General features: G+C 73.4%; 50 protein-coding genes and 1 riboswitch. Of the genes, 25 read left to right on the plus strand and 25 right to left on the minus strand.

What is annotated here, in order from left to right:
• The first annotated feature begins 99 nt into the window (after nt 1-99).
• From ACFV0Q_RS05700 to ACFV0Q_RS05710, 3 genes are read left to right on the plus strand one after another with little or no spacing between them, the layout of a single operon-like run.
• A complete protein-coding gene (locus ACFV0Q_RS05700; RefSeq protein ID WP_385000924.1) occupies nt 100-588 on the plus strand; it encodes a DUF2771 domain-containing protein in 489 nt (162 codons plus the stop codon).
• A gap of 12 nt (nt 589-600) precedes the next feature.
• Nucleotides 601-1,326, plus strand: a complete 726-nt coding sequence (locus tag ACFV0Q_RS05705) for a futalosine hydrolase (protein ID WP_385000927.1) — start codon at nt 601-603, stop codon at nt 1,324-1,326.
• Nucleotides 1,313-2,164 carry a 1,4-dihydroxy-6-naphthoate synthase gene (locus tag ACFV0Q_RS05710; protein WP_385000930.1) on the plus strand — a complete coding sequence of 284 codons (852 nt, stop codon included), beginning with the start codon at nt 1,313-1,315 and terminating at the stop codon, nt 2,162-2,164. Before ACFV0Q_RS05705 ends, ACFV0Q_RS05710 begins: the two co-directional genes overlap by 14 nt.
• An 82-nt stretch (nt 2,165-2,246) precedes the next feature.
• Here ACFV0Q_RS05710 and ACFV0Q_RS05715 read toward each other — a convergent pair whose 3' ends face one another.
• Nucleotides 2,247-2,630, minus strand: a complete 384-nt coding sequence (locus ACFV0Q_RS05715; protein ID WP_030239227.1) for a cold-shock protein — start codon at nt 2,628-2,630, stop codon at nt 2,247-2,249.
• Nucleotides 2,631-2,808: 178 nt separating this feature from the next.
• Between ACFV0Q_RS05715 and ACFV0Q_RS05720 the strand changes: the two genes are divergently transcribed.
• Nucleotides 2,809-3,063 carry a hypothetical protein gene (locus ACFV0Q_RS05720; RefSeq protein ID WP_385000933.1) on the plus strand — a complete coding sequence of 85 codons (255 nt, stop codon included), beginning with the start codon at nt 2,809-2,811 and terminating at the stop codon, nt 3,061-3,063.
• A 15-nt stretch (nt 3,064-3,078) separates the two neighbouring features.
• On the opposite strand, the gene ACFV0Q_RS05725 is transcribed toward ACFV0Q_RS05720, so the two are convergent.
• Both ACFV0Q_RS05725 and ACFV0Q_RS05730 read right to left on the minus strand, forming a co-directional pair.
• Nucleotides 3,079-3,729, minus strand: coding sequence for an HAD family hydrolase (locus ACFV0Q_RS05725; RefSeq protein ID WP_385000936.1), 651 nt, complete (start codon nt 3,727-3,729; stop codon nt 3,079-3,081).
• Nucleotides 3,730-3,849: 120 nt separating this feature from the next.
• The gene (locus ACFV0Q_RS05730; RefSeq protein WP_385000939.1) at nt 3,850-4,854 is read right to left on the minus strand and encodes a hypothetical protein; all 1,005 of its coding nucleotides are present in this window, start codon (nt 4,852-4,854) and stop codon (nt 3,850-3,852) included.
• 133 nt (nt 4,855-4,987) lie between these two features.
• Between ACFV0Q_RS05730 and ACFV0Q_RS05735 the strand changes: the two genes are divergently transcribed.
• From ACFV0Q_RS05735 to ACFV0Q_RS05745, 3 genes are all read left to right on the plus strand, one after another.
• Nucleotides 4,988-7,414 carry a helicase C-terminal domain-containing protein gene (locus ACFV0Q_RS05735; RefSeq protein ID WP_385000942.1) on the plus strand — a complete coding sequence of 809 codons (2,427 nt, stop codon included), beginning with the start codon at nt 4,988-4,990 and terminating at the stop codon, nt 7,412-7,414.
• A gap of 259 nt (nt 7,415-7,673) precedes the next feature.
• The gene (locus ACFV0Q_RS05740) at nt 7,674-10,181 is read left to right on the plus strand and encodes a tetratricopeptide repeat protein (RefSeq protein WP_385000945.1); all 2,508 of its coding nucleotides are present in this window, start codon (nt 7,674-7,676) and stop codon (nt 10,179-10,181) included.
• A gap of 81 nt (nt 10,182-10,262) precedes the next feature.
• Nucleotides 10,263-11,906 (plus strand): DNA repair helicase XPB, encoded by a 1,644-nt coding sequence (locus ACFV0Q_RS05745; RefSeq protein ID WP_385000948.1) that lies wholly within the window; start codon nt 10,263-10,265, stop codon nt 11,904-11,906.
• Here ACFV0Q_RS05745 and ACFV0Q_RS05750 read toward each other — a convergent pair.
• Nucleotides 11,872-12,705, minus strand: a complete 834-nt coding sequence (locus ACFV0Q_RS05750; RefSeq protein ID WP_385000951.1) for a glycosyltransferase family 87 protein — start codon at nt 12,703-12,705, stop codon at nt 11,872-11,874. The two genes, ACFV0Q_RS05745 and ACFV0Q_RS05750, sit on opposite strands and share 35 nt — an antisense overlap.
• A gap of 81 nt (nt 12,706-12,786) precedes the next feature.
• Nucleotides 12,787-12,972, minus strand: coding sequence for a hypothetical protein (locus ACFV0Q_RS05755; RefSeq protein WP_385000954.1), 186 nt, complete (start codon nt 12,970-12,972; stop codon nt 12,787-12,789).
• Between the two features lie 411 nt (nt 12,973-13,383).
• On the opposite strand from ACFV0Q_RS05755, the gene ACFV0Q_RS05760 reads away from it, so the two are divergent.
• Nucleotides 13,384-15,357 carry a HelD family protein gene (locus ACFV0Q_RS05760; protein ID WP_385001049.1) on the plus strand — a complete coding sequence of 658 codons (1,974 nt, stop codon included), beginning with the start codon at nt 13,384-13,386 and terminating at the stop codon, nt 15,355-15,357.
• Between the two features lie 41 nt (nt 15,358-15,398).
• Nucleotides 15,399-15,905: a hypothetical protein gene (locus ACFV0Q_RS05765; RefSeq protein ID WP_385000957.1), complete on the plus strand. Its 507-nt coding sequence runs from the start codon at nt 15,399-15,401 to the stop codon at nt 15,903-15,905.
• A 16-nt stretch (nt 15,906-15,921) separates the two neighbouring features.
• On the opposite strand, the gene ACFV0Q_RS05770 is transcribed toward ACFV0Q_RS05765, so the two are convergent.
• Entirely contained in the window at nt 15,922-16,608 is a 687-nt protein-coding gene (locus ACFV0Q_RS05770) for a copper homeostasis protein CutC (RefSeq protein ID WP_385000960.1), read from the minus strand.
• 119 nt (nt 16,609-16,727) lie between these two features.
• Between ACFV0Q_RS05770 and ACFV0Q_RS05775 the strand changes: the two genes are divergently transcribed.
• Together ACFV0Q_RS05775 and ACFV0Q_RS05780 are read left to right on the plus strand one after the other, a co-directional pair.
• Nucleotides 16,728-17,384, plus strand: a complete 657-nt coding sequence (locus tag ACFV0Q_RS05775) for a hypothetical protein (RefSeq protein ID WP_385000963.1) — start codon at nt 16,728-16,730, stop codon at nt 17,382-17,384.
• Between the two features lie 81 nt (nt 17,385-17,465).
• Nucleotides 17,466-18,686, plus strand: coding sequence for a Cmx/CmrA family chloramphenicol efflux MFS transporter (locus ACFV0Q_RS05780; protein WP_385001052.1), 1,221 nt, complete (start codon nt 17,466-17,468; stop codon nt 18,684-18,686).
• Between the two features lie 22 nt (nt 18,687-18,708).
• On the opposite strand, the gene ACFV0Q_RS05785 is transcribed toward ACFV0Q_RS05780, so the two are convergent.
• Entirely contained in the window at nt 18,709-18,975 is a 267-nt protein-coding gene (locus tag ACFV0Q_RS05785) for a DUF4031 domain-containing protein (protein ID WP_385000966.1), read from the minus strand.
• Nucleotides 18,976-18,982: 7 nt separating this feature from the next.
• A complete protein-coding gene (locus tag ACFV0Q_RS05790) occupies nt 18,983-19,360 on the minus strand; it encodes a hypothetical protein (RefSeq protein ID WP_030232504.1) in 378 nt (125 codons plus the stop codon).
• A gap of 111 nt (nt 19,361-19,471) precedes the next feature.
• Here ACFV0Q_RS05790 and ACFV0Q_RS05795 point away from each other — a divergent pair, with 111 nt between their 5' ends.
• The 3 genes from ACFV0Q_RS05795 to ACFV0Q_RS05805 are packed head-to-tail and all read left to right on the plus strand — an operon-like array spanning nt 19,472 to nt 22,938.
• On the plus strand, nt 19,472-20,428 hold the full coding sequence (locus ACFV0Q_RS05795) for a MurR/RpiR family transcriptional regulator (protein ID WP_385000970.1): 957 nt from the start codon (nt 19,472-19,474) through the stop codon (nt 20,426-20,428).
• Nucleotides 20,429-20,440: 12 nt separating this feature from the next.
• Nucleotides 20,441-21,364 carry an N-acetylmuramic acid 6-phosphate etherase gene (gene murQ / locus ACFV0Q_RS05800; protein ID WP_385000972.1) on the plus strand — a complete coding sequence of 308 codons (924 nt, stop codon included), beginning with the start codon at nt 20,441-20,443 and terminating at the stop codon, nt 21,362-21,364.
• 47 nt (nt 21,365-21,411) lie between these two features.
• The gene (locus ACFV0Q_RS05805; RefSeq protein WP_385000974.1) at nt 21,412-22,938 is read left to right on the plus strand and encodes a PTS transporter subunit EIIC; all 1,527 of its coding nucleotides are present in this window, start codon (nt 21,412-21,414) and stop codon (nt 22,936-22,938) included.
• A gap of 28 nt (nt 22,939-22,966) precedes the next feature.
• On the opposite strand, the gene ACFV0Q_RS05810 is transcribed toward ACFV0Q_RS05805, so the two are convergent.
• Together ACFV0Q_RS05810 and ACFV0Q_RS05815 are read right to left on the minus strand one after the other, a co-directional pair.
• Complete coding sequence (locus tag ACFV0Q_RS05810) at nt 22,967-24,280, minus strand: lipase family protein (protein WP_385000976.1); 1,314 nt, start codon at nt 24,278-24,280, stop codon at nt 22,967-22,969.
• Between the two features lie 149 nt (nt 24,281-24,429).
• Nucleotides 24,430-25,614, minus strand: coding sequence for a S8 family peptidase (locus ACFV0Q_RS05815; RefSeq protein WP_385000979.1), 1,185 nt, complete (start codon nt 25,612-25,614; stop codon nt 24,430-24,432).
• Nucleotides 25,615-26,012: 398 nt separating this feature from the next.
• On the opposite strand from ACFV0Q_RS05815, the gene ACFV0Q_RS05820 reads away from it, so the two are divergent.
• Complete coding sequence (locus ACFV0Q_RS05820; protein ID WP_385000982.1) at nt 26,013-27,668, plus strand: serine/threonine-protein kinase; 1,656 nt, start codon at nt 26,013-26,015, stop codon at nt 27,666-27,668.
• Nucleotides 27,669-27,729: 61 nt separating this feature from the next.
• Here the strand turns inward: ACFV0Q_RS05820 and ACFV0Q_RS05825 are convergent, their stop codons facing one another.
• Together ACFV0Q_RS05825 and ACFV0Q_RS05830 are read right to left on the minus strand one after the other, a co-directional pair.
• The gene (locus ACFV0Q_RS05825) at nt 27,730-28,470 is read right to left on the minus strand and encodes a beta-glucanase (RefSeq protein WP_385000985.1); all 741 of its coding nucleotides are present in this window, start codon (nt 28,468-28,470) and stop codon (nt 27,730-27,732) included.
• 42 nt (nt 28,471-28,512) lie between these two features.
• Nucleotides 28,513-29,127, minus strand: a complete 615-nt coding sequence (locus tag ACFV0Q_RS05830; protein ID WP_385000987.1) for a phosphoribosylanthranilate isomerase — start codon at nt 29,125-29,127, stop codon at nt 28,513-28,515.
• Between the two features lie 212 nt (nt 29,128-29,339).
• Here ACFV0Q_RS05830 and ACFV0Q_RS05835 point away from each other — a divergent pair, with 212 nt between their 5' ends.
• Nucleotides 29,340-29,837 (plus strand): Uma2 family endonuclease, encoded by a 498-nt coding sequence (locus ACFV0Q_RS05835; protein ID WP_385000990.1) that lies wholly within the window; start codon nt 29,340-29,342, stop codon nt 29,835-29,837.
• 88 nt (nt 29,838-29,925) lie between these two features.
• Here the strand turns inward: ACFV0Q_RS05835 and groL are convergent, their stop codons facing one another.
• From groL to thrC, 4 genes are all read right to left on the minus strand, one after another.
• Nucleotides 29,926-31,548, minus strand: coding sequence for a chaperonin GroEL (gene groL / locus ACFV0Q_RS05840; RefSeq protein ID WP_385000993.1), 1,623 nt, complete (start codon nt 31,546-31,548; stop codon nt 29,926-29,928).
• Nucleotides 31,549-31,893: 345 nt separating this feature from the next.
• Nucleotides 31,894-32,100, minus strand: coding sequence for a cold-shock protein (locus tag ACFV0Q_RS05845; RefSeq protein ID WP_008743607.1), 207 nt, complete (start codon nt 32,098-32,100; stop codon nt 31,894-31,896).
• A 395-nt stretch (nt 32,101-32,495) separates the two neighbouring features.
• Nucleotides 32,496-32,771 carry a MoaD/ThiS family protein gene (locus tag ACFV0Q_RS05850; RefSeq protein ID WP_385000996.1) on the minus strand — a complete coding sequence of 92 codons (276 nt, stop codon included), beginning with the start codon at nt 32,769-32,771 and terminating at the stop codon, nt 32,496-32,498.
• A 33-nt stretch (nt 32,772-32,804) separates the two neighbouring features.
• Nucleotides 32,805-34,118 carry a threonine synthase gene (gene thrC, locus ACFV0Q_RS05855; RefSeq protein ID WP_385000999.1) on the minus strand — a complete coding sequence of 438 codons (1,314 nt, stop codon included), beginning with the start codon at nt 34,116-34,118 and terminating at the stop codon, nt 32,805-32,807.
• Nucleotides 34,112-34,270: riboswitch (SAM riboswitch) on the minus strand. Its footprint overlaps the gene before it by 7 nt.
• A gap of 185 nt (nt 34,271-34,455) precedes the next feature.
• On the opposite strand from thrC, the gene ACFV0Q_RS05860 reads away from it, so the two are divergent.
• Nucleotides 34,456-35,406 (plus strand): glucosyl-3-phosphoglycerate synthase, encoded by a 951-nt coding sequence (locus ACFV0Q_RS05860; protein WP_385001002.1) that lies wholly within the window; start codon nt 34,456-34,458, stop codon nt 35,404-35,406.
• Between the two features lie 61 nt (nt 35,407-35,467).
• Nucleotides 35,468-36,934 carry a trehalose-6-phosphate synthase gene (locus ACFV0Q_RS05865; RefSeq protein ID WP_385001004.1) on the plus strand — a complete coding sequence of 489 codons (1,467 nt, stop codon included), beginning with the start codon at nt 35,468-35,470 and terminating at the stop codon, nt 36,932-36,934.
• On the opposite strand, the gene ACFV0Q_RS05870 is transcribed toward ACFV0Q_RS05865, so the two are convergent.
• Complete coding sequence (locus ACFV0Q_RS05870; RefSeq protein WP_385001007.1) at nt 36,907-37,617, minus strand: hypothetical protein; 711 nt, start codon at nt 37,615-37,617, stop codon at nt 36,907-36,909. The two genes, ACFV0Q_RS05865 and ACFV0Q_RS05870, sit on opposite strands and share 28 nt — an antisense overlap.
• A 93-nt stretch (nt 37,618-37,710) precedes the next feature.
• On the opposite strand from ACFV0Q_RS05870, the gene ACFV0Q_RS05875 reads away from it, so the two are divergent.
• Nucleotides 37,711-38,334: a TetR/AcrR family transcriptional regulator gene (locus tag ACFV0Q_RS05875; protein ID WP_385001010.1), complete on the plus strand. Its 624-nt coding sequence runs from the start codon at nt 37,711-37,713 to the stop codon at nt 38,332-38,334.
• A 49-nt stretch (nt 38,335-38,383) separates the two neighbouring features.
• Here ACFV0Q_RS05875 and otsB read toward each other — a convergent pair whose 3' ends face one another.
• The 3 genes from otsB to ACFV0Q_RS05890 are packed head-to-tail and all read right to left on the minus strand — an operon-like array spanning nt 38,384 to nt 40,896.
• Nucleotides 38,384-39,244: a trehalose-phosphatase gene (gene otsB / locus ACFV0Q_RS05880; RefSeq protein ID WP_385001012.1), complete on the minus strand. Its 861-nt coding sequence runs from the start codon at nt 39,242-39,244 to the stop codon at nt 38,384-38,386.
• Between the two features lie 55 nt (nt 39,245-39,299).
• Nucleotides 39,300-39,536: a DUF3263 domain-containing protein gene (locus tag ACFV0Q_RS05885; RefSeq protein ID WP_385001015.1), complete on the minus strand. Its 237-nt coding sequence runs from the start codon at nt 39,534-39,536 to the stop codon at nt 39,300-39,302.
• A gap of 55 nt (nt 39,537-39,591) precedes the next feature.
• On the minus strand, nt 39,592-40,896 hold the full coding sequence (locus tag ACFV0Q_RS05890) for an extracellular solute-binding protein (RefSeq protein WP_385001018.1): 1,305 nt from the start codon (nt 40,894-40,896) through the stop codon (nt 39,592-39,594).
• A gap of 210 nt (nt 40,897-41,106) precedes the next feature.
• Here ACFV0Q_RS05890 and ACFV0Q_RS05895 point away from each other — a divergent pair, with 210 nt between their 5' ends.
• From ACFV0Q_RS05895 to ACFV0Q_RS05905, 3 genes are all read left to right on the plus strand, one after another.
• A complete protein-coding gene (locus ACFV0Q_RS05895) occupies nt 41,107-42,063 on the plus strand; it encodes an ROK family protein (protein WP_385001055.1) in 957 nt (318 codons plus the stop codon).
• Entirely contained in the window at nt 42,063-43,214 is a 1,152-nt protein-coding gene (gene nagA, locus ACFV0Q_RS05900) for an N-acetylglucosamine-6-phosphate deacetylase (protein WP_385001021.1), read from the plus strand. The genes ACFV0Q_RS05895 and nagA overlap by 1 nt, the downstream gene beginning before the upstream one ends.
• Before the next feature lie 102 nt (nt 43,215-43,316).
• The gene (locus tag ACFV0Q_RS05905) at nt 43,317-44,234 is read left to right on the plus strand and encodes a 1-phosphofructokinase family hexose kinase (protein ID WP_385001024.1); all 918 of its coding nucleotides are present in this window, start codon (nt 43,317-43,319) and stop codon (nt 44,232-44,234) included.
• A 16-nt stretch (nt 44,235-44,250) separates the two neighbouring features.
• Here the strand turns inward: ACFV0Q_RS05905 and ACFV0Q_RS05910 are convergent, their stop codons facing one another.
• Both ACFV0Q_RS05910 and cdgB read right to left on the minus strand, forming a co-directional pair.
• Complete coding sequence (locus ACFV0Q_RS05910) at nt 44,251-45,279, minus strand: CBM35 domain-containing protein (protein WP_385001027.1); 1,029 nt, start codon at nt 45,277-45,279, stop codon at nt 44,251-44,253.
• Nucleotides 45,280-45,347: 68 nt separating this feature from the next.
• Nucleotides 45,348-47,087, minus strand: coding sequence for a diguanylate cyclase CdgB (gene cdgB / locus ACFV0Q_RS05915; protein ID WP_385001030.1), 1,740 nt, complete (start codon nt 47,085-47,087; stop codon nt 45,348-45,350).
• Nucleotides 47,088-47,390: 303 nt separating this feature from the next.
• On the opposite strand from cdgB, the gene ACFV0Q_RS05920 reads away from it, so the two are divergent.
• Nucleotides 47,391-47,969, plus strand: coding sequence for a flavin reductase family protein (locus ACFV0Q_RS05920; RefSeq protein WP_385001033.1), 579 nt, complete (start codon nt 47,391-47,393; stop codon nt 47,967-47,969).
• A 21-nt stretch (nt 47,970-47,990) separates the two neighbouring features.
• Here ACFV0Q_RS05920 and arfB read toward each other — a convergent pair whose 3' ends face one another.
• Nucleotides 47,991-48,416 (minus strand): alternative ribosome rescue aminoacyl-tRNA hydrolase ArfB, encoded by a 426-nt coding sequence (gene arfB / locus ACFV0Q_RS05925; RefSeq protein WP_385001036.1) that lies wholly within the window; start codon nt 48,414-48,416, stop codon nt 47,991-47,993.
• Between the two features lie 164 nt (nt 48,417-48,580).
• On the opposite strand from arfB, the gene ACFV0Q_RS05930 reads away from it, so the two are divergent.
• The gene (locus ACFV0Q_RS05930) at nt 48,581-49,156 is read left to right on the plus strand and encodes a TerD family protein (RefSeq protein WP_385001038.1); all 576 of its coding nucleotides are present in this window, start codon (nt 48,581-48,583) and stop codon (nt 49,154-49,156) included.
• 88 nt (nt 49,157-49,244) lie between these two features.
• Nucleotides 49,245-49,760, plus strand: coding sequence for a GNAT family N-acetyltransferase (locus tag ACFV0Q_RS05935; protein ID WP_385001040.1), 516 nt, complete (start codon nt 49,245-49,247; stop codon nt 49,758-49,760).
• Between the two features lie 7 nt (nt 49,761-49,767).
• Here ACFV0Q_RS05935 and ACFV0Q_RS05940 read toward each other — a convergent pair whose 3' ends face one another.
• The gene (locus ACFV0Q_RS05940; protein ID WP_385001043.1) at nt 49,768-51,180 is read right to left on the minus strand and encodes a M1 family metallopeptidase; all 1,413 of its coding nucleotides are present in this window, start codon (nt 51,178-51,180) and stop codon (nt 49,768-49,770) included.
• A 43-nt stretch (nt 51,181-51,223) separates the two neighbouring features.
• On the minus strand, nt 51,224-51,763 hold the full coding sequence (locus ACFV0Q_RS05945) for a heme-binding protein (RefSeq protein WP_385001046.1): 540 nt from the start codon (nt 51,761-51,763) through the stop codon (nt 51,224-51,226).
• Nucleotides 51,764-52,112 lie beyond the last annotated feature (349 nt).

Genomic DNA, 52,112 nt, shown 5'->3' on the forward strand with positions numbered 1-52,112 from the left:
GCCGCCCGGGTGGTCCCGTAACCGCCCGGCCAGGGCAACGGCGTGGCCGGGGACCCCCCGTGCGGCGGCGGAGCCTGGCGGCCCGATAGCCTTCGGCTCATGACCGCACCGCTTTTCCCGGGTAGGGCCCGCCGCAGCGTCGCGGCCCTCGGAGCCGTCTCCGCCGGCCTCCTCCTCCTGTCCGCCTGCGACAAGCCGACCCCGCTCGCGACGGTGACCGTCGGCAGCTCGTCGGTGTCCGCCGAGTCCGACTGCCGCGGCGACGGCAAGGACCTCTCCATCGACAAGGTCCAGGAGTGCCTCACCGGCCTCAAGGACGCCAAGACCATCGAGTACGCCCGCGGCGACACCCTGCGCCTGGGCGTGGAGCCCGAGGTCGTCGAGGACGGCAAGAAGTGGCAGGCGGTCCTCGACGGGCAGCCGATCACCGAGCCCTCCTCGAACACGTACCGCAGCTTCCAGGGCGCCGACGTCTTCGCGACCGGCGGCCAGGGCGAGGCGCCCGCCTCGAAGATGCTCGGCTTCGTGCAGGTCGGCGAGGACGGCAAGCCGCTCGCCGTCTGGTCCTTCAAGCTCAAGCTGAAGTAGGCCGGGCACCCCGTGCGCGCGCTCGTCGTGACCGCGGTGGCCGCGGAGGCCGACTCCGTGGCCGCCGGTCTGACCCCTCATCCGGATCCGGTCACGCCGGAGCCGCGCGCCCTGCCCGGGGGCTACCTCATCAGCCGCCGGGACCTGCCCGGTCTCGCCGTCGACGTCCTCGTCGGCGGCGTCGGCCCGGCGTCCGCCGCGGCCGCCACGGCCACCGCGCTCGCGCTGGCCGACTACTCCCTCGTCGTCTCCGCCGGCATCGGCGGCGGGTTCGCGCCCGCCGCCCCGCTCGGCTCGCTCGTGGTCGCGGACGCGATCGTCGCCGCCGACCTGGGCGCCGACACGCCGGACGGCTTCGTCGCGGTGGACGCGCTCGGCTTCGGCCGCAGCGTGCACCTGCCGCCCGCCGAGCTCGCCGCCCGCGCCGCCGAGGCCACCGGGGCACTGCTCGCGCCCGTCCTGACGGTGTCCACCGTCACCGGCACCGCCGCCCGCGCCGCCGAACTCGCCGCCCGGCACCCGCTGGCCGGGGCCGAGGCGATGGAGGGCTTCGGGGTGGCGGAGGCCGCCGCCGCGCACGGACTGCCCGTACTGGAGGTCCGCGCCGTGTCCAACGCCGTCGGGCCGCGTGACCGGGCCGCCTGGCGGATCGGGGACGCGCTCGGCGCGCTCACCGCGGGCTTCCGCGCCCTGGGACCCGTACTCGTCACGTGGGGAGAACGCCATGAGCACCGCTGAGCCGCTCCGGATCGCCTATTCGCCCTGCCCGAACGACACCTTCGTCTTCGACGCCTGGGCCCACGGCCGCGTCCCGGGCGCGCCCGCCCTCGACGTCACCTTCGCCGACATCGACGTCACCAACGGCATGGCCGAGCGCGGCGAGCTGGACGTGCTGAAGGTGTCCTACGCGGTCCTCCCGTGGGTGCTGGAGGAGTACGCGCTGCTCCCCTGCGGCGGCGCCCTGGGGCGCGGCTGCGGCCCGCTGGTGCTGACGCGCGAGCCGGGGCTGGACCTGACGGGGAAGACCGTCGCGGTGCCGAGCGAGCGCTCGACGGCGTACATGCTGTTCCGGCTGTGGGCGGCGGACGTGCTGCCGGCCGGGGTCGGCGAGGTGGTCGTGCTGCCGTTCCACGAGATCATGCCGGCGGTGCGCGACGGGCGGGTGGACGCCGGACTGGTCATCCACGAGGCCCGGTTCACCTATCAGGACTACGGGCTGCACTGCCTGGCCGACATGGGCGAGCACTGGGAGTCCACCACCGGCCTGCCGATCCCGCTCGGCGCGATCATCGCCAAGCGCTCGCTGGGCGCGGACACGCTGCGCGCGCTGGCCGACTCGGCGCGGGCGTCGGTGCGGATGGCCTGGGAGGACCCGGAGGCGTCGCGGCCGTACGTACGGGCCCACGCGCAGGAGCTGGACCCGGCGGTCGCCGACCAGCACATCGGGCTGTACGTGAACGAGTTCACCGCCGACCTCGGCGACGCCGGGTACGCGGCCGTCCGCGGGCTGCTGACCAGGGCCGCGGCAGAGGGGCTCGTTCCGGCCATCGGTCCCGAGGCGCTCCGCTTCCCGTAGCCGCACGGAGCCGCACGGAGCCGCACGCGCCGGTGCCCCGCGGCTCCGGGAAGCGGCGGGGCACCGGGGGATGCGACGGGGATCAGACGTCGAGCTGGTCGGCCACCGCGCGCAGCAGGCCGGCGATCTTCGTGCCGTGCACCTTGTCGGGGTACCGGCCGCGCTCCAGCATCGGCGTGATGTTCTCCAGCAGGGTCGTGAGGTCCTGCACGATCGAGGCGAGCTCGTCGGGCTTGCGGCGCTGGGCGGCCGCAACCGAGGGCGCCGGATCCAGGACCGTCACCGAAAGTGCCTGGTCACCGCGTTGCCCAGCGACGACGCCGAATTCGACGCGCTGTCCGGGCTTGAGGGCGTCGACCCCGTCGGGAAGCACCGACGAGTGGACGAAGACATCTCCGCCGTCGTCGCGGGAGAGAAAGCCGAAGCCCTTCTCGCTGTTGAACCACTTGACCTTGCCGGTAGGCACGTCCGTCCTCTGTCCTTGTACTCGTCGGGTCCGGTGGGCCGGTGTGAAACGGCTCCGGATAGCGGTGCGGCGGGTCCTTCGACCCGCCTCCTCCAGGCTAGTGGTCCAGAAACGGGTGACAAGACGTTCCCCGGTCCTTCCCGCGGCACGGCTTCGGCCAGGGAACTACCCTGGTGGGGTGACTGTTACTCCTCATCCCGACGAAGCGCGGCCCGGCGACGGGCTCGTCCGGGCGGGCGGCATCGTGTTCATCGCCGGCGCCGTGGCGACCCTCGTGACGATGGCCCCGCTGTTCCTCGGCACCGACCCGTTCCCGTCGTACGCGTGGGCCGTGTGCATGCTCATGGGCGTCGGCTTCGCCCTCGCGGCGGGCGGCGTGCTCCGTTCGGCCGCGGCGCAGCGCAAGGCGGCCCGGGCGTCCCAGGCCGCCTGACGGCGCGTACGGTGCTCAGACCTCGCGGGTGCGGACGTACTCCGCGAGCCACTGCGGCAGCGCGGTGAGGTCGGGCAGCACCACGTCGGCTCCGGCGGCGCGCAGGTCGGCCTCCGGACAGGGGCCGGTGGGGACCGCCACTGAGAGCGCTCCCGCGGTGCGGGCGCCGCGGACGTCGCCGACGTGGTCGCCGACGTAGACCTGGGCCCCGTACTCGCGCAGGGCGCCGGCCTTGGCCTCGGCCCACAGCCAGCCGATGACGGCGTCGGGCTCGATGCCGAGGTGCTCCAGGTGGTGCACGGCGTTGGGGGTGTTCTTGGCCGTGACGACGATCGCGCGGCCGCCGAGGGCCTGGACGGCCTTGATCGCCTCGCGGGCGCCGGGCATGGCCGGGGTCGGCTCGATGGCGTGGTCGACGTACATCTCCCGGTAGCGGTCCCGCATCTCCGGGATCTCGTCGGCCGTGAACCAGTAGGCGAGTTCCTCCTCCAGCGGCGGCCCGAGGCGGGTGATCGCCTCGTCGGCGTCGATGAACCTGCCGGTGGCGGCGGAGAGCGCCTGGTAGGCGGCCTTGATGCCGGGACGGGAGTCGATGAGGGTCATGTCGAGGTCGAATCCGACCGTCAGCTGCGCGGGGACGGTGGGTTCCAGGGGGGTGGAGGTCATGGTTCCCATTGTGCAGAGACCGGGCAAAGTCGAGGGAACGTCCACTTGGCCCCGCCTTGCCAGACGGTGAAATTTGGTGAAATGTCAGATGCCGCGCTTGGTGCTTCCTCCAGGCGCTCTCTAACGGTTCGTCGGTCGGCGGCGGGCGCGCCAGGTCACGTAGGCCGCCGTGACGACGGCCGCCGTGCGGGCCAGGGCGGGCCACATGGCCCGGAAGGCGGTGCCGAGCTCGTCGCGGGGCAGGGGCTCGCCCCAGTTGCCCCCGGCGCGGCCCCACACCCACAGCATCCCGGCCGCGAAGACGGCCACCGGCAGCCCCAGGAGGGCCCACTTCCGCTCGGTCGGGCCGAGGACGCGGGAGGCGTAGGCCAGCAGCCAGCCGGCCCCGGCCAGCACCCAGTACCCGGTGAGCACCCCCACCAGCAGCAGCGCCGCCGCCAGGAGGAGGAAGGGATGCGTGCGGATCCGCGGGCGGCCCGCCGCCGGGGCGGCCGCCTCCTCCGGCGCGGCGGCCTCCGCCTTGCGTTCGCGCCGCTCGCGCAGGAACCGTACGAGCCTTCGCGCGGAGGACGGACCGGCCGCATCGGGTTCCGGGGACGGCGGTTCGTCCTCCTCCGGCTTCTTGAAGAGGTCCGGGATCTCGATGCCGCCCGCGAAGCCCTCGACCTGCGGCCCGGCCCCCGTCCCGCCGCCCGGGGACAGGGCCCACCAGTCGGGGTCGACGCCGTCGCCCGGGCCGAGTTCGTCGAGCCCGGCGAGGTGCGGCGGCACGTTCTGCCGTTCCTCCGGTGCTGGCGGAGGTGACGGCTTGCGCCACCGTCCGCCGCCGCCACCGCGCTGCACCGGCACCGCCGGAGTCGCCACCGGCGCCGGCGGCGGCGCCGTCCTCGGGCCGGTCAGTTCGCCCAGGGTGTCGAGGACTTCCTCCGGCGTGCCGATCCGCTCCAGGATGCGCCGTACGGCCGCCGGGGTGTCCGGGTCGTACTTGGCGCGCCGACGGTCGATCTCGTCCCGCAGCCCGGACACCAGCCGCATCCGGTCACCCGACGACAGCTGCCGCCGCTGCGCCAAGTCCCCGACCCGGCTCAGATATTCGTAGACCAGATGGTCGCTCTCGATCCCCACGCCCCGGCTCCTCACGTCCCGCCTGACAGGAAGGTAGCGCGTGCGTCCGTGGAGCAGCCGTCGGCACAGCGGATACCGTGGACCGGATGGGGACCGGCCGACGACCGGCCGACGTGACCAGGAGGCGACCACCGTGCCAGAGGCAAGTACCGCCGCCGCCGCGGCGAACGCCCCGCGCTCCCTCGCCGAGGCGCTGCGCGCCCGCGACGACGTGGCGCTCGCCGCCCTGCTCCACGCCCGGCCGGACCTGCTGAACCCGGTGCCCGGCGACGTCACCCAGCTGGCCACCCGGGCCGGTACCCGCGCGTCGGTGGTGCGCGCCCTGGACCGGCTGGACCGGTTCGCGCTGCAGACCGCCGAGGCCCTCGCGGTGGCCCCGGACCCGTGCCCGTACCCGGTGCTGGAGTCGCTGCTGACCGGCGGCGAGGACGAGGCCGCCCGGGGCGCCCTCCCCCGGGCCCTGGGGACCCTGCGCGACCAGGCCCTGGTGTGGGGCGACGAGGAGCGGCTGCGCCTGGTCCGCACCGCCCGCGAGCTGCTGGCCCCGTCCCCGCAGCGGCCCTCGCCGACCGGGCTCGGGCCCACCATCGCGGAGGCCACCGCCGGGATGTCGCCGACCCGGGTCCAGGAGATCGTCGCGGCGGCCGGGCTGGCGGGCACGCACGACCCGGTGTCGGCGGTGACGGCCCTGACCGGGCTGTTCACCGACCCGGAGCGGATGTCGGCGCTGCTGGACGAGGCCCCGGCGGAGGCGCACCAGGTGCTGGAGCGGCTCGTGTGGGGGCCTCCGTACGGGGAGGTGACGCCGAACCCGACGCCTCCGGTGCGCTGGCTGCGCGACCGCGGGCTGCTGCTGCCCGTGACGGCGCGGACGGTGGTGCTGCCCCGCGAGGTGGCGCTGCACCTGCGCGGCGGGCTCGCGCACCGGCGGACGGCGCCGCTGGCCCCGGAGGTCGGCGCGCACCGCGAGCACCGTCCACAGCTTGTGGACGCGAACGCCGCCGGGCAGGCGCTGGCCGCGCTGGGCACCGTCGAGGAGCTGGTGAAGTCCTGGGAGCACGCCGGGCCCGCGGTACTGCGGGCCGGCGGGCTGTCCGTACGGGACCTCAAGCGGGCGGCGTCGACGCTGGACACCACCGAGGGGTCGGCTGCGTTCTGGGTGGAACTGGCGTACGCGGCCGGGCTGCTGGCCAGCGACGGGGAGGCCGACGAGCGGTACGCGCCCACCCCCGCCTTCGACGGCTGGTGCGAACTCCCGCCCGCCGAGCGGTGGTCGGCGCTGGCCTCGGCGTGGCTCCCGGCGACCCGTACGGCGGGGCTGGTCGGCGAGCAGGACGCCAAGGGCCGCACCCTGTCGGCGCTCGGCCCCGACCTGGACCGTTCCGCCGCGTCCGAGGTGCGCCACCGGGTCCTGAACCTCCTGGCCGACCTGCCCGAGGGCGCCTCCCCGGATCCGGACACGCTCCTGGACCGGCTCGCGTGGGAGCGGCCCGTGCGCGGTACGAGCGACCTGCGGGCCCGGCTCGCGCACTGGACCCTGACCGAGGCCGAGGTGCTGGGCGTCACCGGCCGGGGCGCGCTGAGCGCGTTCGGGCGGGCCCTGCTGGAGGGGTCCGACCCGGCGCCGCCGCTGGCGCCGCTGCTGCCGGAGCCGGTGGACCACGTCCTGCTGCAGGCCGACCTGACGGCGGTGGCGCCGGGGCCGCTCGGACGGCCCCTGGCCGGGGTGCTGGCCACGCTGGCGGATGTGGAGTCCAAGGGCGGGGCGACGGTGTACCGCTTCACGCCCGGCTCCGTACGCCGCGCCCTGGACGCCGGGCACACCGCCTCCGACCTGCACGCCTTCCTCGCCGAGCACAGCCGTACGCCGGTGCCGCAGCCGCTCGCGTACCTGATCGACGACGTGGCCCGGCGGCACGGGCACCTGCGGGTCGGCGCGGCCTCCTCGTACGTGCGCTGCGACGACGACGCCATGCTGGGCGAGATCCTGGCCGACAAGCGGTCGGCCGGGCTGGGGCTGCGCCGCCTCGCGCCGACCGTGCTCGCGGCGCAGGCCGAACCGGGGGCGCTGCTGGAGGGGTTGCGGTCGATGGGCTACGCCCCGGCCGCGGAGTCCCGTACCGGCGACGTGCTGGTGGCGCGGGCCGCCGCGCACCGCACCCCGGCACGGTCGGCGCCGGTGCCGGTCCCGGACGGCCCGCCGGTGCCGGACGCGACGCTGCTGGGCGCGGCGGTACGGGCGATCCGTGCGGGCGACCTGGCGGCGACGGCGGTCCGCAAGGAGCCGGCGGCGGCCTCCGGGGGCGTCCCGGCGCCGGGCGAACTGCCGCGCACGAGCCCGGCGGAGACGCTGGCGACGGTGCAGGCGGCTGCGCTGACCGGTTCGGCGGTGTGGATCGGGTACGTGAACGCCGACGGGGCGGCGAGCCAGCGGGTCATCGCCCCGGTCCGGGTGGAGGGCGGCTTCGTCACCGGCTACGACCACACGGCGGACGAGGTCCGCACGTACGCCCTGCACCGGATCACGGGGGTCGCGGAGCTGGCGGAGGACCAGGTCTGAGCCGGGGCCGGCGCCGGGCCCGGCGCCGCGAACGGCCCCGAAAACGGGTGGCCTGCTCCGGACCGGCGACACCGACGCCGCCCGAGCCCTGCTCCCCGCCGAAACCCCCTATCCGGCGGGCCCGCTCCCCCACTTGGGCGCGTAGGCCGCGCCGGCGCCGGAGGGCCGCACCCCGTTCTGCCGAATCCCCTGAACCGCCCGCCCCGTTCTTCTACCGTGGGACCCCCAGACGGAGGACGGACGGCACGGGGGGGCCGGCATGGCCGACTTCGGCGAGCAGAACGGCGTGACCCGCAACGGGATTTCGGGCGGGGTCTTCTACAGCGCCGTGGTCCAGGGCGGTCACGTCACGCTGAACCTGCCGGAGAAACTCGCCCCCGCCCTCACCGGCCTGCCGGCCGCGGCCGCCACCTTCACCGGCCGCGAAGCCGTGCTGCGCACGCTCACCGAGGCCCTGCGCCCCGACGGGACGGCGCCGGACGGACACCGGGTCCACGCCATCGCCGGACTCCCCGGGGTCGGCAAGACGGAGCTGGTCCTCCAGGCGGCGCACCACGCCCTGGGCCAGGACGGCTGGTTCGACGGCGGGGTGCTCTTCATCGACCTCTTCGGCTACGACCCCGAGCGCCGGCTCACCCCCGAACGCGCCCTGGGCGACCTGCTCCGCGCCCTGGGCATCCCCGACGAACACGTCCCCGCCGAACTCCAGGACCGCGCCCGGCTCTACCGCTCGGTGCTGGCGACGTACGCGGACCAGGGCCGCCCCGTTCTGCTCGTGCTCGACAACGCCCGCACCGCCGGCCAGGTGGCACCGCTGCTCCCCGCCGACCGGCGGGTGCCCGCCCTGGTGACCTCCCGGCACACCCTGGCCGGTCTGGAGGCCCGGCTGCACGACCTCTCGGTACTCGAAGAGGCCGAGGCCGTCCTGCTGCTGTCCGAAGTGCTGGGCAAGGCCGTCGGCCCCGACGAACGGCGGGTCGCCTCCGCACCCGGGGACGCCGCCGAACTCGCCGTGCTGTGCGGCTTCCTGCCGCTGGCCTTGCGGATCGCCGCCGCCCTGCTCGCCGACCTTCCGCAGCGCCCGCTCTCCTCCCTGGCCGGGGCCCTCAAGGACACCCGGCAACGGCTCGGGCGCCTCAGCCGGGAGGATCTCGCCGTCCGCGCGGCCTTCGCCCTCTCCTACGCCCACCTGGACGCGGAACAGGCCCGCCTCTTCCGGCTGCTGCCCCTCAACCCCGGCCCCGACGTCTCCACCGAGTCCGCCGCCCGGCTGTCGGACATCGACGCGTACCGGACCGAGGAACTGCTCCAGGACCTCGCCCGCTGCCACCTGATCGAGCCGGGAGCCGTCTACGGACGCTGGCGCATGCACGACCTGATCCGCCTGTACGCCGACGAGCGGGGCGGCGCACAGGACGGCCCCGAGGAACGCTCCGGGGCCGTGGCCCGGCTGCTGAACCACTACGTGGGCACCGCCTGGGACGCCGGCTCCCACTTCGCCGCCGGGATCTCCTCGGTGCAGCCCCGTGACGGCTTCGCCACCCAGGACGAGGCGCGCGCCTGGCTCGACGCGGAACGCCCCAACCTGGTCGCCGCCGCCTCCTCGGCCCTCGCCCTCGGGCGTCCCTCCGTACCGCAGGACCTGCTCATCCGCCTGTACGGGTACCTCTCGCTGGACCGGCACTTCGCGGACTGGATCACGCTGGGCACCGCGGCCCTCGCCTGTGCCCGGGCCACGGCCTCACCGGCTTCCGAGGCCCGCGCCCTGGGCATGCTGACCGATCCGCTCAGGGAGTTGCGGCGCTTCGAGGAGGCCCGTACCGCACTCGAACAGGTCGTCGCCCACCACCGCGCGGCCGGCGACCGGCCCAACGAGGGCGGGGCCCTCGTCGACCTCGGGCTGGTCATGTCCGAGCTGCGGATGTTCGACCGGGCGACCGACACCCTCAACCAGGCGATCGCCCTCCTGCGGGAAGCGGGCGACCGGCGGGGGGAGGGCGCCGCGCTCACCAACCTCGGCATGATCTGCCTGAACCTGCGCCGCTTCGACGAGGCCGTCGCGCTGTTCACCCGGGACATCGACATCTGCGTGGAACTGGGCGACCGGCACGGCGAGGCGCATACCCTCGGCAACCTCGGCGCCACCCTGCACAAGGCCGACCGCCCCGAAGAGGCCGTGGAGGCCCTCACGCGCGCCCGGGCCGCCTACCGGGAGACCGGCGACGCCCACGGCGAGGCGCAGGCCATGAACAACCTGGGCCTCGTGCTGCGCCGCGCGGGCCGCTTCGACGAGTCGGCCGAGGCGCACACCGGGGCCATCGAGACCTTCCGCCGGACGCAGGCCCCGCACAGCGAGGGCCTGGCGCTGAACAACCTGGGCATCACGCTGATCGCCGCCGAACGCTTCGCGGAAGCCGTCGGACCGCTCGAACGGGCCGTGGAGCGGTTCCGCGACACCGCCGACCTCCACGGCGAGGCCATGGCCCTCGTGAACCTGGCCACCGCGCTGCTGTTCCTGGCGCGTACGGACGAGGCGATCACCACCGCCTCCCATGCGGCGGACCGCTACGGGGCCACCGGTGACCGCCACGACGAAGCCCTCGCGCGGTGCGTCCTCGCCGAGGCCCTGGCGGCCGCCGGCCGCGGCGCGGAGGCCCTCCCTCTGCTGACGGCCGCGATCCCCGTCCTGCGCGAAACCAACGACGCGCACTACGCGGACGCCGCACAGGAAGCCCGCGATCTGCTGGCCCAACAGCTCCAGAGCTGACGCGACGGCGCCCCGATGCGGCAGACTGGAGGTTTGCCCGTCCGCGTCCGGACGGGCACCCCACGCCGGAAAGGGGCGTCTGTGAACGGGCCTCTCATCGTCCAGAGCGACAAAACCCTCCTGCTGGAGGTCGACCACGAGCTCGCCGGGGCCGCGCGGCGGGCCATCGCGCCCTTCGCCGAGCTGGAGCGGGCGCCCGAGCACATCCACACGTACCGGATCACCCCGCTCGGGCTGTGGAACGCGCGGGCGGCCGGGCACGACGCCGAGCAGGTCGTCGACGCGCTCGTCGAGTTCTCCCGGTACCCCGTCCCGCACGCGCTGCTCGTCGACGTCGCCGAGACGATGGCCCGCTACGGGCGGCTCACCCTTTCCAAGCACCCCGTCCACGGGCTGGTGCTGACCAGCACGGACCGGCCCGTGCTGGAGGAGATCCTGCGCTCCAAGCGGATCACCCCGCTGGTGGGGGCCCGGCTGGACCCCGACACCGTGGTCGTGCACCCGTCCGAGCGCGGGCAGATCAAGCAGACCCTGCTGAAGCTGGGCTGGCCGGCCGAGGACCTCGCCGGGTACGTCGACGGCGAGGCCCACGCGATCGACCTGGTCGAGGACGGCTGGGCGCTGCGCCCCTACCAGCAGCAGGCCGTCGAGGGCTTCTGGCACGGCGGTTCCGGGGTGGTCGTGCTGCCCTGTGGCGCCGGCAAGACGCTGGTCGGCGCGGGCGCGATGGCCAAGGCCAAGGCGACCACGCTGATCCTGGTGACGAACACCGTCTCGGCCCGCCAGTGGAAGCACGAGCTGATCAAGCGGACCTCGCTGACGGAGGAGGAGATCGGCGAGTACTCCGGCACCCGCAAGGAGATCCGGCCCGTCACGATCGCCACGTACCAGGTGCTGACGACCAAGCGGAAGGGCGTCTATCCGCACCTGGAGCTGTTCGACTCCCGGGACTGGGGGCTGATCCTCTACGACGAGGTGCACCTGCTGCCGGCGCCCGTCTTCAAGTTCACCGCCGACCTCCAGGCCCGCCGGCGGCTCGGCCTGACGGCGACTCTGGTCCGCGAGGACGGCCGCGAGTCCGACGTCTTCTCCCTCATCGGCCCGAAGCGGTTCGACGCGCCGTGGAAGGAGATCGAGGCGCAGGGCTACATCGCGCCCGCCGACTGCGTCGAGGTCCGCGTCAATCTCACCGACGCGGAGCGGCTGGCGTACGCGACGGCCGAGACCGAGGAGAAGTACCGCTTCTGCGCGACGAGCGCGACGAAGCGCAAGGTCACCGAGGCGCTGGTGCGCAAGCACCAGGGCGAGCAGACGCTGGTCATCGGCCAGTACATCGACCAGCTCGACGAGCTGGGCGAGCACCTGGACGCGCCCGTCATCAAGGGCGAGACCTCCAACGCGCAGCGCGAGAAGCTCTTCAACGCCTTCCGCGAGGGCGAGATCAGCGTGCTGGTCGTCTCGAAGGTCGCGAACTTCTCCATCGACCTGCCCGAGGCCACGGTCGCCATCCAGGTGTCCGGCACCTTCGGCTCCCGCCAGGAGGAGGCGCAGCGTCTGGGCCGCGTCCTGCGGCCGAAGGCGGACGGGCACGAGGCGCGGTTCTACTCGGTCGTCGCGCGCGACACGATCGACCAGGACTTCGCCGCGCACCGGCAGCGGTTCCTGGCCGAGCAGGGCTACGCCTACCGGATCATGGACGCCGACGAGCTGCTGGCGAGCGACTGATCTCCCGCCCCAGCGGCGGCCGGGGCGCGGGGATCGCACCCGCCGGACGCGACCCCGTACGCGGGCGTCCCGGACGGCGGGCCGCCGCCCCGGCCAGCACGGCCAGCAGCGGTACACACCACACCCACAGGTGCGGCCAGTCCAGCAGCAGGGCCCGCCCGGTCGCCGGCAGGTGGCGGGCCCAGAAGTCGGCGGAGGCCTGTGGGAGTACCAGCATGCCGAGCAGGGCGGTCCCGGCGAATCCGGCCAGGGCGGTCAGCCCGGCCCGGACGCGGCCGGTCAGCAGCAGGTACGGGACGAAGACCGCCGGGGTCAGGGTGATCCCGGCGGCGGTGCCGAGCGCGAAGCCCTTGCCGAGCGCGGCGCGCGCCCGGCCCAGGTCCCAGACGGCGAGGCAGGCGAGCGCCAGGTTGATCTGGCCCGGCAGCGGCCGCTGGAACAGGGGCTCCAGCCACAGCCCGGCGACCGTGGCGGCCAGCACGGGTCCCGGCCGGGCCCTCAGCCGGCCGAGGCGGCAGGAGAGCAGGACCAGCAGGGCGAGCAGGCAGCCGTTCCCGAGGACGAGGACGGCCTTGAGCACTCCGGCCGGCAGCCAGGAGGCCGGAGTGAACAGGATCGCGGCGAACGGCGGATAAGCGGCGGGCGGATGCCATTCCGCGCCCGAGAAACCGTGCAGGAGGGCATCGGCGGTCGGGATGCGCCAGGCCACGCACAGGACGCCCAGCGCCAGCAGCGAGCCCGTGACCAGCACACCGACGAGGGGCGACGGCGCACGTCCGGGATCGGAGCTGCGGGTCACGCGCGTGACCCTAGTGGATCAGCACGGGGGTGGCGCCGGGATCAGGCCACGCGCCGGCCGGGCCATGTCACGGGCGCGCCGTCAGCGGCGTATGACGCCCGCGTCCTCGGAGTATTCACCCAGGACGACGACGCTCACGGCGGTCGTGGCGAAGACCTTCGCGGCGCGCATGACATCGCCGAACCGGTGGCGCGGAGGGGAATCGGAGGTGGCGGTGGCGCCGCTCGGGCGGCCGCCCCGGATCGGAGTGAAGGTTGCGGTGCTCATGTATCCATGGTGCGTTCTCCCGCCCTGATGCACATCGCCCTGGGGGCGGAACCGCACGGCCGCCGGCGTCCTCCTCACGGCCCATGCCGACCCCTAGTGGCACCCCGGAGGTCTGACACTCCGCGGTATGACACCCGTACGGAGGTCCTGCCCGCACTGGACCTGGGGCCCGTTAATCCGTTCGCGCCGCCCCGCCCCGGTGACTACAATCTCCGCTCTTGCCGCCTCCCGCCGCCGTACCGGGGAGAGCCTCCCGCCGGTCGGCAACCGGCGGGCTTCCGTTGCCGCACAGCTGGAGGCAGTCCCGTGCCCTCGCACGCCCCCGACACCACCCCCGACGCCGCGACCTCGGCCGACCCGCTGGGCCGCGAACGGGCCCACCTGAGCGCCTCGCGCTCCGCCCTGCGCGCCATGCGCGAGGACGTGGAGGCCCTGGACATCCGCGACGTCACCGCGAACTGGGTCAACGCCATCGTCCTCCAGGCGCAGATCGACGACCGGATCAAGGCCCTCGCCGACCTCTCCCACACCCCGCTCTTCTTCGGCCGCCTCGACTACCTGCACGCCCCGGGCGCGGAACTCGCCGAGGGCGCCGAGGGCGAGCAGTTCTACATCGGCCGCCGCCACGTCCACGACGCCGACGGCGACCCCATGGTCATCGACTGGCGCGCGCCCGTCTCCCAGCCCTTCTACCGCGCCTCCAAGAACGACCCGCAGGACGTCGCGCTGCGCCGCCGCTTCGGTTACACGGGCGGCGAGCTGACCGCGTACGAGGACGAGCACCTGTCGGACCCCTCCGAGGCGGCCGCCGTCAGCAAGCTCCTCCAGCAGGAGATCGAGCGCCCGCGCGTCGGCCCCATGCGGGACATCGTCGCGACGATCCAGCCCGAGCAGGACGAGATCGTCCGCTCCGGCCTGTCCGGCTCGGTCTGCGTCCAGGGCGGCCCCGGCACCGGGAAGACCGCCGTCGGCCTGCACCGCGTCGCCTACCTCCTCTACGCGCACCGCGAGCGGCTCGCCCGCACCGGCACCCTGGTCATCGGGCCGAACCGTTCCTTCCTGCACTACATCGAGCAGGTCCTGCCCGCCCTCGGCGAGCTGGAGGTCAAGCAGGCCACGGTCGACGACCTCGTCGCCCGCGAGGGCCTGGAGGTACGCGGCACCGACACCGCCGAAACCGCCGTGGTCAAGGGCGACGCCCGGATGGCGCTGGTGCTGCGCCGCGCGGTCCGCTCGCACGTCACCGAGCCCGCCGAACCGCTGATGGTGGTGCGCGGCTCGCGCCGCTGGCGGGTGCCGGCGTACGAACTCGCCGAGATCGTCGCCGAGCTCCAGAACCGGGACATCCGCTACGGGGCGGCCCGCGACGCGCTGCCGCAGCGGATCGCGCACGCGATCCTCGTCCGGATGGAGCAGGCGGGCGAGGCCCCCGACGACCGGGTGCAGGACGCGGTGGCCCGCAACCCGGCCGTGAAGGCGGCGGTCAAGACGGTCTGGCCGGCGGTGGAACCGGCGAAGCTGGTGCTGCGGCTGCTGTCGGACCCGGAGTTCCTGGCCGCGCACGCGGAGGGGATCCTCACGGAGGACGAGCGGAAGCTGCTGCTGTGGCCGAAGCCGTTCCGGAGCGTGAAGTCGGCGAAGTGGTCGGCGGCGGACCTGGTCCTCATCGACGAGGCCGCCGACCTGGTGGAGCGCACGCACTCCCTGGGCCACGTCGTCCTCGACGAGGCGCAGGACCTGTCGCCGATGCAGTACCGGGCGGTCGGGCGGCGCTGCACGACGGGCTCGGCGACGGTTCTGGGCGACCTCGCGCAGGGCACGACCCCGTGGGCCACCCGCAGCTGGGACGAGGCGCTGACCCACCTGGGCAAGCCGGAGGCGGTGCTGGAGGAGCTGACGGCGGGCTTCCGCGTGCCGCGCGAGGTGATCGCGTACGCGTCCCGGCTGCTGCCGGCGATCTCCCCGGGGCTGGTCCCGGTCTCCTCGGTCCGCGAGACCCCGGGCTCCCTGGCGATCACGGAGTCGGCCGACCTGACGGCGGACGTCGTCGCGGCCTGCCGGGACTCCCTCGCGCACGAGGGCTCGATCGGGCTGATCGCGGCGGACGCGCGGGTGCCGGTGCTGGCGGAGGCGCTGGCGGCGGCGGGGCTGCCGTACCTGGCGCCGGGCGAGGAGACGACGGCGCAGGCGCGCCTCACGCTGGTGCCGGCGTCGCTGGCGAAGGGTCTGGAGTACGACTACGTCGTGCTGGACGAGCCGTCGGCGATCGTGGACGGCGAACCGGACGAGGTGACCGGCCTGCGCCGGCTGTACGTCTGCCTGACCCGAGCGGTCTCGGGCCTGACCCTGCTCCACGCGACCCCGCTCCCGGCGGCCCTCCACTAGCTCCGGTGGACGCCGCCGGCAGGCGGCAGGACGATGGACGGGTGAACCGACTCATGCGACTGGCCGTACTGACGCCTCTGGTCGCGTCCTCGCTGGCATTCGGGTCAGCGGCGCTCCTGGCGGGTTCCGCGCAGGCGGCAGCGCCTTCCATGACCTGCACCCTGACGGACAGCGCGACGCTCGACGGCGTCGCCGTCCTGGTCACGGGCGCCAAACCCGGAGTCCGGGTGGACATCGTCGCCGTTGGCGTCGGCAGCAGCAGCGGTCCGGCGAACGCCGCCGGGCAGGCGACCGGCGGCTTCAGCCCGAAGGGCGGAAAGGTGACCGCGACCCAGGACGGCGCCACGGTCGCCTGCACCACGGCGGAGGCCGATCAGCAGGACGCCCGGGCCCAGTACTCCGCGGGCTTCCAGAAGGGCCTCGCCGACACCAGGACCGCCTGCAAGATGCAACCCCCGCCGCAGGGCGCCGCGCCGCTCGACCCGAACTACGAGAAGGGTTACGCCGCGGGCGCGCAGGCGGCACTGGACAAGTTCTGCGCGGGCTGACCCGCCCGGCCCCCCGCTATGCCAGGGCCGTGCGCCACTGTTCGACGGCCGACGCCGAGACGGGTGCGTCCCATCCGGCGGGACGGGCCGCGCCGCCGATGTGGAAGGCGTCGACGCCCGCCGCCCGCAGCTGCGGGAGGTGCGCCAGGGTCAGGCCGCCGCCGACCAGGATCCGCGCCCCGTACCCCGGCTCGCCGGCCCTCGCGGCCTCCGCCAGCAGCACCGGCAGCCCCTCCGAGACCCCGTCCGCGGACCCCGCCGTCAGGTACGTGTCGAGCCCCGGCAGGTCGGCGAGGGCCTTCCGCAGCTGGTCCCGGTCCGCCGCCCGGTCGATGGCCCGGTGGAACGTCCACCGGCACCCGTCCAGCTCCGCCACGACCGCCTCGACGGCCGCCAGGTCCGGGCTGCCGTCCGGGTTCAGGAACCCGAGGACGAACTCCCGCGCCCCCTCCGCCCGCAGCCCCCGTGCCGCCTCCAGCAGCCCGGAGACGTCACCGGCGGCGAACCCGTCCGCCGTGCGGAGCATCACGCGCAGCGGGATGTCGACCGCCGCCCTGATCGCCGCGAAGGTCTCGCGCGACGGGCTGAGCCCGTCCGCGGCCATGTCGGTGACCAGTTCGAGTCGGTCCGCCCCACCGGCCTGTGCGGCGACCGCGTCCTCCACGTCGAGGGCGATCACCTCCAGGAGCGCACGGTTGCTCATTCGATGCCGTCCTTCGTTCCGGTTGTTCGGGTATGGAAAATAGGTCTAGTCCAATATCCAGGGTACGGGCCCGCCCCCGCCCTTCACCAGCGACATCACGCCACCCCCACAATGTGCGCATGAACACAGACGCCGCGCACCGCGACACCACCGGCCTCCGAGCCCGCTGGCGGGCGACCGTCACCGCGGCCACGGCCACTCCGGCGCACGACCCCGACCCCTACGCGGACCGCCTCCTCGCCGCCTGGGCGGAGCCCCAGCGCCGGTACCACACCACCGCCCACCTGGCCGACGTACTGGCACGGGCCGACGTACTCGCCCCGCACGCCGCCGACCCCACCGCCGTCGAGCTCGCCGCCTGGTTCCACGACGCCGTCTACCGCCCCGACCGCTCCGAGAACGAGGAACGCAGCGCCGCCCTCGCCGAGCGCGCCCTCCCCGAGCTCGGCGTGGACCCCGCCCGCACCGCCGAGGTCGCCCGCCTGGTCCGGCTCACCGTCACCCACGACCCCGCCCCCGGCGACACCAACGGCGAGGCCCTCTGCGACGCCGACCTCGCCGTCCTCGCCGGCGCCCCGCAGGACTACGCCGCCTACGCCGCCGCCGTCCGCGCCGAGTACGGATTCGTCCCCGACGAGGCCTTCCGGACCGGCCGCGCCGCCGTCCTGCGCCAGCTCCTCGCCCTGCCCCGGCTCTTCCGCACCCCCCACGGCGCCACCCACTGGGAGGCCCCTGCCCGCCGCAACCTCACGGCGGAGCTGGACGCCCTGACCTGACATACGGCGCCGGCCCCGGGAATGCGTCCGCGTTCGCACTGGTTTGTGAATGTCATGCCCGCAGCCTCCGAACGCACCCGCATGCCCGTGGCCGTCTACATCCTCGGCCTGTCCGTCTTCGCACTCGGCACCAGCGAGTTCATGCTCTCCGGACTCCTGCCCCCCATCGCCGAGGACATGGGCGTCACGATCCCGCAGGCGGGGCTGCTGATATCCGCGTTCGCGATCGGCATGGTCGTCGGCGCCCCACTGCTGGCCGTCGCCACCCTGCGCCTGCCGCGCCGCACCACCCTCATCACCCTCATCAGCCTCTTCGGCCTCGGGCAGGTCGCGGGCGCGCTGGCCCCCACGTACGGGCTGCTCTTCGCCTCCCGCGTGGTCTCCGCGCTCGCCTGCGCCGGATTCTGGGCGGTCGGCGCGGCCGTCGCCATCGCCATGGTCGACAAGGACCAGCGGGCCCGCGCCATGGCCGTCATGATCGGCGGCCTCTCCATCGCCAACGTCCTCGGCGTCCCGGCGGGCGCCTTCCTCGGCGAGCAGTTCGGCTGGCGGGCCGCGTTCTGGTCGGTCGGCGCGGCCTCCGCCATCGCCCTGGCCGGGATCCTGGCGCTGATCCCGAAGATCCCGCTGCCCGCCGAGAAGCCCCGTCTCGGCCGCGAGCTGCGCATCTACCGCGACCGCCAGGTCTGGCTGTCCATCGGCATCACGGCACTGGCCGCGGGCGGCGTCTTCTGCGCCTTCAGCTACCTGTCGCCGCTGCTCACGGACGTGGCCGGACTGGACGCGAAGTGGGTCCCGTGGATCCTCGGCCTGTTCGGCGTCGGCGCGCTGGTGGGCACCACCGCCGGCGGGCGGATCGCCGACGCGCACCTCTTCGGGGTGATGCTGTGGGGCATCAGCGCCTCCACCGTGTTCCTCGCCGCGCTGACGCTGCTGGCCTCCGTGCAGGTGGCCGCCATCGCCCTGTCGTTCCTGCTCGGCGTCTCGGCGTTCTTCACCGCCCCGGCCCTCAACGCCCGCATGTTCAACGTCGCCGGAGCCGCCCCCACCCTCGCCGGAGCGACCGCCACCGCCGCCTTCAACCTCGGCAACACCGGCGGCCCCTGGCTCGGCGGCACCGTCATCGACGCCGGCCACGGCTTCGTCGCCCCCGCCTGGGCGGGCGGCGCCATGACCCTCACCGCGATCGGCCTCACCGTCATCGCCCTGCGCCTGGACCGCCGTACGCCGCCCCGCGCGACCCGCGTGATCGCCTCGGGCCCCGGCACCGCGGCCCCCGCCGTACAGCCGGCCGAAGCGTAGCCGCGCCGCCGCCCGGCCGGGATCAGGCCGGGCGGCCCTTCGGCCTGCGCAGCCCCGCGTCCGTCAGCCGGCGCACCAGCTCCTTGCTGCCTATCTCCACCGCACCCGCCCCGACCGCGTCCGCGTACCGGTGCGAGGGCACGTCGTAGTGGTCCCGCTCGAAGGCCCGCGGCGGGCAGCCGATGGCCGCCGCGAAGGCGTGCAGCTCCTCGTACGAGATGTCGCTGACCAGGTGCGACCACATGCGGCCGTGCCCCGGCCAGACCGGCGGGTCGATGTACACCGTCACGGGCGGCTCACCGGCCCGGGTGGAAGACGGGGCCGAGGCCGCCCACCGCCGCCACCCGCACGCCCGCCTCCGAGCACACCCAGTGCGGGTCGGGCCCCAGCTCCGGCTCCACGTCCAGCGCGTGCGGCTCACCGTGCGCGCACACCGGGCACAGCGGCCAGCGCCCGTACTTCTCCAGCAGGGCGTCCTTCACGTCCTGCGCGACGAGTCCGGCAAGGTAGTCGACGCCCTCGGGCCACTGCTCCACCCACCACCGGCGGTGCGTGACGGAGTCCTCGACGAGGGAGACGACGTCGGCATCGGCGACCTCACCGGCGGCGAGATCGGCGAGAACAAGTGCACGGGCGACATGCAGCGCCTGCTCCAGGGGGGTCGCGTGGTCCATGCGCTCATTGTGGCCCCCTACCGGCCGGGTGGCGAAGGTCCCTTTTCCGGCACTGGCCGAAGTCCCTCATGTCGTCTTGACGGCCGACCCCGCCGAAAATAGCTTTCAGGGGTGAGCCAGAGCGCGGAAGAAACCTTCAACGACCCGTCCGCAGGCCTCCCGCAGGGCCCCGCACCTGCGGCGCTACGGGCGCGCGTGCGCGGGCTCGGGGGGTCCATGACGCGGTCCGTGAAGGCCGTCGCCGAAGCCGTCGCCGCCGATCCCGCCGGATGCGCCCGGCTCACCGTCACCGCCCTCGCCGAGCGCACCGGCACCAGCGAGGCCACCGTCGTGCGCACCGCCCGCCTCCTCGGCTACCCCGGCTACCGCGACCTGCGCCTGGCCCTGGCCGCGCTCGCCGCGCAGCAGGAGTCCGGGGCGGCCCCCGCCGTCACCGTCGACATAGCCGTCGACGACCCCCTCGCCGACGTCGTCGCCAAACTCGCCCACGAGGAGGCGCAGACCCTCGCCGACACCGCCGCCGGACTCGACCTCGCCCAGCTGTCCGCCGCCGTCGACGCCCTCGCGGGCGCCCGCCGCATCGACGTCTACGGCGTCGGCGCCTCCGGCCTCGTCGGCCAGGACCTCGCGCAGAAACTGCTGCGCATCGGCCTGATCGCGCACGCCCACCACGACCCCCACCTCGCCGTCACCAACGCCGTGCTGCTGCGCCCCGGCGACGTGGCCGTAGCCGTCACCCACTCCGGCGGCACCGGCGACGTGATCGAACCGCTGCGCCACGCCTTCGAGCACGGCGCCACGACCATCGCCGTCACCGGCCGCCCCACCTCGCCCGTCACCCAGTACGCCGACCTCGTCCTGGCCACTTCGGCCGCCCGCGAAACCCGGCTGCGCCCGGCCGCCATGTCGAGCCGGACCAGCCAGCTCCTCGTCGTCGACTGCCTGTTCGTCGGCGTCGCGCAGCGGACCTACGAGACGGCCGCGCCCGCCCTCGCCGCCTCGTACGAGGCCCTCGCCCCCCGCCACCACACCCCAGGCCCCCCTCGCGCCCCCCGTACCACCCGCTAGGAGCCCCACGCCATGACCGCGTACGCCGCCCTCCGCGCCCAGCTCGACACCCTGACCACCGAGGCGTTCCGCCCCGACCTGGCGGAGATCGACCGGCTCTCCACCCTGGAGATCGCCCGCGTCATGAACGCCGAGGACGCCACCGTCCCGGCCGCCGTGGCGAGGCAGCTGGAGCCGATCGCCGCCGCCGTCGACGCCATCGCCGAGCGGATGGCCCGCGGCGGCCGGCTCCTCTACGCGGGCGCGGGCACCGCCGGGCGCCTCGGCGTCCTCGACGCCAGCGAGTGCCCGCCCACCTTCAACACCGACCCGGCGCAGGTCGTCGGCCTGATCGCGGGCGGCCCCACCGCCCTGGTCAAGGCCGTCGAGGGCGCCGAGGACTCCGCGGAGCTCGCCGCCGCGGACCTCACCGCCCTCGGCCTGACCGCCGACGACAGCGTCGTCGGCGTCTCCGCCTCCGGCCGCACCCCGTACGCGGTCGGGGCCGTCGGGTTCGCCCGTACCCGCGGCGCGCTCACCGTCGGGCTGTCCTGCAACGCCGGCTCCGCGCTCGCCGCGGCCGCCGAGCACGGCATCGAGGTCGTCGTCGGCCCGGAACTGCTCACCGGCTCCACCCGCCTGAAGGCGGGCACCGCGCAGAAGCTCGTACTGAACCTCATCTCGACGGTCACGATGATCCGCCTCGGCAAGACGTACGGGAACCTCATGGTCGACGTGCGCGCCTCCAACGAGAAGCTGCGCGCCCGCTCCCGCCGCATCGTGGCCCTGGCCACCGGCGCGCCCGACGCGGAGATCGAGGCCGCCCTCACCGCGACCGGCGGCGAGGTCAAGAACGCCATCCTCGTCATCCTCGGCGCGGTCGACGGACCCACCGCCGCCACGCTCCTCGACGCCTCGCGGGGCCACCTCCGCGAGGCCCTCGCCGCGGCCCGCTGACCCCTGTCCGCTGACCCGCCCGCTCCCCCGACGCAAGGCGAACCACGATGTCCACTGACAAGAACCGCGCCACCGCAGCCGCGATCCTTCCTCTGGTCGGCGGCCCGGACAACATCACCTCCGTCGCGCACTGCATGACCCGCCTGCGCGTCGCCCTGCGCGACCGCTCGCTCGTCCAGGACGAGGCCCTCAAGGCCCTCCCGGCGGTCATGGGCGTGGTCGAGGGCGACACCTACCAGATCGTGCTCGGCCCGGGCACCGTCGCCCGCGTCACCCCGGAGTTCGAGGCCCTGGTGGAGGAGGGCCGCGCCACCGCCCCGGCCGCCGCCCCACAGGCCCCACCCGCCCCGGCCGCCCCGGCCGGCCCCGCCAAGGCCGTCACCGCCGACGCGCTCGCCGAGCGGGGAGCCGCGCTGAAGGAGGCCCGGAAGGCCAGGAACGCGACCCCCTTCAAGCTCTTCCTGCGCCGCGTCGCGAACGTCTTCGTCCCGCTGATCCCCGCCCTCATCGGCTGCGGCATCATCGCCGGCCTCGGCGGCCTGCTCGCCAACCTCGGCTGGCTCCCCGCCCTGGTCCCGGCGCTGGCCGCGATCGGCAGCGGCTTCATGTCCCTGATCGCGGTCTTCGTCGGATACAACACCGCGAAGGAGTTCGGCGGCACCCCGGTCCTCGGCGGCGCGGTCGCCGCGATCATCGTCTTCCCCGGCGTCACGAAGATCGACGCCTTCGGCCGGGACCTCTCCCCCGGCCAGGGCGGGGTCCTCGGCGCGCTCGCGGCGGCGCTGCTCGCCGTCCAGGTGGAGAAGTGGTGCCGCAGGTGGGTCCCCGAGACCCTCGACGTGCTCGTCACGCCCACCCTGACCGTGCTGGTCTCCGGCCTGGTCACCCTCTTCGGCCTGATGTTCCTCGCCGGTGCGGTCTCCACCGCCATCGGCACCTTCGCCACCCGGCTGCTGGCCACCGGCGGCGCCTTCGCCGGGCTCGTCCTCGGCGGGCTGTTCCTCCCCCTGGTGATGCTGGGCCTGCACCAGGCCCTGATCCCCCTCCACACCACCCTCATCGAGCAGACCGGCTACACGGTGCTCCTGCCCATCCTCGCCATGGCGGGCGCGGGCCAGGTCGGCGCGGCCCTCGCCGTCTACTGCCGCCTCCCCCGCAACGGCTCGATCCGCGCCACCATCAAGTCCGCCCTCCCCGCCGGTTTCCTCGGCGTCGGCGAACCGCTGATCTACGGGGTCTCGCTGCCGCTGGGCCGCCCGTTCGTCACCGCCTGCGTCGGCGGCGCGGCGGGCGGCGCCTTCGTCGGCCTCTTCAACCAGCTGGGAGTGACCTTCGGCTCGACCGCCATCGGCCCCTCCGGCTGGGCCCTGTTCCCGCTGCTGGACGGCACCTCGGGCATGGGCGCCGCCCTCGCCGTCTACGCGGGCGGCCTCGCGACCGGCTACGCCGTCGGCTTCGCCGCGACCTGGTTCTTCGGCTTCACCCGGCAGATGCTGGCCGACCTCGACACCGGCCCGGACCCGGCCGCCGCGCCCGCCGCGGCCGGACCGGCGAAGGAACCCGTACCGGCGTAGCGCCCGTACGGGTCCCCGTACCCCCGCCTCAGCAGTTGGACGGCGCCGGGCGGCCGGCGAAGCGGTCCGCGATCCAGGACAGGTACTCGGTCTGCGCGACGAACGGGATCGTCTGGTGCGTCGCGCCCTGGTACTTCGTGTACTGGACGGGCTGGCTGAACCCGCAGGCCCGCTTCACGTACTCCGTCGTCGAGTTGGGGTTGACGACGGTGTCCGCCGTGCCCTGCATGACCAGGATCGGCGCCACGCCCGACACGTAGCCCTGGGTGTTCTCGTGGAAGCGCTCGTGCCAGGCCAGCGGCACCTCCAGCAGCGGCTGGAACAGGGTGTCGAGCTGGCCGACGTTGCCCACGTTGCTCTGGATGACGTCGGAGAAGTGCTCGATGCACGCCACCCCGTCACCCTGCAGGGCCTCCAGCCCGGCCGGCTTGAGCACGTCCGGGGCCCGCAGCTCCGGGTACGCCGCGAGGAAGCCCCGGTAGACGTTGATCCGCAGCGCCGCGGTGTGGGACGGGGCGGTGGCATCGGTCGGGCCGGGCAGGACCAGGCCCTCGAACTCCGGCCCGAGGTCGGCCGCGGGCGCCAGGCCGGCCACGCCGACCAGCTTCGTCTCGGGCGTGTACGAGCGGACGTTCTGGCCGACGAACAGGGCCGCGCCGCCGCCCTGCGACCAGCCCAGCACCGCGGCCTTGTCGTTGGCGTGGGTCAGGTCGATCTGCCGGGCCGCCCGGACCGAGTCCAGGACGTTGTTCGACTCCGTGGCCCCGACGACGTACTGGTGCACGCCCGGGGTGCCGAGACCCTGGTAGTCGGTGCCGACCACCACGTCGCCCGCCGCCAGGAGGTCCGTCAGCGCCGGGACGCCCACGTCGATGCCGTACGGGCTCTGGTACGTGAAGTAGTCCACCAGGTCGACCGCCGGGTTCGGAACCGCCGACGGCGCGCACATCCGCGGCCCGCCGACCGTGCCGTGCGCCCACGCCACCACGTTGCGGCCCTGATCGGGAGCGGCCCGGTCGGGCCAGGCGACGATGCCCGACACGGCGACGGGCTTGCCGTCGGAGAGGGTCGAGAGGTAGAGGATCCGGCAGGCCCGGGCGCCGCTGGGGGCCTGCACCCGCCGCGCCCAGATCAGGTCACCGTGGTCGCCCTCGGGCAGCGGCGACGGCGGGTCGTAGAACCGCTCGCCGTCCGGCCCCAGCGGCACCCCCGGCGCGCACTCGGCCTTGCCGCCGTCGGGATTCCCGCCGGTCGCGGCCGTGGCGGTGGCCCCCGTACCGCAGAAGCCCAGTGCGAGGGCCGCCGCCAAGGCCGCGGCGATCCCCGATACCCGTCGTCTCATCCTCTGTCCTGTCCCTTCATCGGCCGACTCGCTCGACGCCGGACCAGAGACTAGGAAGAACCACCCTATTTGTCACACATGATGACGTTTCATATCTTCTGTGTCGCAGGCCCGCACGGGGTCTTCCCCGTGCGGGCCCGGACCGTCGATCAGAGGCCGTTGGTGAACAGCAGCTGGTTCGGGCTGTTGTCGCTCAGGTTCTCGACCATGTCCTTCGTGGACTTGTCGGAGAGGAAGTTGTGCACCTCGGCCGGCAGCGCGTTGGGGTGCTCGGCCTTGTAGAGGGCGGCCACACCGGCGACGTGCGGGGCGGCCATCGACGTACCGCTCATGTTCGTGCTGCCGCCGCCCAGCTTCGCCGAGGTGATGTCCTGGCCCGGGGCGTAGATGTCGAGGCACTCGCCGAAGTTCGAGAAGGAGGCCTCCTGGTCGAAGCGGTCGGTCGCGCCGACCGTCTCCACCCGGAGGGCGGAGGCGGGCGAGACCTGGCAGGCGTCCCTGTTCTCGTTGCCCGCCGCGATCACCGGGAGCACGCCCCGGTCGGACACGGCGGTGGCGGCGGCGTTCACCGCGGCGGAACGGTCCCCGCCCAGGGAGGCGTTCAGGACGGCCGGCTGGCGGGCGTTGGCGGCCACCCAGTCGAAGCCCGCGATGACCGCCGACGAGGACCCCCCGCCGGTGCAGCCGAAGACACGTACGCTGACCAGCGTCGTCTTCCGCGCCACGCCGAACGTCGTACCGCCGACCGTGCCCGCGACGTGCGTGCCGTGGCCGTTGCAGTCCGCACCGTTGCGGCCGTCCCCGATCGCGTCGAAGCCCCGCACCGCGCGGCCGCCGAAGTCGGCGTGCGTGAAGTCGATGCCGCTGTCGACGATGTACGCGGTCACTCCCTGGCCGCTGCCGTGGGCGCTGAAGTTGTTGTCGAGCGGCAGGAACTTCTGGTCGATCCGGTCCAGCCCCCAGGAGTGGGAGGGCGACATGGCCTCGGCGCCCTTCTCGGGAGCCGGCGGGGAGCTCACCTTCCCGTCCTGCTCCACGGACACCACGCCGTACGCCTCCCGGACGGCCTTCAGCTGCTGCTCGGTGAGGTTCGCGGCGAACCCGTTGATCGCATGGCCGTACGTGAACTTCGGCTTCAGCCCGAGGGTCTCCGCGAACTCCGCCGGGCGGAAGGACTTGGTGAGGGTGACGATGTAGCTGCCCGGGATGGCGTTCGCGGTGGTGTGGAGCGGAGCCGGGGTCGGCTCCGGGGCTGCGGCGGAGGCCGTACCCGCCGTCACGGGGGCCAGGGCGAGGACGGCGGCGGTGGTCAGACGCGCGGCAAGCAGACGCATGGAGGGAACTCCTGAAGTGCGTGTGGATCGGCGTGGGTGAGCCGCGCCCGTCACCGGCGCAGGGTCCGGCGCAGGGTCCCGGGACACGGCCCTCTCCTTCATCGGGTCCCACCCGCGGAAGACTTGAGCCGCCGCCTCCGCCTGGCGGATAGGCCGGGGCGGTCGCGGCAGGCGTGTCGCAGCGGCCGCGGACGGGGCGTTCCGGGCTGCCGTCCGGGGTGGGGCCTCGAACGGACGGCCGTGGGAAATTCACCCGTACGGGCGACCGGATCGGCTCAGCCCGCCCTCCCCCGGGCAGGTCGCCCCGCCCGGCTCCCCGGCACGTCACGGGCACGGCCCGGCGCTTAGGGTGAGTGGGGTCAACTCATCGGTTGATCCGGGGAATCGGGGGGAGACCGATGAACAGCTCGACCGACGTGTTCCAGCCGCTGCGGGCCGAAGATCCGCGGACCGTGGCCGGCTACCGCCTCGCGGCCCGGCTCGGCGCGGGCGGCATGGGCCGCGTCTACCTCTCCCACACCGAGGGCGGGCGCCCGGTGGCCATCAAGGTGGTGCGCCCGGAACTGGCCGAGGACCCGGGTTTCCGGCGGCGGTTCCGGCGCGAGGTGGAGGCCGCCCGACGGGTCCGCGGAGCGTACACGGCCGAGCTGATCGACGCCGACGCGGACGCGACGCCGCCCTGGCTGGCCACCTTGTACGTACCGGGCCCCTCCCTGTCGGAGGCCGTGCACCGCAGCGGCCCGCTGCCGGTGCCCGCCGTACTGTGGCTGGTGGCCGGGGTGGCCGAGGCCCTGCAGGCCGTCCACGGCGCGGGCATCGTGCACCGGGACCTCAAGCCGTCGAACGTGCTGCTGGCCGCCGACGGACCCCGCGTCATCGACTTCGGCATCTCGCTGGCCTCCGACACCAGCGCGGGCACCGCCACGGGCACCGCCATCGGCACCCCCCAGTACATGTCCCCCGAGCAGGCCTCGGCGGGCGAGGTCACGACGGCCAGCGACGTCTTCGCGCTGGGCCAGACCGCCGCGTTCGCCGCGCTGGGCGAGCCCTTGTACGGGGACGGCCCCTCCATGAGCGTGCTCTTCCGGATCGTGCACTCCGAGCCCGACCTGTCCCGGCTCCCCGAGCCACTGCGGCCGCTGATCGCCCGGTGCCTGGCCTCCGCCCCGGAGGAACGGGCCACCCCGGCGGAGATCGTGACGTGGTGCAGGCAGCGGCTGGGCAAGGAGGCCGACGGGGGCGGCGGACCGGCCGTCTGGCGGGAGGTGATGGGGCCCGAGGTGAGCGTCCCGGCTCCGGTCCCGCACCCCACCCCGGTCAACACCCGGGCGCTCGCCGAGCGGCCACCGGCGCCGATGGCCCCGCAGCCGGCCCGGGCCGCCGCCCCGGCCCCGGCCCTGACCCCGGAGGAACAGGGCCGGCGCAGGCGGCGTACCGCTCTGATCGTCACCGCGGTCGTAACGGCCTGCGTCCTCCTGCTGGCCGGCCTGGCCTGGATGGTCTTCGAGGCGGCGCGGGGCGTCGGCGAACGGACGGCGGCCAAGCGCTCCGGACCGGCCGCGGCCCCCTCGGGGTCCGGCAGCCCGGCGGCGACCGGCGGAAAGACCCCGGAAGCCTCCGCGCCCGCACCGGGCCCGCCCACGTCATCACCCAGGTCGTCGCCCGCGCGGCCCGTGCCCGTCCCCTACGCCGGGGTGCGGCTGGACGAGACGAACTCGATCGGCATCAAGGAACCGGTCCGGCACGAGGACCGCACCGGGGACATCCGGCTGGACTGCGGAAAGCTGGACTGCGATCTGGCGAGCGACGCGAGCGTGCTCGTCCAGCTCTACGGCGAGCCCGGCTCCGGCAGCTTCGACGACTGCAGCCTGCTCACGGCCCACGCCACCCAGCACCGGCTCCCGCTGGCCGCGGCGGCGGCCGGCACCGAGATCTGCGTCAGGCACCCGTCGGGAGACGTCGGGCTGCTGGTGATCCAGACCAAGTCGGTCGTGCGGCTGAAGGGCCTGCCGGACTCGCTCACCGCGGACCTGACCGTCTGGCGCGCGCCCTGACGGCCCGGACCGTGAAGGAGGTCCGCTCCCGCAGGGCCCTAAGGCCCCCGCCGACCGTCCTTCAGGCCCGCAGTACGCGCAGGCCGGACACCTCGTAGGACATCCGGGTCAGCTCCGGGCCGGGGGCCGGGTGGTACCGGCCGGCGGACACCGACAGGTTGACGATCAGGTACGCGTACCAGCCGCGGCCGACGCCCCTGCGGTCGGAGAAGACGCGCCGGCCGTTGACCCACCAGACGACCGAGCTGCGGCCGAACTCCACCTTCAGGTCGACCCACGCTCCGGGGCGGACCTCCGGATCGCGGTGGTAGCGGTGGGCCTCGCGGACGTGGTTGGAGAGCTCCAGCAGGTCGGGGTTGTCGGGGTGGTACTCGAAGACGTCGATCTCCTGGCCGCCGTCCCGCCAGGTCCAGATCGCGGGCCAGGCCCCCGTCTCGGCGGGCAGCCGGACGCGGGCCTCCAGCACGTCGCCGGTGCGTACGGTGAAGCCCTCGTCGCTGCCCTCGGTGGTGAGCAGCCCGGTGTCCCAGTTCCCGTCGGGGCGCAGGGTCGCGAGGAAGGTCCCGCCTCGGCTGTAGGCGGGGTCGGCGACGAGGTGGTCGAGCTTGTTGTCGCCCGGGTTGACGGGGCCGCCGTCGGGATAGGCCCAGGAGCGGCCGGCCACCCACTGGGTGTCCGAGGCGAAGTCGGCGGTGAAGACGGGGGTGCGGCGCGGGGCGAGCCCGGGCAGACCCCCGCCGCCGCCTCCGGGGGCGAGGCGGGCGGTCAGGCGCCGCAGCCATCCGTACGGTTCCGGTTCCATGGGGCGGTTCTGCCCGCCCGCCGGGCCCTCATGCCACTGTTCTCACTCAGAGTAATCATACGATCGCGCTGCGGCGATGAAGGCGCGGATCAGCTCGGGGGACTTCACGCCGCGTTCCCGCTCGACCCCGCTGGAGACGTCGACGCCCCAGGCGCCGGTCGCGGCGACGGCCTCGCGCACGTTGCCCGGGTTCAGCCCGCCGGCCAGCAGCCAGCGACCCTCGGGGGCGGTGAACTGCGCCGATCCCCAGTTCCACGGCTTGCCGGAGCCGGGGTCGGGGGCGTCGAGCAGCAGCAGGTCCTCGCCGTACTCGCCGCAGCGCCGCACGTGCTCGGCGGTGGCCCGCAGCAGGGTCCGGCCGGGGGCGCGCAGAGCCTCGTAGTACTCGGGCCCCTCGTCCCCGTGCAGCTGTACGCCGCGCACGCCGCTCTCCTCGGTGAGCCGGCGCACCTCCTCAACGGACTGCCCCCGGAACACCCCGACGGTGAGCACCCCCTCGGGCACCCGCGCCGCCAGCTCCCGCGCGGTGGCCGCGTCGACCGTCCGCGGACTCCCGGGCGCGAACACGAACCCGACGGCCCCGGCCCCGGCCCCGACGGCCACGTCGACGTCGCGGGCCGCCTTGAGCCCGCAGATCTTCACGAAGAGATCGCTCATGCCCCCAGTCAACCAAAGCCCCCCGATCGGTGGTGATCCGTCTCGGCACCCGGGCGCGGCCACCCTCCCGCCGCTAGCCTGGAACGAGGCTCACGCCCAGTGCACGGCACGCCACGCGGAGGACAACGGTGACGATCATGATCGAACGGGCCACACGGATAGAGCAGGCGGCACCGCCGACATTCGAAACGCTCCTGCGCACGGTTGCGGAGATGGACACGCCAGACGGCTTCAAAGCCGAGCTCATCCGGGGGAAGATCATCGTGTCGCCGTTCTCCAAGCTGCGCTACTCCCGTCGCATGCGGCTTTTGCGCGAGCAGCTCCAGGCCCACGTCCCCGAGGGGCAGTTCGCGGACACCTCCCCCTTCCTCTTCCGGTTCGAGGCAGCGGAGCGCGGCTACGGACCGGACCTGTACGTCGCGGACGAGGTGGCCTTCGAGCAGGAGGGGCTGCACGCGGACGGAGCGGCACTGTCGCTGGTCGGAGAGTTCACGTCCGTCTCCACCAGGGACGCGGATTGGAACGAGAAGCTCGACGTGTACGGCCGGCTCGTGCCCGTCTACCTGGTGGTCGACATGCAGGACTCGGAGATCACCTGCTTCTGGGACCCCTCCCCGCACGGATACCGCTCACGCACGACGGTGTCCTTCGGGAAGCCCTTGCAGGTCCCCGAACCGTTCGGCTTCGCGCTCGACACCACTGGCTTCTAGCGGGCCGCGGAACGCCCGAGGGCGGCACCCCTTTGCGAAGAAGGAGTGCCGCCCTCGGTCGAAGAACAGCCGATCAGCCAGGGGCCGATCAGAAGTCCATGTCACCGCCCGGCATGCCGCCGCCCGCGGGGGCACCGGCCTTCTCGGGCTTGTCGGCGATGACGGCCTCGGTGGTGAGGAAGAGGGCCGCGATCGACGCCGCGTTCTGCAGCGCGGAGCGGGTGACCTTCGCCGGGTCGATGATGCCCTCGGCGATCATGTCGACGTACTCGCCGGTCGCGGCGTTCAGGCCGTGGCCGATCGGGAGGTTGCGCACCTTCTCGACGACGACGCCACCCTCGAGACCACCGTTGACGGCGATCTGCTTGAGCGGGGCCTCCAGCGCGAGCTTGACGGCGTTGGCGCCGGTCGCCTCGTCGCCCTCGAGGTCGAGCTTCTCGAAGACCGAGGAGGCCTGCAGCAGGGCCACGCCGCCACCGGCGACGATGCCCTCTTCGACGGCCGCCTTCGCGTTGCGGACGGCGTCCTCGATGCGGTGCTTGCGCTCCTTGAGCTCGACCTCGGTCGCGGCGCCGGCCTTGATGACGGCCACGCCGCCGGCCAGCTTCGCGAGGCGCTCCTGGAGCTTCTCGCGGTCGTAGTCCGAGTCGGAGTTCTCGATCTCGGCGCGGATCTGGTTCACGCGGCCGGCGACCTGGTCGCTGTCACCGGAGCCGTCGACGATGGTGGTCTCGTCCTTGGTGATGACGACCTTGCGGGCGCGGCCGAGCAGGTCCAGGCCCGCGTTCTCGAGCTTGAGGCCGACCTCCTCGGAGATGACCGTGCCGCCCGTGAGGATGGCGATGTCGCCGAGCATGGCCTTGCGGCGGTCGCCGAAGCCCGGGGCCTTGACGGCGACGGACTTGAAGGTGCCGCGGATCTTGTTGACGACCAGGGTCGACAGGGCCTCGCCCTCGACGTCCTCGGCGATGATCAGCAGCGGCTTGCCGGACTGCATGACCTTCTCCAGGAGCGGCAGCAGGTCCTTGACCGAGCCGATCTTGGAGTTGACGATCAGGATGTACGGGTCGTCGAGCGACGCCTCCATACGCTCCATGTCGGTGGCGAAGTACGCCGAGATGTAGCCCTTGTCGAAGCGCATGCCCTCGGTGAGCTCGAGCTCCAGACCGAAGGTCTGCGACTCCTCGACCGTGATGACGCCTTCCTTGCCGACCTTGTCCATGGCCTCGGCGATGAGCTCGCCGATCTGGGTGTCGGCGGCGGAGATGGAGGCCGTGGAGGCGATCTGCTCCTTGGTCTCGACGTCCTTGGCCTGCGACAGCAGGGCGGCGGAGACGGCCTCGACGGCCTTCTCGATACCGCGCTTGAGCGCCATCGGGTTGGCACCGGCGGCCACGTTGCGCAGGCCCTCGCGGACGAGCGCCTGGGCGAGGACGGTGGCGGTGGTCGTACCGTCGCCGGCGACGTCGTCCGTCTTCTTGGCGACTTCCTTGACCAGCTCGGCGCCGATCTTCTCGTACGGGTCCTCGAGCTCGATCTCCTTGGCGATGGAGACGCCATCGTTGGTGATCGTGGGGGCGCCCCACTTCTTCTCAAGGACGACGTTGCGACCCTTGGGGCCAAGGGTGACCTTGACGGCGTCGGCGAGCTGGTTCATGCCACGCTCGAGACCGCGCCGGGCCTCCTCGTTGAACGCAATGATCTTGGCCATCTGAAGTGGTCCTCCCGGACAGGGGTGGATTGCTCCGGACCGCGCCCGCGCCCGCGACGGACGGCCTGCGGAGCCGGCGGTTCCTTCCCGCCGGACCCGTCGGGCCTCACCGACCCGGTCCTCGTCTTAGTAGCACTCTCACCTGGAGAGTGCTAACGCCAATGATTAGCACTCGACCCCCGCGAGTGCAAGCGGCTTCGGGCAACGCCGGGCGCCTTCCGGCCGCCTCCGGGCCGTCTCCCGGCCGGGCGGCGGGCCGCCGCAACGTACGAGGGGCCCGCATCCCGTGTCCAGGATGTGGGCCCCTCGTGTGTCTGTGCGTCGGTGGTCGATCGCGCTGGGGACTCAGCCGGCAGCGAGCTTGACCATGTCCGCCTGCGGACCCTTCTGGCCCTGCGAGATCTCGAACTCGACCCGCTGACCCTCTTCAAGGGTGCGGTACCCGTCCATCTGGATGGCGCTGTAGTGGACGAACACATCCGCACCACCGTCGACCGCGATGAAGCCGTAGCCCTTCTCCGCGTTGAACCACTTGACGGTGCCCTGAGCCATGCCTAACTCCCCTATTACTGGCCCTTGCGCGGTACCGCACTTCGCGGTCCCGGGTCAGAACTTGCGCCGGAACGCCTCGACCGGGGCTGAATGTATCCGCACCGCTGCTGTCTGCAACAGGTCAATCCGACGAGAATTCTGGACACGCGGAAACATTGAAATAGAGTGAAAATTTGGCATATGGCAGGGCAACTCGGGCCAGACAATCTTCGCCAAAGCCCCATAGGCCGCTTGCATGTTGACTCAATGTCAACCCTTCCGGGGCCCGCTCATATGCGGCGGGCAAGAACATCGGAGGGGACTTCCCCAACTCTACCGCGCCCAATCAAGCAGAATTGCCCCCTCCGCTTATTAGCGGAGGGGGCAATTCAGGTTTTCGCGGAAGAGCCGGGGCGTCAGCCGCCCGCGACCGCGGGGATGATCGAGACTCCGGCGCCGTCCGGCGTCGCCGCCTGCAGACCGCCCTCGAAGCGCACGTCGTCGTCGTTGACGTAGACGTTCACGAAGCGGCGCAGCTTGCCCTGGTCGTCCAGGACGCGCGCGGCGATGCCCGGGTGGTTCTTCTCCAGGGACTCGATGACCTCGGCCAGGGTGGCGCCCTCGGCCGGGACCTCGGCGACGCCGCCGGTGTAGGTGCGCAGGATGGTGGGGATGCGGACGTTGACGCTCATGGCGCTACCGCCTTTCCGGGTGTCGGGGGAGGGTCAGGCCAGGCCGGCGGCGCGGAACGCGTCCAGGCTCGGGCGGATGGTGGCGGTCTGGCCGCTGTCCGCGGACACCGCCTCCAGGGTCTTGAGGCCGTCACCGGTGTTCAGGACCACGGTGGTCAGCGCCGGGTCGAGCTGCCCGTTCTCGATGAGCTTCTTCGTCACGCCGACGGTCACGCCGCCCGCGGTCTCGGCGAAGATGCCCTCGGTCTGCGCCAGGATCTTGATGGCCTCGACGATCTGCGTGTCGTCGACGTCCTCGACGTAGCCGCCGGTGCGCCGCGCGATGTCCAGCACGTACGGGCCGTCCGCCGGGTTGCCGATGGCGAGGGACTTGGCGATGGTGTCCGGCTTCTGCGGGCGAACCACGTCGTGGCCGGCCTTGAACGCGCTCGACACCGGGGAGCAGCCCTCGGCCTGGGCGCCGAAGATCTTGTACGGCTTGTCCTCGACCAGTCCGAGCTTGATCAGCTCCTGCAGACCCTTGTCGATCTTCGTGAGCTGGGAGCCGGACGCGATCGGGATGACGATCTGGTCGGGCAGCTGCCAGCCGAGCTGCTCGCAGATCTCGTAGGCCAGGGTCTTGGAGCCCTCGCCGTAGTAGGGGCGCAGGTTGACGTTGACGAAGCCCCAGCCCTCGCCCAGCGGGTCGCCGATGAGCTCGGAGCAGAAGCGGTTCACGTCGTCGTAGTTGCCCTCGATGCCGACGAGCTCGCCCCCGTAGACACCGGCCATGACGACCTTGCCCTGCTCCAGGTCGTGCGGGATGAACACGCAGGAGCGGAAGCCCGCCCGGGCGGCCGCGGCGCCGACGGCGCCGGCCAGGTTGCCGGTGGAGGAGCAGGACAGGGTGGTGAAGCCGAAGGCGCGGGCCGCCTCGACGGCGATGGCCACGACGCGGTCCTTGAAGGAGTGCGTCGGGTTGCCCGAGTCGTCCTTCACGTACAGCTTGCCGGTGACGCCCAGCTCCTTGGCCAGGTTCCGCGCGTCCACGAGCTTGGTGAAGCCGGGGTTCAGGCTCGGCTTGGAGGCCACGTCCGCCGGGACCGGCAGCAGCGGCGCGTAGCGCCAGATGTTGTTCGGGCCGGCCTCGATCGCCGCGCGCAGGGCTTCGACGTCTTCAGATGAACCCGTGCCGAGCGGCAGGTCGTAGGCGACTTCCAGCGGCCCGAAGCACTCGACGCAGGCGAAAATGGGGCCGAGCTCGAAGCGGGTGCCGCACTCGCGACAGGAAAGTCCGGTGGCAGGTCCGAGGTCGACAGAGGTAGCGGCAGTCTGTGCAGCCATGATGGCGAGGCCCTTTCTCCTCATCTTCCCCATGGCGCACTTCGCCATGAGACGGAATTGGCACCTTCCCTAGCCGGGGACCTCGCGGGAGTACGTTCGAAAACGCATCGCGAGAACCGACTGGAGGGTTGCCGGGGCTTCAACGGGCCGTGTCCCTCTGCCCCTCTGGATGAGCGGTATGGCACCGGCACACGCGCTCTGTGGCGCGCCGGTGCGTTTGTACGCGGGACCCCCGGCATGCGGTGGTCCTTCGCGTTGTTCAAGACTGTAACCGAAGGGCCGGGCGGTTGAGACAGCCGTCCGAACGGCGAGATGGATCACATTTCGACCGAAACCGCCGATCGACCAGGGAGTGCCGAGAGTGCTGGATGAGGTGGAGCGCTGGCTGGCAGACCGCTCCTGGTCCGCCGCCGACCGACCGCTCGACCAGCTGCTGGACCGGAAACGGGCGGCCGGGACGACGGTCAGCGTGGTGCTGCCGGCGCTCAACGAGGAGGCCACGGTCGGGGAGATCGTGGCGGTGATCCGGCGCGATCTCATCGAGGGCCTCGCGAGCCCCTTGGTGGACGAACTGGTGGTGGTGGACTCCGGCTCCAGCGACCGTACGGCGGAGGTCGCGGCCGCGGCGGGCGCCCGCGTGGTGCACCGGGACGCGATCCTGCCGCGGATCCCCGCGCTGCCCGGCAAGGGCGAGGTGCTGTGGCGCTCGCTGCTCGCCACGACGGGGGACGTCGTCTGCTTCGTCGACGCCGACCTGCGGGACTTCTCGGCGTCCTTCGTCTCCGGGATCGTCGGCCCGCTGCTGACCGATCCGCAGGTGCAGTTCGTCAAGGCCATGTACGACCGCCCGCTGGGCGACGCTCCCGGCCAGGGCGGGCGGGTGACGGAGCTGGTCGCCCGGCCCCTGCTGAACCTGCACTGGCCGCAGCTGGCCGGGTTCGTCCAGCCGCTGGGCGGCGAGTACGCCGTACGGCGCTCCCTGCTGGAACGTTTGCCCTTCCCCGTCGGGTACGGCGTCGAGCTGGGCCTGCTGGTCGACGCGCTGCACACGGTCGGGCTGGACGCGCTGGCCCAGGTCGACGTCGGGGTCCGGCTGCACCGCCACCAGGACGGGCAGGCGCTGGGCCGGATGGCCGCCGCGATCTACCGCACGGCGCAGCTGCGGCTCTCGCGCGCGCACCTCGTACGGCCGGAGCTGACGCAGTTCGAGCGGGGGCCGGACGGGTTCGTCCCGCACACCTACCCGGTGGACACCGAGGAGCGGCCGCCGATGGCCGAGGTCGCGGAGTACGCGGGGCGCCGGGTGGCCTGAGCCCCGGGGGTGTGGCGCACGGCTCGGTTTGAGCCGGGACCGGCCGGGCTAGGTTCGCCCCATGGCTTCCCAGGTACTCGTCGCCGCCAACCGCGGCCCGCTCTCGTACGCCCTCGACGCCGAAGGGACCCTCAGCGCCCGGCGCGGCGGGGGCGGTCTCGTCTCCGGCCTGTCCGCCGCGCTGGCCCGGCAGCCGGAGGCCCTGTGGATCTGCGCGGCCCTCTCGGACGCCGACCGGGAGGCGGTGCGGCGGGGCGTCGCCGAGCCGGGGGTCCGGATGCTGGACATCGATCCCGCCGTGTACGACGGCGCGTACAACGGCATCGCCAACTCGGTGCTCTGGTTCACCCACCACCACCTCTACGACGTCCCGCGCGAGCCGGTCTTCGACGCGGCGTTCCGGCGGCACTGGGAGGCGTACGTCTCCTACAACCGGGCCTTCGCCGAGGCCCTGGCCGAGGAGGCCGGGCCGGGCGCGGCGGTCCTGGTCCAGGACTACCACCTGGCGCTGGTCCCCGGGCAGCTGCGCGAGCTGCGCCCCGACCTGCGGATCGCGCACTTCACGCACACGCCGTGGGCGTCGCCGGAGTTCCTGGGCATGCTCCCGGACGACATCCGCGGGCAGCTGGTGTGGGGGATGCTCGGCGCGGACCGGCTGGGCTTCCACACCCGGGCCTGGGCCCACGACTTCGTGCGCGGCGCGGGGCGGGACGACGCGACCGGCACCGCGGAGCCGTCCTGGCCGACGGGGACCGACGGCCACGGGGTCGCGCACCGGCGGACGCGGCCGGACGGGGGCGGGCCCGGCGAGCGGCGGTTCACGCACGTGACCCCGTACCCGCTCGGCGTGGACGCGGACGACCTGCGGGCGCTCGCGCACCGGCCGGAGGTCGACGACAAGCTGGCGGGGCTGCGGGCGGAGGTCGCGGGCCGCAGGACGATCGTCCGGGTGGACCGCACCGAGCTGTCGAAGAACATCCTGCGCGGGCTGCTGGCCTACCGGGAGCTACTGACGGCGCACCCGCAGTGGCGGGAGCGGGTGGTGCACCTGGCGTCCGCGTACCCGTCCCGGCAGGACCTGGCGGTGTACCGGGCGTACACGGACTCGGTGCGGGAGCTGGCGGCGGAGATCAACGCGGAGTTCGCGACGCCGGACTGGCAGCCGGTGCTGGTCTCCGTCGAGGACGACTTCGCGCGCTCGCTCGCGGCGTACCGGATGGCGGACGTGGCGCTGGTGAACCCGGTGCGGGACGGGATGAACCTGGTGGCGAAGGAGATCCCGGTGGTGTCGGAGGAGGGCTGCGCGCTGGTCCTGTCGACCGGCGCCGGGGCGTACGAGGAGCTGAAGGGCGACGCGATCACGGTGAACCCGTACGACGTCACGGCGACGGCCGAGGCCCTGCACGAGGCGCTGTCCATGCCGCGGGAGGAGCGGGCGGAGCGGACGAAGCGGCTGGCCGCGGCGGCTACGGCGCTGCCCCCGGCGGCCTGGTTCGAGGCTCAGCTGGCGGCGCTGGCCGGCGCCTGAACGGGGGTGGCCGCGGGGCGGCCCGGCAGGCTCAGGGCGAGGGCGCCGAGGAGGAAGCCGTAGCAGGAGACCAGGCCGTGGCCGTTGGCCTGGGCGAACCAGAGCGCGAGGCCGAGGACGGGCACCCCGGCGGCGAGCAGCAGCTCCTTGGCGCTGCCCCCGGGCGTCCCGGCACGGCGTGAGCGCAGGGCGCGCAGCAGGAGGGCGGCGGCGAGGGTCGCGCCGAGGAAGTAGGTGGCGCCCGAGCTGCCGGCGAAGTTGCGGGGGTCGGTGCTGTGGCCGCCGCCGATGCCGATCAGGGCGTCGATGTGCTCCGGCAGCAGGATCCCGGCGAGGAACAGGGCGAGGGTGCGGGGCGCGCCCCAGAACCAGTTCGCCAGCGCGGCGACGGCGGCGAGGGTGGCGATGTTCCACGCGCCGCCGAGGAGGCCGCCGTTCTGCATGAAGACGGCGGTCACGACCCGCCACCAGCCGCTCTCGGCGGGGTCGTCGTCGAGGGCGTCCATGGCTCCGGACCAGCACAGCTGCGTCGCGACCCCGGCGAGGGCGAGCGCGGTCAGGCCCACCGCCGCCCAGGGGACGGGCCGCCCGCGCAGTGTGCCCCGGCCGAGCAGGTCCAGGCCCCCGTTGAACATGATCACCATCAGTGCCGCCGTGGTCACGTTGAACACCAGTGCGCCCATCGCCGCCACCCCCCTTCGGTCGTCGTGGGACGACAGTAGCGCTCCCGGCGGCACCTTTCAAACACTGTTAGAAAATGGGCGTAGGCTGCTCCCATGAAGCTGACGAAGGAACGCATCATCGACGCGGGCATGGCGGAGTTCGCCGAGTCCGGCTTCCACGGCCTGTCCATGCGGCGGGTGGCGCAGCGGCTCGACGCGAAGGCGGGCAGCCTCTACTACCACGTGCCCAGCAAGGCCGTCCTGGTCCAGCTGATGGCGGACCGCGTGGCGCGGCAGGCCTATGACGCGGGCAGCGCGGCGCTGGCCGCGCTGGATCCCGGCGCGGGCTGGCGGGAGCGGGTGGAGGCCCAGGCCCTCACCCTGCGCGCCGGCATCCGGCGGCACGCCGGGGGCGCGGTGATGTTCGCCGACAGCCCGAAGGTGCTGAGCACCGGGGCCCTGTCGGTGATGGAACGGCTGCTGGAGACCCTGCGCGCGGCGGGCGTGCCGGACGAGCACTGCGCGATCGGCGCGGACGTGCTGCTCAGCCACGTCACGGGCTTCGTGCTCCAGGAGCAGAGCGAGTCCCCCGCGGCGCCCGTCACCCCGGAGGAGGGCGCCGCGCTGGTGGCGCGCTTCCCGCTGACCGTGGCCGCCGCGTCGGCCTACGGGGAGGACGAGAAGTTCCTGCGCAGCGTCCGCCTCCTGTGCGCGGGCCTGGCCACGCGGATCCCGTAGGCCGTGGCGCGGCGGCCCGGCCGGGGTCCGTCCGGCCCGGCCGGTCCGTCTAGTCCCGGTCCTGCAGGGCGGTGGCCAGGGCGGCCAGGTAGGCCGTGACGGCGGCGGGGCCGGGGAGGACGATGTCGGCGCGGGCGGCGAGTTCGGGGACTTCGGCCGAGCCGCTGCACACGAGCAGACCGGGCAGACCGTCGGCCCGGCGCTTCTCGACGGCCGCGTACGCCGCGAGGTCGCCGAGGTCGTCGCCCGCGTACAGCACGGCCTCCGCTTCCCGTTCCTCCAGGAACTCGCTCAGCGCGACCCCCTTGTCCATCCCCGGCGGCCGCAGTTCCAGGACGGCCCGGCCCGGCTCGACCATCAGCCCGTGGCGGGCGGCGAGCTCCGCGAGGGGTTCGCGCAGGGCCGCGAAGGCCGCCTCCGGGTCCTCGGCGCGGCGGGTGTGGACGGCCAGCGCCTGGCCCTTCTCCTCGATCCAGGTCCCGCGCCAGGCCCCGATCGCGTCGAGGAAGCCCGGCAGCTCGGCCCGTACGGCGGCCACTCCGGGGTGTTCGGCGGGGGCGTGCACGATGCCGGTGACGGCGTCCCAGCGTTCGGCCCCGTAGTGGCCGAGGACCACGAGGTGCTCCAGTCCGGGCACTCCGGCGAAGCCGCCGTAGCGGACGGCGACCCCGGCCGGCCGGCCGGTGACGACAGCGACCGCCGCGACCTCGGGGGCCAGCTCGGCGAGCGCCGGTACGGCGTCGGCGTGCGCGCGGGCCTGGTCGGGGTCGGGGACGATGTCGGCGAGGGTGCCGTCGAAGTCGAGGGCGACGACGGCCCTGCGGGGTGCGCGGAGGAGGGCTTCGAGTCCCTCGCGTCCGGCTGCGGTGGCGGGCACGGGCATCGGCAGGTCGTGCGGATGGCTCCCCATGCGAACGACCCTACCGGCGCCGCCGGAGCGCGCCCACCCCTTCGCGAAGAGTCACCTAGCGCCGGGCCCGCTGGGCCTCGCGGATCCGGCGGAGGCGGTTGACGGTGCCCGGTGCGTGCTCCAGTGCCCGTGGATCGTCCATCAAGGCGTTGAGCAGCTGGTAGTAGCGGACGGGGGTCAGGCCGAGCCCTTCCCGTATCGCCCGCTCCTTGGCGCCGGGCCCGGACCAGGTTCGTCCCTCGTACGCGAGCACGGCGGCCTCCGTGGCCGTCAGCCGCCCGTCGTCCGTCATACGGCCAGATTAACGCCGCCCACCGACAGCGGGCCGGGCGGGCGGCCGGGCGGCCTCAGTGCTCGCCGTCCGCCTTCCGCGCGTTCGTCGCGATGTCCTCCAGCACCTTGGCGGGCTGGCCGCCCGGCTGGACGGACCGGCCGATGTTCTGCTTGATCTCTTCGCTGACCCCGGCCCAGGACTTCTTGCCGACCGGGTACAGGCGGGCGGTCGGCAGGGCGGCCAGGAAGGTCTTCAGCTGGGCCGCCGAGCCGCCGGTGCCGGCCTCCATGGCCCGGTAGCCGCTGGTGGTGACGGGCAGCAGGTCGTACATGGAGGTGAAGGCGGTCACGTTCTTCGCCGAGTACAGGTGGTCCAGGAACTTCCCGGACTCCTTCTGGTGGCCGTTCTTGAACGCCATGACCCAGTCCGCGACGCCCATCGCGGAGTGGTCGGTCCCGTCGGTGGTCGGCATCTGCACCATGCCGAACTTCACGCCCTTGCCGGCGGCCTGCTTGAGCAGCGTGGGGTGGCCGTTGAGCATGCCCACCTCACCCCGGGTGAAGGCGTCGAAGGCGGCCTGGCGGTCCAGCTTGCCCGGCTCGACGGGGCCGGTCAGGCCCTGTCCGACCAGCTTGTCGCGCAGGAACTCGAAGGACTTCACGTTCTCCGGGGAGTCGATCGCGTACGCCTCCTCGTTGTCGGTGTAGCCGCCGCCGCCCGCGAGCATCCACATCATCGACTCGGCCTGGGCCTCCTCGCGGCCCAGCGGCACCGCGAAGGGGGTGGGCACGCCCGCGCCCTTGAGCTTCTTGGCGGCCGCTTCCAGGTCCGCCCAGCTCTTGGGCTGCCACGGCGTCGAGCCGTCCTTGGGGATGACCCCGGCGTCGCCGAGCAGCTTGGTGTTGTAGAAGAGCAGCCGGGTGCTGGCCACGAAGGGCATGCCGTACTGGACCCGCTTGACCTTGCCCGCGTCGGCGAGCGGCGCGAGGAAGTCGGCCTCGGTGGTGACGGAGAGCAGCTCGTCGGCGGTGTAGAGCTTGCCCGCCTCCGCGTAGTCGGCGTAGGCGCCGATCTGGGCGATGTCGGGGGCCTTTCCGGCCTTGACCATCGCGGCGACCTTGGCGTCGACCTCGGACCAGGAGTAGACGCTGACCTCGACGTGGACGTTCGGGTTGTCCTTCTCGAACGAGTTGGCGAGGCCCTTCCAGTAGGTCGCGGAGGAGTTCTGCGGATTGTCGCCGTAGTCGGCCGCCACGACCCGCAGGGTCACCTCGTTGTCCCCGCTGAGACCCGACACGGCTCCACAGCCCGTCAGCGTCACGGCGGTCAGGCACAGCGCGGCCCCGGCTGCGGCCAGGCTCAGGTAACGGCCCTTCACGGTTCTCGATCCACCCCTGGTTGTACGTACGATTCCCGTAAGGTCTACACCACTTTGGCGGCTCCTCCACATCCGGAACGGCGCTGCGCCCGGACTGTGTCCGGACCGTAGCCGGACCAAGGTCCCGATTTTGTACGGCAGCTCAACAATCCCCTCCATTGGACTAGACCTTTGCCTCCCGAGCACGCGAGACTGTCTCCTGTGAAACCCGTGAAACACGTCATCGCCCTCGATGTGGGCGGCACCGGGATGAAGGCCGCCCTCATCGCCCGGGGGCCCCACCCAGCGGCAGCCGGAGGAGGAACCCTGCTGTACGAAGGGCGCCGCGCCACCGGCCGCGAGCGGGGCCCCGAGGCCGTCGTCGAGACGATCCTGGACTTCGCCGACGAGCTGCTGCACCTGGGCCGCGAACGCTTCGGAACGGCCGCCTCCGCCGCCGGAGTGGCCGTCCCGGGCATCGTCGACGCCGAACGGGGCACCGCCGTCTACGCCGCCAACCTCGGCTGGCGCGACGTACCGCTGCGCGAGCTGCTCACCGCCCGCCTCGGCGGCATCCCCGTCGCCCTCGGCCACGACGTCCGCACGGGCGGACTCGCCGAAGGCCGCATCGGCGCGGGCAGGGGCGCCGACCGCTTCCTGTTCGTCCCGCTGGGCACCGGCATCGCCGGAGCCATCGGCATCGCCGGCCACATCGAGGCCGGGGCCCACGGCTACGCGGGAGAGATCGGCCACATCGTGGTCCGCCCCGGCGGCCCCGCCTGCGGCTGCGGGCAGCACGGCTGCCTGGAGACCCTGGCCTCCGCAGCCGCCGTCTCCCGCGCCTGGGCCGCCGCCTCCGGCGACCCCGGGGCCGACGCCGCGGACTGCGCCAAGGCCGTCGAGTCGGGCGACGCGCGCGCCCGCGAGGTCTGGCTGGCCGCCATCGGCGCGCTCGCCGACGGGCTGGTCACCGCGATCACCCTGCTGGACCCGCGCACGCTGATCATCGGTGGCGGGCTGGCCGAGGCGGGGGAAACCTTGTTCACACCACTACGGACGGCCGTCGAGGAGCGCGTGACGTTCCAGCGGCTGCCCGAGATCGTTCCGGCGGCCCTCGGGGACACCGCCGGATGCCTGGGCGCAGGGCTGCTCGCCTGGGACCTACTCGCCACGGAGGTACCTGCCTGATGTCCGGAAGCGCACACAGCACCGTTCTCTCCGGCGCCAGGGTGGTCCTGCCCACCGGGACCGTCGCGGGCGGCCGCGTGATCGTCGAGGGCGACCGCATCGCGGGCAGCGCCCGCGAGGGCGCCGAGGTCCTCGACCTGACCGGGCACTGGCTCGTCCCCGGCTTCGTGGACATGCACAACCACGGCGGAGGCGGCGCCTCCTTCACCTCCGGCACCCCCGAGGAGGTCCTCAAGGGCGTACGGACCCACCGCGAGCACGGCACCACCACCCTCGTCGCCTCCACCGTCACCGGCGACCTCGACGAACTGGCCCGCCGCGCCGCCCTGCTCGCCGAGCTCACCCAGCAGGGCGAGATCGCCGGCATCCACTTCGAGGGCCCCTTCATCAACCCCTGCCGCAAGGGCGCCCACAAGGAGGACCTGCTCCGCGACCCCGACCCGGCCGAGGTCCGCAAGCTGATCGACGCCGCGCACGGCACCGCCCGCATGGTCACCCTCGCCACCGAGCTGCCGGGCGGGCTGGACTCCGTACGGCTGCTGGCCGAGCACGGGGTCATCGCCGCGATCGGCCACACGGACTCCACGTACGACCAGACGCGCCAGGCCATCGACGCGGGCGCGACCGTCGCCACCCACCTCTACAACGCGATGCCCGGCCTCGAACACCGCGCCCCCGGGCCGATCGCCGCGCTGCTGGAGGACGAGCGGGTCACCGTCGAGCTGATCAACGACGGCACCCACCTGCACCCGGCGATGCTGGAGCTGGCCTTCCACCACGCGGGCGCCCACCGCGTCGCGCTGATCACCGACGCCATGGACGCCGCCGGCTTCGGCGACGGCACCTACCACCTCGGCCCGCTGGAGGTCGAGGTCAAGGACGGCGTCGCCCGGCTCGTGGAGGGCGGCTCCATCGCCGGCTCCACCCTGACCCTGGACACCGCGTTCAAGCGGTCGGTGACGGTGGACCGGCTCCCGGTGGAATCCGTGGTCCAGGCGATCTCGGCCAACCCCGCGAAGCTCCTCGGCCTCTACGACCAGGTCGGCTCGCTGGAACCCGGCAAGTACGCCGACCTGGTCGTCCTCGACGCCGCGTTCGGCGTCAAGGGCGTCATGCGGCGCGGCGAATGGATCGTCAACCCGCTGTCCTGAGCGGCCTTTCGGCTGTACGGAGAAAGGCGGCGGGCCCCACGGACTGGGCCCGCCGCCCTCGATTTGGCATGATCCCGGCATTCACCGAGACCGGGGCTGGCCATGATCCTCACCGTGACGCTCAACACCGCACTCGACGTCACCCACCGGGTGCCGCGACTGCTCCCGCACGCCTCCCACCGGGTCACCGGTGTCGCCGAACGCCCGGGCGGCAAGGGCCTGAACGTGGCCCGCGTGCTCGCCGCGCTCGGCCATCCGGTGACGGCCACCGGCTTCGCGGGCGGACCGTCCGGCGCGCTCGTACGCGAACTCCTGGCGGACACCCCCGGGGTGACGGACGCCCTGCTGGCCTGCGCGGGCACCACCCGGCGCACCCTGGCCGTCGTCGACGAAGCCACCGGCGACACCACCCAGTTCAACGAACCCGGCCCGCAGATCTCCGCCGCCGAGTGGACCGCCTTCCAGGCCCGGTACGCCGAACTCCTCACCGGGGCCCGCGCGGTGGCGCTGTGCGGCAGCCTGCCCCCGGGCGTGCCGGTCGGCGCCTACGCCGTCCTCGTACGGGCGGCCCGCGCGGCCGGCGTCCCCGTGCTCCTCGACACCGGCGGCGAGGCCCTGCGCCGCGGGGTCGCCGCCCGGCCGGAGATCATCAAGCCGAACGCCGCCGAGCTGGCGGAGCTGACCGGCTCCCGCGACCCGCTCCCCGCCACCCGCGACGCCCGCCGCCGGGGCGCCCGCGCGGTAGTCACCTCCCTGGGCCCGGACGGCCTCCTCGCCGCCACCCCCGAGGGCACCTGGCAGGCGACCCCGCCCCACCGCCTGGCCGGAAACCCCACCGGCGCGGGCGACTCCGCGGTGGCGGGCCTCCTGTCCGCCCTGACGGAGGGCCTCGACTGGCCGGCCCGCCTCACCCGCGCCACGGCCCTCTCGGCGGCCACGGTCCACGCCCCGGTGGCGGGCGAATTCGACCCCCGCACCTACGAGGAGGTACGGGGGTCGGTGAAGGTCACGCCGCTCTAGCCGCGGCCGGGACGGGTCAGCCCTGCTCGAGCCAGAGCTGGTCGATGTTGACGTTGCACTTGTTCCCGGCCTCGCACGACATCTTTATCGTGTTGGTCCCCTTGTTCAGGGTCACCTGGCCCCAAGTGGTCTGCCAGCCGTTCTCCCAGTCGCCCTTCGGCGAGTTGGCGAAGTTGCGCATGTTGAGCGGCGTGCTGTTGGGCTTCCCGTTCACGGCCAGGGTGGCGTTCGCGTCCTCACCCGGGATGCCGAAGCGCACGTAGAACCGGTACGTGCCGCCCTTGGGCAGGTCCAGGGTCCAGGTCAGCGCCGCACCGGGCTGGTTGAAGTTGCCGACGTACTGGCCCCCGCTGCTCTTGGCACCGGGAACCGCCGTCATCAGCGTCGCACCGCCCGTGAGCGCCATGCCCGTACTGGCGGCCTCGCCCTTCGGAAGCGGGGCCTGGGAGGGCTGCGGGGAGCCGCTGGGCTGCCCGGAAGCCGGGTTCGGCTGGGGCGCGGCGGACTGCTGGTTCTGCTGGTTCGCCTTGTCCTTCGGCTTGTCGCCGTCCTTGTTGCCGAAGGTGACCGCCGCGCCGATGCCGATCGCGACCGCCGCGACCACGGCCACCGCCGCGATGAGCATGCCCTTGCGGCTGGAGCCGCCGCCACCGCCGTGGCCGCTCCGGCCGCCGCCGCCCGGGAGCGGGACCTGCTGGGTGTACTGCTGCTGGGCGGGGACGCCGTAGCCGCCCGCCTGGAGCGCCTCGGGAGCCTGGTACTGCGCCTGGTAGGCCGGCGGCTGCTGCTGCGGCGGCACCTGGCCGCGCTGGCCGCCGTAGGTCCGCTCGCCGACCGTCCGTACCTGGTTGTACGAGGTGCGGGGGACGCCGGGCTGCGTGCCGGGCTGACCACCGCCCGTCGGGCCCGGGTAGCCGTATCCACCGCCCGAGGCGGGCGGGGCGGCACCGGCGGCCTGGCCGTCCGCGTAGAGGTAGCCGAACGGATCGTCGTCCTCGGGCTGGTTCGCCCCACCGTGCGGGCCGTTGTTCGCGGGCGTCGTCATCGCAGGTCACTCCTTTCGACCCACGGGAGCCTACCCCGAACACGTGCGCCCACGAGCGGCCGATCAGACTACCCGGCCCGCCGGTGTGCCTTGGAACGGGACCTTTTCTCGATGTACATCCGCTGGTCGGCGGAGCGCAGCACCTCGTCCGCCGACATCCCGCAGCTGGCCCAGCCGATGCCGAAACTCGCCCCCACACGGACCGCGCGCCCGTCCACGCGGATCGGCGGGATGATCGCGTTGCGCAGCCGTACGGCGAGGTCGGCGGCGTCGGCCGCGCCCAGGCCGTCGGCGAGGACGACGAACTCGTCACCACCCAGCCGGGCGACGGTGTCACCGTCCCTGACGCCCGTCGTGAGCCTGCGGGCCACCTCGATCAGAACGGCGTCGCCCGTGTGGTGCCCGAACCGGTCGTTGATCGACTTGAACCCGTCGAGGTCGCAGAAGAGGACCGCGAGCCCCTTCGTCCCGTCGTCGATGTCCGTGGCGGGCGCCACCGTGTGCACGTGGTGGTCGTACGGGCCGCCGTCCGGGTGGGATACGAAGGCGCCCCCGGGGTACTCGAAGGGCTCCGGCGCCCCCGCCCCGGCCGGGGCCCCGACGGGAGGGAAGCCGTGGCCGGCGCCCTCGTACCCGTCGGCCCGAAAGCCGTGCTCGCCCGCACCACCCGCCTCGGGGCGCGGCTCGAAGGCGGCGTCGAGCGCCTCGACGGCGGTGGCCCGCACCGACTGGGGCCGCCGGCACAGCCGGGCGCCGAGCCGCGAGCGCAGCTCGGCGCTGTTGGGCAGGCCGGTGAGGGAGTCGTGGCTGGCGCGGTGCGCGAGCTGGAGCTCGTGCCGCTTGCGCTCCTCGATGTCCTCGACGTGCGTGAGCAGGAAGCGGGGGCCGTCGGCGGCGTCCGCGACGACCGAGTTGCGCAGCGAGACCCATACGTACGTGCCGTCGCGCCGCCCCAGCCGCAGCTCGGCCCGGCCGCCCTCGGCGGAGGTCCTCAGCAGGGTCCCGATGTCCTCGGGGTGCACCAGGTCGGAGAAGGAGTAGCGGCGCAGCACGGAGGCGGGCCGGCCGAGGAGGCGGCACAGGGCGTCGTTGGTGCGCAGCAGCCGGCCGTGCTGGTCGCCGCCCATCTCGGCGATGGCCATGCCGCTGGGCGCGTACTCGAAGGCCTGCCGGAACGACTCTTCACTGGCCCGCAGCGCCTGCTGTTCTCGTTCCAGCCGGACGAGGGCCCGTTGCATGTTCGCCCGCAGCCGTGCGTTGCTGATCGCAATCGCGGCTTGGAATGCGTACATCTGGAGCGCTTCGCGCCCCCAGGCGCCGGGGCGGCGCCCGTTGCGCGGTCTGTCCACCGAAATGACACCCAGAAGTTCCCCGCCGGTCGCGTACATGGGGGCGTACAGCCGGTCCTCGGGGTGCCACTCGCCCTCGAACCGCGGATCGGGGCCGTCGGTGTGCCACTGGGGGACGTCGTCCTCGATCAGGACCCAGCCCTCGGTGTGCGGGATGAAGCGCAGCCCGTCCCAGTCCTCGCCCATCGTCAGCCGGCGCTCCCAGGAGGGGCGGGAACCGACGCGTCCGGTGATCAGGGCCTCGGCGGCCGGGTCGCCGGCGAAGGCGGCGACGACGAGATCCCCGTCAGGGCGTACGAGATTGACACAGGCGAGTTCGTAGCCGAGGCCGCGCACGATGCCGTCCACGACGGTCTGCAGAGTGTCCGCCAGGCTCCGGGCCGTATTGAGTTCGGCCACCACCTGGTGCAGCTGCCGCAGGGTCGCAAGACGGACGTACGGCTCCGACTCGGTCTCCATTGCTCGCTCTCCCCGAGACCTCGACAGCAACTCCAGGTTTGTCATCGGCGTTTCGTTGCGGTGTCCCGTCCACTGAATCACAGTGAGCTGTGCGGCAGGTACACAGGGTCAACAAATCTTGCTCTCTGTGACTCAAGTCACATGAGATGAATAACGGCGCACTCTGGGCGGGGTGTTGAGTGGGAGCGCTCCCCCACCTTCTCGTGAGCAAACGATACGCCCGGGCCTAGGCCGCGGGGCGGGGACGCGGCTCGGACCAGCGCCCGATGTGCGCCGCACGGCGGCGGGACTAGCGTTCGGGACGTGCCGAAGACGACCCTTGTGCCCCCGCTGCCCCCCGTACCGACCACCACCCCCCATCCTGAGGGGGTGAGCAACGACGAGTTCCGGGCGGCCATGTCCCGGCTGGCGGCGGGCGTGTGCCTGATCACCGCGCACGAGCCCGCCTCGACCGCCGACGGGCCGCGCGGCGAGGACGTCGGGATGACGGCCACCGCCTTCATGTCCGTCTCCCTGGACCCGCCGCTGGTCCTGGTCAGCGTCCGCGAGGGCTCGCGGATGGACGACCTGCTGGCGGAGCAGCCGCTGTGGGCGGTCTCCGTCCTCGCCGACTCCCAGCTCCAGGTCGCGGGCCGCTTCGCCATGAAGAACCGGATCAGCGACCGGCTGCTGTTCGAGGGCCTGCCCCACGTGCGCGGCGCGGTCAGCGGGGCGCCGCTGCTGACGGGGGCGCTGGCCACCCTGGAATGCCGTACGGAGTCCCGCGTCGAGGCGGGCGACCACACGCTGGTCATCGGCCGGGTCCTGGGCGCGGCCCTGCCGGTCCCGGACGCGCCGCCGCTCACGTACTTCCGCGGGCGCTACCGGCACCTGGCGCCGTAGCCCAGTAGAGGGGTGTGGGTCCTACCAGTCGCGGCCGGTGCGGCCGCGCTTCGTCTCGCCGCGGGCCTTCTTCTCCCGCAGACGGCGCTCGTTGATCCCCCGCGGGATCTTCGTGGCGCGGCGCGCCTTCGGCGGCGGGGCCGTGGCCTCCGCCAGCAGCGAGGCCAGCCGGACCAGGGCCATCTCCCGGTTGCGGAACTGCGAGCGGTGCTCGGAGGCCCGTACCGTCACCACCCCGTCCACCAGCCGGGACGCGAGCCGCTCCAGCGCCCGTTCCTTCCACACGTCCGGCAGCGCCTTGGTCGCCCCCAGGTCGAAGAGCAGCTCCACCCGCGAGTCGGAGGTGTTCACGTGCTGCCCGCCCGGCCCGGAGGAACGCGAGAAGCGCCAGGCGAGCTCCCCCTCGGGGAGCGCGACCGAACCGCGGATGACATAGGGACCAGGCATGCCCCCTATGATCGGCCCCCGCCACCGCCCCCGTCACCCCGATTTCGGGGCCGCTCCGGGCCATGTGGAACCTACGGGCCCCCTCGCCGCGTTATGCAGGTCAGCAGTAACTTGACCACGACCACGCAGCGCGGTCATGTGACGAAGAAGGGACACCAGTCAAAATGGCAGTAAGCCTGTCCAAGGGCGGCAACGTCTCGCTCACGAAGGAGGCCCCGGGCCTCGGCGCCGTCACGGTCGGCCTCGGCTGGGACACCCGCACCACCACCGGCGTCGACTTCGACCTCGACGCCTCCGCCATCGCGGTCAACGCCATGGGCAAGGTCGTCTCCGACGGCCACTTCGTGTTCTTCAACAACAAGACCACGCCGGACGGCACCATCGTCCACACCGGTGACAACCGCACCGGCGAGGGCGCGGGCGACGACGAGGCCATCAACGTCAACCTCGCCGGCCTCCCCGCCGACGTCGACAAGATCGTCTTCCCGGTCTCGATCTACGACGCCGAATCCCGCAGCCAGAACTTCGGCCAGGTCCGCAACGCGTACATCCGCGTCGTGAACCAGGCCGGCGGCGCCGAGATCGCCCGCTACGACCTCTCCGAGGACGCCGCCACCGAGACCGCCATGGTCTTCGGCGAGCTCTACCGCAACGGCGCCGAGTGGAAGTTCCGCGCGGTCGGCCAGGGCTACGCCTCCGGCCTCACCGGCATCGCGCAGGACTTCGGCGTCAACGTCTGACCTGCCGGTCGGGATCCGAAGCGCGCGTCCGCGCCGGCGAAGCCCCCTCCCCGAGCCCGGGGCAGGGGGCTTCGCTACCGTTCGGCAGGTGATCCTCCAACCGCTCGTCCCCGTGGACGGCGCCCTGCCCGGCCCGGTCCTCACCGAGGTCGCCACGCTCTACGCGACGAACCACGCCTTCTTCGAGCTGACCGGCGACTTCCCCGACCCGGCCCGCATCACCGTCGAACAGGTCGCCGCCGCACTCGCCGACGAACTCGCGCCCGAGGGCGCCGAGGTGCTGCTGGCCCGCTCCGCCGGCCGGCTCGTCGGCCTGGCCGTCACCCTCGACCACCACCCCGACCCGGCCGCCGCCGACCCGGACCCGTGGATCGGCCTCCTCCTCATCGACTCCACCGCGCACCGCGAGGGCCACGGCCGCGCCGTCGCCACCCTGGTCGAGGACCGCTTCCGCACCGCGGGCCGGACGGGCGTGCGGCTCGCCGTACTGGAGAACAACCCCGCCGGCCTCGCCTTCTGGCAGACCCAGGGCTACTCGGAGCTCCGTCGCACCGAGGACCGCGAACACGGCCGCCCGTGCCGGGTCCTGCGCAAGGCCCTGTGACCCGGCCTCAGACCGTCGGCCGTCCCTCGCCGTAGAGCCACACGTCCCACACCTTCTTCAGGTCGTGGCCCGTGCGCTGCTGCGCGTACGCGGTGAAGTCGGCCGTGCTCGCGTTCCCGTGCCGGTGATCGGCGGCCCAGCCGCGCAGCAGGTCGAAGAACTTCACGTCCCCCACCTCCTGCCGGATCCGGTGCAGGACCATCGCGCCCCGGTAGTACACCGGCTCGTCGGAGATGTTCCCGGGACCGGGCGGCGACCCCGGCGGGAAGGCCGCCCAGTCGCTGCCGGCGTCCCGGTCCACCGAGGTGTCACCGGCCAGGAAGGCGTCGAAACGGCGCTGCGCGCTCACCCCGCCCCGGTCCTCCGACCACAGCCACTCCGCGTACGTCGCGAAGCCCTCGTTGAGCCACATGTCCTTCCAGGACTTCGGCGACACCGAGTCGCCGAACCACTGGTGCGCCAGCTCGTGCAGGACCAGCACCTCGTCGGGAGCGCCCGAGTAGACCGGCTTCGTCTGCGTCTCCAGCGCGTACGAGAGGCTCTGCGACGGCATCACGATCGAACCGGCCGTACCGAAGGGGTAGGGACCGAACTTCGCGCTCCCCCACTCCACGATCTCCGGCAGCCGCGCCAGCGCGGGCGCGCTGCCCGCCACCTCGCCGGGGGCCACGGCCTCGTAGACGGCCACGCCCGAGGCGGTCCGCCCCGTCGTCACCTTGAACTTCCCGACGGCGACCGTCGCGAGGTAGCTCGCCATCGGCTCGGGGCTGTGCCACGCGAACTCGGTCTGCCCGTCCGCGACCTCCTTGCGGGAGCGCAGCTCACCGTTGGAGACGGCCTCGTAGCCGTGCGGGACGGTGACGGTGATGTCGTACGTGGCCTTGTCGCTGGGGTGGTGGTTGCCGGGGAACCAGCCCATCGACCCCACCGGCTCACCGACCGCCACCGCACCGTCCTCGACGGCGATCCAGCCCTCCTTGGAGCCGTCCGGGTCGACGACGGGCTTCGGGCGGCCGCCGTAGTCGATCTCCGTACGGAAGACCTCGCCCTTCTTGAGGTCCTTGGCCGGGCGGACCGTCAGCTCGTTGCCGGTCCGGTTGTAGCGGGCGCCGGCGCCCTGCACGTCCACGCTCTCGACCTTGAGGCCGCTCAGGTCCAGGTTGAAGGAACTGAGGCCCTGCTCGGCGCGGGCGGTGATGACGGCCGTGGCGTGCAGCTGCCCGTCGGCGGGGTCGTAGGCGAGATCGAGGTCGTAGTGCTCGACCTGATAGCCGCCGTTGCCCGCCCGGGGGAAGTACGGATCGCGCAGCCCGGACGCACCGGGCCGCCCCTGCACCGTGGCGCCCGTACACCCCGCGGTGAGGGCGAGGAGGACGGCGAGTGCGGGGGCGGCGAGGCGAACGAACGCGCGATGTTCCACGCGCCCGATCCTAAGCGGGCGCCCGGGACGGGGGCGGGGTCTCCTACTGGCCCAGGGAGTCGACGCCGGCCTTGGCGAACTTCTCGTCCAGGTCCCCGCTCGGGGCGCCGGCCACGCCGATGCCGGCGACCGGGGCGCCCTTGGCCTGGACCGGGGCGCCGCCCGCGAGGAAGAGGGTGCCGGGGATGTCCTTCAGGTTCGGGGTCTGCGCGAGACGGCCCGCGAGCACCGAGGTCGGGGCGTTCCAGGACACGGCGGTGAAGGCCTTGCGCTGCGCCGACTCGTAGGACTGCGGGCCCGCGCCGTCGCCGCGCAGGGTGACGATGGTGTTGCCGTTGCGGTCCACCACCGCGACCGTCACCTTCTGGTTCTCCTTCGACGCGGCCTGGAGGGCGGCCTGGGCGGCACGGGTGGCGGCGTCGATGGTGAGGTGCGTCGAGGTGGTGAAGTTGCGGTCGTCGTCCTTCTTCGCCGCCGCCTGGACGGGGGCGGGGGTGGCGCTCGCGCTGACGGCACCGAAGGTACCGGCGCCGAGGGCGACGGCGAGGGCGGTACCGGTGAGGACGCGGGTACGAGTGTTCATGGCGGCTGCTCCTGGTGATCGTCTGCTCGACTGGCTCCCTCCAACCCTCCGCCGAAACCCACCCCGCCCCCGTCCCCGTACCGGCTCCCCCACCCGACCACACCGGCTGACCCGGGGGTCATCCGATCGGCCGATGCGGGGGCCCTGGCCGGGCGGTTCTCCTGGGGTGAGCCGGTGCCCTGGCCGGGCGGGGTCCCGGATCCGCTGCCCTGGCCGGGCCACCTCCATCCTCACCGGCCACCGTCAGCCTCGCCGGCCACCGTCAGCCTCGCCGGCGTTTGAGGCGCGGGGGTCCGGGGGCTGGCCCCCGGCAACGGACCCGCGCACCAACCACTACGCCGCCCACCTC

It is taken from the genome of Streptomyces sp. NPDC059564 (assembly GCF_042735575.1).
In the GTDB taxonomy this organism is placed as follows: Bacteria; Actinomycetota; Actinomycetes; order Streptomycetales; family Streptomycetaceae; genus Streptomyces.

Bases quoted from the DNA above. Each gene is read 5' to 3' on its own strand.
- ACFV0Q_RS05780 (WP_385001052.1), top strand. From the start codon at position 17,466: ATGCCCGTGGCCGTCTACATCCTCGGCCTGTCCGTCTTCGCACTCGGC.
- ACFV0Q_RS05725 (WP_385000936.1), bottom strand. From the start codon at position 3,729: ATGACCTCCACCCCCCTGGAACCCACCGTCCCCGCGCAGCTGACGGTC.
- ACFV0Q_RS05815 (WP_385000979.1), bottom strand. From the start codon at position 25,614: ATGCGTCTGCTTGCCGCGCGTCTGACCACCGCCGCCGTCCTCGCCCTG.
- groL (WP_385000993.1), bottom strand. From the start codon at position 31,548: ATGGCCAAGATCATTGCGTTCAACGAGGAGGCCCGGCGCGGTCTCGAG.
- ACFV0Q_RS05740 (WP_385000945.1), top strand. From the start codon at position 7,674: ATGGCCGACTTCGGCGAGCAGAACGGCGTGACCCGCAACGGGATTTCG.
- ACFV0Q_RS05905 (WP_385001024.1), top strand. From the start codon at position 43,317: ATGATCCTCACCGTGACGCTCAACACCGCACTCGACGTCACCCACCGG.
- ACFV0Q_RS05830 (WP_385000987.1), bottom strand. From the start codon at position 29,127: ATGAGCGATCTCTTCGTGAAGATCTGCGGGCTCAAGGCGGCCCGCGAC.
- ACFV0Q_RS05865 (WP_385001004.1), top strand. From the start codon at position 35,468: ATGGCTTCCCAGGTACTCGTCGCCGCCAACCGCGGCCCGCTCTCGTAC.
- ACFV0Q_RS05805 (WP_385000974.1), top strand. From the start codon at position 21,412: ATGTCCACTGACAAGAACCGCGCCACCGCAGCCGCGATCCTTCCTCTG.
- ACFV0Q_RS05930 (WP_385001038.1), top strand. From the start codon at position 48,581: ATGGCAGTAAGCCTGTCCAAGGGCGGCAACGTCTCGCTCACGAAGGAG.
- thrC (WP_385000999.1), bottom strand. From the start codon at position 34,118: ATGAGGAGAAAGGGCCTCGCCATCATGGCTGCACAGACTGCCGCTACC.
- otsB (WP_385001012.1), bottom strand. From the start codon at position 39,244: ATGGGGAGCCATCCGCACGACCTGCCGATGCCCGTGCCCGCCACCGCA.
- ACFV0Q_RS05760 (WP_385001049.1), top strand. From the start codon at position 13,384: ATGCGCGAGGACGTGGAGGCCCTGGACATCCGCGACGTCACCGCGAAC.
- ACFV0Q_RS05850 (WP_385000996.1), bottom strand. From the start codon at position 32,771: ATGAGCGTCAACGTCCGCATCCCCACCATCCTGCGCACCTACACCGGC.
- ACFV0Q_RS05755 (WP_385000954.1), bottom strand. From the start codon at position 12,972: ATGAGCACCGCAACCTTCACTCCGATCCGGGGCGGCCGCCCGAGCGGC.
- ACFV0Q_RS05875 (WP_385001010.1), top strand. From the start codon at position 37,711: ATGAAGCTGACGAAGGAACGCATCATCGACGCGGGCATGGCGGAGTTC.
- ACFV0Q_RS05775 (WP_385000963.1), top strand. From the start codon at position 16,728: ATGAACACAGACGCCGCGCACCGCGACACCACCGGCCTCCGAGCCCGC.
- ACFV0Q_RS05710 (WP_385000930.1), top strand. From the start codon at position 1,313: ATGAGCACCGCTGAGCCGCTCCGGATCGCCTATTCGCCCTGCCCGAAC.
- nagA (WP_385001021.1), top strand. From the start codon at position 42,063: ATGTCCGGAAGCGCACACAGCACCGTTCTCTCCGGCGCCAGGGTGGTC.
- cdgB (WP_385001030.1), bottom strand. From the start codon at position 47,087: ATGGAGACCGAGTCGGAGCCGTACGTCCGTCTTGCGACCCTGCGGCAG.
- ACFV0Q_RS05820 (WP_385000982.1), top strand. From the start codon at position 26,013: ATGAACAGCTCGACCGACGTGTTCCAGCCGCTGCGGGCCGAAGATCCG.
- ACFV0Q_RS05700 (WP_385000924.1), top strand. From the start codon at position 100: ATGACCGCACCGCTTTTCCCGGGTAGGGCCCGCCGCAGCGTCGCGGCC.
- ACFV0Q_RS05825 (WP_385000985.1), bottom strand. From the start codon at position 28,470: ATGGAACCGGAACCGTACGGATGGCTGCGGCGCCTGACCGCCCGCCTC.
- murQ (WP_385000972.1), top strand. From the start codon at position 20,441: ATGACCGCGTACGCCGCCCTCCGCGCCCAGCTCGACACCCTGACCACC.
- ACFV0Q_RS05870 (WP_385001007.1), bottom strand. From the start codon at position 37,617: ATGGGCGCACTGGTGTTCAACGTGACCACGGCGGCACTGATGGTGATC.
- ACFV0Q_RS05945 (WP_385001046.1), bottom strand. From the start codon at position 51,763: ATGAACACTCGTACCCGCGTCCTCACCGGTACCGCCCTCGCCGTCGCC.
- ACFV0Q_RS05910 (WP_385001027.1), bottom strand. From the start codon at position 45,279: ATGACGACGCCCGCGAACAACGGCCCGCACGGTGGGGCGAACCAGCCC.
- ACFV0Q_RS05835 (WP_385000990.1), top strand. From the start codon at position 29,340: ATGGACACGCCAGACGGCTTCAAAGCCGAGCTCATCCGGGGGAAGATC.
- ACFV0Q_RS05770 (WP_385000960.1), bottom strand. From the start codon at position 16,608: ATGAGCAACCGTGCGCTCCTGGAGGTGATCGCCCTCGACGTGGAGGAC.
- ACFV0Q_RS05810 (WP_385000976.1), bottom strand. From the start codon at position 24,280: ATGAGACGACGGGTATCGGGGATCGCCGCGGCCTTGGCGGCGGCCCTC.
- ACFV0Q_RS05885 (WP_385001015.1), bottom strand. From the start codon at position 39,536: ATGACGGACGACGGGCGGCTGACGGCCACGGAGGCCGCCGTGCTCGCG.
- ACFV0Q_RS05845 (WP_008743607.1), bottom strand. From the start codon at position 32,100: ATGGCTCAGGGCACCGTCAAGTGGTTCAACGCGGAGAAGGGCTACGGC.
- arfB (WP_385001036.1), bottom strand. From the start codon at position 48,416: ATGCCTGGTCCCTATGTCATCCGCGGTTCGGTCGCGCTCCCCGAGGGG.
- ACFV0Q_RS05790 (WP_030232504.1), bottom strand. From the start codon at position 19,360: ATGGACCACGCGACCCCCCTGGAGCAGGCGCTGCATGTCGCCCGTGCA.